Consider the following 55992-nt stretch of genomic DNA (forward strand, 5'->3'; position numbering starts at 1 on the left):
CCGGGCTCGGACCCGGTGCTGGATGAAGCCATGCGCCGCCAGTTACAGATGACCAGCTTCCTTACCCAGCCCATGCACGAGTCACAGGACTACACCACCAGCCAATTGCAGCTGGACAGCGTGCTGGCGTGAGCGGCTAAGCCATGTCACAAAGCAAATACACCTTCCTGATCAAGCTGGCCGAGGACAAGCAGGCGGCCGCAGCCGAACGCATGCGGCAGGCGCAGGCCAAGGCGCTGGAAGCGATGAACCGGCAGGAGCAACTGGAAAATTTCCGCGATGAATACCGTGGGCGACTGACCTCCGGCGGCATGAAGGGCATGAGCATCGCTCAGTGGCAGGACTTTCAAAAATTTCTAGGCCGGCTCGATGAAGCCGTGCGCATCCAGCAAGGTGATACCGAATTCGCCAAGCAGCGTTTCATCATGGAGCGCCAGGCCTGGCGTAACGAGCATAAAAAGCTCAAAGCCTATGAGAAGCTGCTGGAGCGTGAACGTGAGCGCGAACAACAGGCACAGGCGCGGCGCGAACAGAAAGCCACTGATGAATTTGCCACCCGCCGTTTCTGGGACCAGACCCACGGCGAGGATTAAACCTCGCCGCTGTTGTGTCTAGCCTGTGCCGCCCTGGTCGGCGTGCTGACTTGTGCTGGCTCAGGCCTGCAGCAAATGGGCGCGGCCTTGCACTGTCAGCCCCACCTTGCTGCCACATGCTGGCAGCGGCCAGCTGGCGCTGCGCAACTGCAGCGGGCTGCTCAGTTGGGGCAGTTGCAGGCTGAGCAGGCTGGAATGGCCGCCAAAATCACACTCCACCACTTGTGCCATCACCACCGACGCGGTGCCCGCCTCGGGCTGCAGCGACAGTTGCTCCGGGCGCAGCATGATGCGGCCTTCCCCACAGAACTGTCCGTCATTGATGGTAATCTCCCCCAGCGCGCAGTACGCCCTGCCTGCCTTGATCTGCGCCGGCAGGATAAGTGCCTCGCCCAGAAACAGCGCCGTGGTTTCGTCGGCCGGCTGGCTGTATAGCTGTTGTGGCGTGCCGGACTGAATCAGCTTTCCCCGGCGCATCACGGCTAGCTGGTCGGCAAAAGACAGCGCCTCGGCCTGGTCGTGGGTGACCAGAATGGCGCTGATACCAGCCTCACCCAGCAACTGCGCCACCATCTTGCGCATGGCAGCACGCAAGCCGGTATCCAGTGCCGAGAAGGGTTCATCCAGCAACATCAGCTGTGGCTGTTGTGCCAGTGCCCGTGCCAATGCCACGCGCTGCTGCTGGCCGCCGGACAGCTCATGCGGCCAGCGTTGCAGCATGTGCTGTTCCAGCGCCACCATCTCTACCAGCTCGGCAATGCGCTGCTGGCGCGCCGGGCCTTTGTCTTGCAGGCCAAAGCCGATATTGTCGGCCACCGTCAGGTGGGGAAACAGTGCGCCATCCTGTGCTACATAGCCGATGCGGCGCAGGTGGGCCGGCAGGGCGCGGCCATCTGCCGCCATGGTCTGGCCGTTCAGGCTGATGCTGCCGCTGTCGGGAAACTCGAAGCCGGCGATCATGCGTAGCAGGGTGGTCTTGCCCGAGCCGGATGGGCCGACAATGGCTAGCCGGCTGCCGGCCGTAGCCTGAAGGGAAACATGGTCGACAGCCTTGACGCTGCCATAGTGTTTGCACAGTTCGTGCAGATGTAGGGAGGTCATCGTCCAGCAGTCCGTTTCGAATGGTGATGGAGCAGCCAGGTCAGCGGCAGCGACAGCAGCACCATCAGCAGCGCATACGGCGCTGCCATGATGTAGTCGATTTCGCTGGTCATGGCCCAGAAGCCGGTGGCCAGAGTGCGGGTGCCGTTGGGGGCCAGCAGCAGGGTGGCGGTCAGCTCGTTGCTGATGGCCAGAAAGACCATGGCCATGCCGGCAGCCGCACCCGGCGCGGCCAGCCGTAGCGTGACTCGCCACAAGGCCTTGCCGGGGGTGCAGCCCAGGCTGCGTGCTGCGTGTTCCAGCTCGGCCGGTGCCTGGGCGATGCCGGCGCGCAGGCTGATCAGTGCACGCGGCAGGAACATCAGCAGATAGGCCAGCAAGATGGTGATCACCGTCTGATAGAGCGGCCGGGCAAAGTTGATGGTGATGGTGACCAGTGCCAGCGCGGTGACGATGCCGGGCAGGGCGCTGGTGATGTAATTGCAGCCTTCCTGCAGGCGTTGCAGGCGGCTGGGTGCACGTACTGACAGCCAGGCTAGCGGCACGGCTGCCAGCACGGTCAGCAAGGCGCCGACAGCCCCGTACAGCAAGGTCTGGCGCAGCGCTGGCCACAACGCATCGTTCTGCCATGCTGCAGGTCCGCCCTCCCACAGCCAGTGACCGAGGGTCAGCAGCGGTACACCCAGGGTCAGCGCTGCCGTTGTCAGGCACAGCAGCAGGGCGGGCACACCCCAGCGCCAGCCCAGTCTGGTCGGTACTGTCTGGCGTGCCGAACCCGAGCCTACGCGGGCATAGCGTGCATTGCCGCGGGTGGCGGCTTCCACACTCAGCAGTAGCAAACAGCACAGCGCCAGCACGCCGGCCAGCATATTAGCGGCCGGTCCGTTAAAGCTGGACTGGAACTGGTCAAAAATGGCGGTGGTGAAGGTGTCGAAGCGGATCATGGCATACAGGCCATATTCGGCCAGCAGATGCAGGCTGACCAGCAAGCCGCCGCCCCAGATCGCCAGCCGCAGTTGCGGCAGGGTGACGCGGCGGAATATCGCCCATGGGGCTAAGCCCAGCGCAGCCGCACTGTCCTCCAGCGCAGGGTCCATGCGCCGCAACGCAGCGGCAGCCGGCAGATAGATAAACGGGAAATAGGCGATGACAGACAACAGAACAGCTGCCGCCAGGCCGTTAAAGGCGGGCAGCAGGCTGATCCAGGCATAGCTGTGCACAAAAGCGGGTACGGCCAGTGGCGCAATGGCCAGTGCCGACCACATGCGCCGGGCCGGCAAGTTACTGCGTTCGGTCAACCAGGCCAGGGCAATGCCCAGCGCCACGCACAGTGGCAGCGTCAGCACCACCAGCAGGCTGGTGTTGAATAGCAATTCGCCCACGCGTGGGCGAAATACCAGCCTAGCCACCGTCTCCCAGCCGGTCTGAACGGAAATGACGATGATGAAGGCTACTGGCAGCAAAGCCAGTAGCGAGATCAGTAGCGAACTGCCGCTGAGCCACAGTGGCAGCCGCCGCCCCGGCAGCTGCAGGTCCGGGGTGACGGCTGGATTGAATGCATCGGCTGCAGCGGTGGCCGATGCGCTGGATGGCGAACTGGACATGGTGTTACAGCAGGCCGGCCTGGGTCATCAGCTCAACCGTTTTGCGGCTGTTCAGACGGGAAGCATCAATTTTGGGCGCATCCAGATTCTTCAGCGGCACCAGCTTGGGATTGGACTGTGCGCCCAGACCCACCGCGTACTCAAAAGAATTCTCGGTACGCAGGATGTCCTGACCACCCTTGCCGGTAATCCATTTCAGGAAGGCCTGGGCTTCTTCCTTGTGCTTGCTCGAAGCCAGCACGCCGCCACCGGACAGGCTGACAAAAGCACCCGGGTCTTGTTGCTTGAAGTAGTGCAGCGCGGTGTTCTTGCTGTTTTCGCCGGTCTTGCTCTGGTCGCCGAAGTAGTAATAGTGATAGATCACGCCGCCATCGATCTGGCTGGCATTCACCGCCTTCATCACCACGCTGTTGCCCTTGTAGGGCAGGGCACTGGTTTTCATGGCTTTCAGCCATGCCAGCGTGGCAGCTTCACCTTTCTGTTCCAGCAGGGCGCTGACAATGGCCTGGAAGTCTGCACCGGCCGGTGCTGCGCCCCAGCGGCCTTTCCATTCCGGCTTGGCCAGATCCAGCAGCGACTTGGGCAGCTCCTTCTGGTTCAGGCGGTTCTTGTTGTAAACAAATACGGTAGAGCGTGCGGCAATACCTACCCATTTGCCCTGGGTCGGGCGGTAGGCGTGGTCAACCTGGGCCAGTGTGGCTGGTGCCACCGGTGCCAGCAGCTTGGCGTTGTCGACCAGAACCATGGCCGGCGAATTCTCGGTCAGAAATACATCGGCTGGCGAGGATGCGCCTTCCTGCACGATCTGGTTGCCCATTTCGCTGTCGCTGCCATTACGCACTGTTACCTTGATGCCGGTTTCCTTGGTAAAGCCTTCCACCCATGATTTGGTCAGGCTTTCATGCTGGGCGTTATACACCACGATGCCTTCGGCGCTAGGAGCGGCGTGGGCGCTGCCAGCAAACAGGGAGGCGAGCAGCAGGGTGATTTTGGCAAAGCGGAGGGAAGGATTAGACATCTGGACAGTGCTCCTTGCTGAAAACTGACAGGAAAGGCCGGGCCGGCGTTAATGCGTGATTCATCGTCGGTGTTGGCGCTGGAAGGGAGTAATTGTAATGCAAAAGATAATGATTCGCATTAATAAAATTAATTGAGGCCAATCCGGAGGCGTGCACATTGCCTAGCGGCCTGGCATGCAAATTGCTGCTATGCCTGCATCTTTCCTAGGGGTTTCGGCCATGACGATTACCGTAATTCCGGCGACCAGCGCCAAAGTAGCCATGCCGCAAGGGCAGGTGGACGCCAGTCTGCAAGATGGTGGTGGCCTGTTTGCCAGTTTGCTGGGGGTGCAGCTCGGCAATCTGAATAATGCCTTGTCCGGCCAGTCCGCTGCCGGCAGTGGCGACGGCAAAAGCAAGCAGGACAAGGATTCTGCAGCGTCGGATGATGCAACGACCACCGATTCCTCTCCCAATATGCTGCTTGGTGCTCTGCCCATGCTGCAGGCAGCCTTGCCGGTGCAGCCGGTACAGGACAAGCCTGTGGTCAGCACCACTCCTGGCGAAGTGGCCACTGCTGCAATCAAAGACGTGGCCATTGACCCGCTGCTGCAGGGGGCTGCACTGAAGCGTCAGCACGGCTTGTCTGCGCAAGAATTGCCGGCCAATGATGGTAGTGCGCAGCAATTCTTGCCGCCCAATGCCGATCAGCTGGCATCGGCCAACCAAAGTGCCAACCAGGCGGCTCAGACCGCGCAGGCCAGTCAGACCAAGATGCTGACCATCTCGCAGCCAATGACTGATCCCAATTGGTCCAAGGCGCTGGGTGACCAGGTCATGTCCATGGTCAGCATGAAAATGGACAAGGCCACCATTCAGGTCAATCCACCGCAATTGGGGCCGGTGGAAGTCACGCTTAAAATGAATGGCAATGATCAGGCGCAGGTGATTTTTACCTCCGCCGTACCGGCAACCCGTGAAATAATCGAAAACAACATGCCGAAACTGGTTTCCATGATGGCTTCCAGTGGTATAGCGCTTGCCGATGCACAGGTTTCCAGCGGACAATCCGGGAATCGGCAACAGCAATTTAACCAGAACCAGAATGGCCGCCGCCAGAATGCCGCTGGCAACGATGAAGACGACACGCTGGCAGCCATCCAGTCCGCACGAGGGATACTCAGTATCTTTGCCTGATTTTGCTCAAAAGGGGGCTCTATTCAGTTCGTGCGGAAATCTGGAAAATAAAATAGGGAAATGGCTTAAGCTTTCCCTATAAACCTAACGTACGGACTGATGACCCATGGCAGAAGACAAAAAAGCGGACAAAGCGGACAAGGGCGAGAAAAAAGCGGGCGGGGGCAACAAGCTGATGCTGGTGGTGGTTATCCTGCTGGTATTGGTACTGGCCGGCATGGGCGGACTCGCCTATGTCATGTTCAGCAATATGAACAAACCGCATGACGGTGCAGCACAGACCGAACAGACCAAAGAAAAACCCAAGAAGAAAAAAGAAGGCCCGCCCATCTTCGAAAAACTGGAAACCTTTGTTGTCAATCTGTCGGGTGGCGATGGCAGCCTGTTGCAAGTGGATATGCAGGCCGAGCTGGGCGATGAAGAAGCCAAGAAAAAATTCACCGACTACATGCCCAAAATTCGCAGTGCGCTGATCTTGTTGTTGTCGTCCAAGTCGGCCGCCGAGCTGGCTACCCCGGATGGCAAGGTCAAGCTGAAGGCGCAGGTGAAGCAGATCATCAACGAGTCCATGGATTCCGGCGAAGAAGAGCTGGTGCAGAGCGTACTCTTTACTTCCTTCATCATTCAGAAGCAGTAAGCGATGGGCGACGATATCCTGTCCCAGGAAGAGGTGGACGCCCTACTCAGGGGCGTCACCGGCGAGGACGAAGATGATGACAGCGCGCAGGACTCGCAAGGAGTCCGTGGCTATGATATCGGGCGGCAGGAGCGCATTGTGCGCGGCCGCATGCCGACGCTGGAAATCATCAACGAACGTTTTGCCCGCAACCTGCGTATAGGTCTGTTCAACTTCATCCGGCGCAATGCGGAAATTTCCGTGGGCCCGGTGCGGGTGCAGAAGTACAGCGAATTCATTCGCAATCTGGTGGTCCCCACCAACCTCAATCTGGTGCATGTCAAACCGCTGCGCGGTACCGGCCTGCTGATTTTCGACCCGGATCTGGTTTTCCTGATCGTCGATAATCTGTTCGGTAGCGATGGGCGCTACCATGTGCGCGTTGAGGGGCGTGATTTCACGCCGACTGAGCAGCGCATCATTCGCCGTCTGCTGGAGGTGGTGTTTTCCGAATGCCAGAAAGCCTGGGAACCGGTGCACCCCATCGAATTCGTTTACCTGCGCTCGGAAATGAATACTCAGTTCGCCAATATCGCTACGCCCACCGAAGTGGTCGTGGCGATGACCTTTCACATCGAACTGGGTGCTGGTGGCGGCGATTTTCACATCTGTCTGCCATACTCCATGGTCGAGCCGATTCGCGACGTGCTGTCCAGCACCATGCAGGCGGACCGGACCGAAGTGGACAACCGCTGGGTCAGCCTGATGACGCATCAGGTGCAGGCAGCCGAAGTGGAACTGGTAGCCACCCTGGCGGAAACCAAGGTGACGCTGGGGCAGATTCTCAATTTGAAAAACGGTGACGTGGTGATGCTGGATGTGCCGGAGGCTGTCGTGGTCGATGTATCCGGCATTCCGGTACTGGAATGCCACTATGGCACCGTGCAGGGGCGCTATGCCCTCAAGGTAGACAAGGTATTGGCCGGGGCTGGTGAATTCGCCGAGCCCGCAGGAGACAACAAGCAATGACAGAGCAGCTAGAAGAAGGCCAGACCGGCGGAGCGGCCGACGAAGAAGTATCCATGGATGACTGGGCTGCCGCGATGGCGGAGCAGGAAACCACCGATGCCGAACAGAGTGCCGCCGCGGTGCAGCCGGCAACCAATCTGTTCCAGGAACTAGGTGCCGGCAGCGAGTCCTCGCTGAACGTGCCCAGCAATCTGGACATGATTCTCGACATCCCGGTGCAACTGACGGTGGAGCTGGGCCGTACCAAGATTGCCATCCGCAACCTGCTGCAGCTGGCACAAGGCTCGGTGGTGGAACTGGACGGGCTGGCTGGCGAACCGATGGATGTACTGGTCAACGGCTGCCTGATCGCTCAGGGCGAGGTGGTCGTGGTGAATGACAAGTTCGGTATCCGCCTGACCGACATCATTACCCCGGCGGAACGCATTCGCCGCCTGCAGAAATAATGCGCTGCTCCTGCCGCCTGTCAGGCTGGCTGGCAGCGTTTTGCCTGCTGCCGGCCTCTGGCCTGGCTGCCGCTGCAGCATCTGCTCCGGTGGTACTAGTGGCCGCTTCGAGCCCGACCCCGTTCTCCAGCCTGTTGCAGGTGATTTTGGGCCTGGCCGTGGTGCTGGGGGCGATTGTCGGCCTGGCTTGGTTGTTTCGCCGCATGTCGGGTGGCATGCTGGGTGGCTCCAACCGCCTGCGCGTGGTCAGCGGGGTGCTGGTTGGTCAGCGGGAAAAAGTGGTCATCGTCGAGCTGGAAGGAGAGTGGCTGGTACTGGGTGTCACCAGTCATAGCGTCAACCTGCTTACCAAGATGGACCGCCCACCCGATGCCTCTGCCGATGTCGTGCCGCCGGGCGAACCCTTTGCCCGCTGGCTGAAGGCAGCCATGGACAAGGGGCGTCAGCAATCCGAAGCCGTAAACAAATAATGAAACCTTTCTTCCGACTATTGCCACTCTTGTGGCTGGTCCTGCCATTGTTCAGCCAGGCCAGCGGCCTGCCCTTGATGACCAGTACACCGGGTGCCGGCGGCGGCCAGAATTATTCGCTGTCACTGCAGATGCTGCTGTTCATGACAGCGCTGGGCTTTATCCCGGCCATGCTGCTGATGACCACGGCCTTTACCCGCATCGTCATCGTGCTGTCACTGCTGCGCCAGGCCATGGGCGTGACCCAGTCTCCACCCAATCAGGTCATTCTGGGGCTGTCGCTATTTCTGACCCTGTTTGTGATGGGACCCACCTTCGATCAGGTATACAGCAAGGCCTGGGCCCCGTTTTCTGATGACAAGATCACCTTTAACCAGGCCGTGGAAGAAGCCAGCAAGCCGATGAAGGCTTTCATGCTGAGCCAGACCCGCGAAAAGGATCTGGCCTTCTTCATCGAGATTTCCCGCTCGGAAAAACCTGCCAGCAAGGCTGATGTGTCGATGAAGACGCTGATTCCGGCCTATGTCATCAGCGAACTGAAAACCGCCTTCCAGATCGGCTTCATGGTGTTCATCCCCTTCATGATCATCGACCTGGTGGTGGCCAGTATCCTGATGGCGATGGGGATGATGATGGTGTCGCCGGTTACGATTTCCCTGCCATTCAAACTGATGCTGTTTGTGCTGGTGGACGGCTGGACCCTGCTGATGGGTTCGCTGGTGCAAAGCTTTTACACCGGCTAGCCCCTATGGAAAACTTCACTCTGCAGCCCGAACATCTGCCCGACTGTCATGCCCTGCTGGCCGACTGCGTGGCAAATTTGCCAGATGACTATTATTCCTTGCCGGCGCGGCTGGCCTGGGCCGGCATCTGGGATGAAGACTGCCGGGTTAACTGGGAAGCCCGGTTGGCAGGCACCTGGAGCGTGGGCATTCGCGATGGCGGCCATTTGCTGGCTTTTGCCTGGCTGACGCAGGCGGGCGAGCTCGACATGCTCTATGTCGCCCCCTGGGCGCAGCGGCGCGGGCTGGCCTGGCAGATGATTCACCAGCTTGAGCAGGCCGCTGCCGCTGCCGGCGTGACAGCCCTGCATGCTTGGGCCAGCCATGCGGCGAAACCGGTGCTGGAAGGGGTTGGCTATGTGGCGGTCAGGCCCAATCGCGTCGAGCGCGACGGTATTCAGCTGGAAAACTGGCTGATGGCCAAGGGTGGCTGGCAAGAGAGCACTGCGGCAAGGAGCGAAGCATGAGTCCCGAACTCGTCATCAATATCGTACAGAATGCGCTGTATATCCTGATCATCGTCTCGGCCCCGGTACTGCTGGTGTCGCTGGTGGTGGGTCTGTTGGTGAGCGTGCTGCAGGCGGCCACCCAGATCAATGAAATGACGCTGACCTTCATTCCCAAGCTGCTGGCGATGTTCCTGGTGCTGGTACTGGCCGGGCCGTGGATGCTCAACACCCTGGTGGAGTACACCACCCGGCTGTTTCAGAGCATTCCCAGCGTCATCGGCTGATCCGCCGCGCCATGTTCAGCATCTCTGATGCGCAGATCAATGCGCTGGTCGCCATGTTTGCTTGGCCCTTTGCCCGCATCATCGGCTTGTTCCTGGTGGAACCTTTGTATGCCTACCGGGGTGTGCCACGTCGCTTCAAGGCCGGTTTTGCCCTGATGCTGACCATACTGGTGGTGCCCTTGCTGCCGCCTACCCCTGCCGTGCCGGTGATTTCTGCTGCCGGCATTGCCATCCTGTTCCAGCAATTGCTCATTGGCCTCGCCATGGGTTTTGTCATGCGCCTGACCATGACCGCAGTGGAAATGGCCGGCTTCATCATGGGCGCACAGACGGGCCTGGGTTTTGCCATGTTCTTCGACCCCATGCATGCGGCCCAGGTGCCGGTGGTGTCGCAGCTGCTGTCGATGTTCGTGTTTCTGCTATTTCTCACCTTCGATGGCCACCAGGTGGTGTTGTCGACGCTGGTGGAGAGTTTTCAGGTGCTACCCATCGGCATGAGCATGCCGGCCCAGGGGCTGAAGGCGCTGGTACTGTGGGGCGGTCATATCATTTCCTGGGGTGTGTGGTTGTCGATGCCGGTGATTGCTGCCCTGCTGGTGACCAACCTGGCCATCGGCGTGATGACGCGTGCGGCCCCGCAATTCAATATTTTCACCTTCGGCTTCCCGCTGACGCTGATGATAGGTTTCATCACTATCTATCTCACGCTGCCCTTGATGGTGCCGGCCATCGAACAGATTTATGGCCAGGCCTTCACCTTCATGCTGGCCATGCTGAAGGCGAAATAGCTTTCTGCTAGAATAGCGGCCAACTTTTCTGGCATTAAACCGGCCCGGTCGGGCCACACGAGATTGAGGCAATTATGGCAGGTCATAGCAAATGGGCTAACATCCAGCACCGCAAGGGTCGTCAGGATGCCAAGCGCGGCAAGATCTTCACCCGTCTGATCAAGGAAATCACCGTTGCTGCCAAGATGGGCGGCGGCGATGTCAACATGAACCCGCGCCTGCGGCTGGCAGTGGACAAGGCCAAGGCCGAATCCATGCCCAAGGACAATATCGATAACGCCATCAAGCGCGGTACTGGCCAGCTGGAAGGCGTGGACTATGTCGAATGCCGTTACGAAGGCTACGGCATTGGTGGTGCTGCCGTGATGGTGGACTGCCTGACCGACAACAAGACCCGTACCGTGGCCGATGTGCGCCATGCCTTCTCCAAGTATGGCGGCAATATGGGTACCGACGGCTGCGTGGCCTTCCAGTTCAGCCATTGCGGTTTCCTGGTGTTTGCCCCGGGCGTGGATGAAGATGCACTGATGGAAGCGGCACTGGAGTGCGGTGCTGAAGACGTGATCACCAACGATGACGGTTCCATCGAAGTCATTACCGGCCCTTACGAGTTCAGCGATGTGAAGCAGGCGCTGGAAGACAAGGGTTTCAAGGCGGAAATGGGCGAAGTCACCATGAAGCCGCAAAATGAAACCGAACTGGCCGGCGAAGACGCCATGCGCATGCAAAAGCTGCTGGATGCGCTGGAAGATCTGGACGACGTACAGGACGTCTTTACTTCAGCCACGCTGCTGGACTGATCTGCTGGTGGACTCACCGCAAGGCTTGCCTGCCGGCAAGCCTTTTTCATGTCCGCCATCCGCTGTGCATCAACATCGGCAGCCGGGCCGCCACAGTGTAAACTTCAGCCATGCCGGAGTTGTGCGCCGGCTCACCATCCTGCGAAAGAATCAGCCATGTACCAGAGCCATGCCGAGCGTCGCCGCCGCCTGATGCTGCAGATGGGGGAGGGCATTGCCATTCTGCCGACCGCACCCGAAGTGGTGCGTAATGCCGACAGCCATTATCCCTATCGCGCCGACAGTCATTTCCTCTACCTGACCGGCTTTGCCGAACCGGAAGCCGTGCTGGTACTGGATGCCGCACAGGGCAGGTCCATCTTGTTCTGCCGTGAAAAGAATATTGAGCGCGAGGTGTGGGAAGGTTTCCGTTTCGGGCCGGATGGTGCACGTGAAGCCTTTGGTTTTGACGAAGCCCACCCCTTGGCCGAGCTGGACCTGCGGCTGCCCGATTTGCTCAGCGGACAGAAGGCGCTGTGGTGGAATGTCGGCCGTGATGCGGCTTTTGACGTGCGCGTTAACGGTTGGCTGGAGAGTGTGCGCCAGCGCTACCGCAGCGGCGAGCAGCCACCGGCGCTCTATCACGACCTGCGCTGGCCGCTGGATGAGATGCGCATGGTCAAGGATGCTGGCGAACGCGCCACGCTGCGCCGTGCCGGGCAGGTGTCCGCGCAGGGCCATATCCAGGCGATGCGCTCTACCCGGCCAGGCATGATGGAATACCAGGTGGAAGCGGAAATCCTGCACACCTTTATCCGCCACGGTGCACGCTATCCCGCCTATGAAAGCATAGTCGCCGGTGGTGCCAATGCCTGCACCCTGCACTATGCGGCCAACAATGCGCGGCTGAACGATGGCGAGCTGTTGCTGATTGATGCCGGTTGCGAGCTGAACGGCTACGCCGGCGACATTACCCGTACCATTCCGGTCAATGGCAAATTCAGCGCCGCCCAACGTGATGTGTACGAAATCGTGCTGGCGGCGGAACTGGCCGGCATCGCGGCGGTCAAGCCTGATGCGCTGTGGAATGCCCCTGGTGACGCCGCGCTCAAGGTGCTGGTGCAAGGCATGCTGGATTTGCAGCTGCTGACAGGCACGGTGGATGGCGTGATCGAATCCGGCGCCTTCCGTCAGTTCTACATGCATGGCATCGGTCACATGATAGGCCTGGATGTGCATGATGTCGGCCAGCGCAAGCTCGGCGGCCAATGGCGCAGCTACCAGCCGGGCATGTGCACCACCATTGAGCCCGGTCTGTATATCCGCCCGGCGGATAATGTCCCTGTGGCCTTGCACAATATCGGCATCCGCATCGAGGACGATGTGCTGGTGACCGAAGACGGGCGCGAGGTGTATACCGCCGACGTACCCAAAGAAATCGACGAAATTGAAATACTGATGCAGGGCGTCTGAACATGAAAGCTACAGACAAGCAAACTGGTCGCACTGGACACTGTGCTGGCCATGATGGTGGCGAGCATGCCGACATCATCATTGTGGGTGGTGGACCGGTAGGTGCGCTGGCCGCGCTGCGTTTTGCCGCAGCAGGTCGCCGCGTACTCTTGGTAGAGGCCAGGGCCAAGGATGCACCGCTGACCGACGCCCGCGCACTGGCGCTGTCCTGGCATAGCCGGACGGCACTGGCCGCAGCCGGTGCCTGGCCGGATGATTTGCCGGCCAGTGTCATCGACACCGTTCATGTCTCGCAGCAAGGGGCATTTGGCCGCACCCGGCTGGATTGTGCCGACCTGAAACTGCCGCACCTGGGCGTGGTGGTGGATTACCCTGCGCTGACGCTGGCTATCAATGCCCAGCTGGAGCAGGCCGGGGTGCAGGTATGGTGGCAAACCCGAGTCGAAGCGGTAAACAGCCTGGGCTGCTATGCCTCGGTGAAAACCAGCGGTGTGCATGGCGATATCAGCCTGACCGCCCGGCTGGTGGTACTGGCCGAGGGTGGTGCACTGGCTGACAGCCTGCCGGGTATCAAGCGGCTGGTGCATGATTACCAGCAATGCGCGGTACTGGCCGAGGTCACTACCGAGCAGCCGCCGGCCGGCATTGCCTACGAACGCTTCTCGAAGCAAGGCCCATTTGCCCTGCTGCCGCATGGCGACCACTACATGCTGGTGTGGACCCGTAGCCACGACGATGCAAAAGCCCTGCAACAAGCGTCCGACGAACAGGTGATGGCCGAGCTGCAACAAGCATTTGGCGAGCGCCAGGGCAAGGTGCTGGCGATCGGCCCGCGTGCCAGTTTTCCGCTGGCACTGCGCCAGGTCAACCGTGTTAGCAGTGGCCGGGTAGTGCTGATCGGCAATGCTGCGCAGACCATGCATCCGGTGGCGGCGCAGGGTTTGAATCTGGGCCTGCGCGATGCCCTGGGCCTGGCCGATGCACTGGACGGCATCAGCGACCCGGGCGACGCCGCAGCCCTGGCGGTCTATGCCGCCAGCCGCAAGCTGGACAGCCATGCCGTGGTCGGCTTTACCCATGGGCTGATCAAACTGTTTGACGGCGATTCCACCCTGGTCAGCGCCCTGCGCGGAGCCGGCATGAGCGCGCTGGACAGCGTGCCGCCGCTGCGGCGTGCCTTTGCCCGCCATCTGGTCTTCGGGCTATAGAAAGCACTTCATGACACAGTACGACGTGATCATCGTGGGCGGCGGGCTGGTCGGTGCCAGCCTGGCGCTGGCGCTGGCCGGTAGCGGCAAGAAAATTGCCCTGCTGGAAGGATCTGCCGCCCGCTTCGCTGACCTGGAGCAGGGCTGGGATGCGCGCATCTACGCCGTCAGCCCGCTCAACCGCCGTTTTCTGGAGCAACTGCAGGCCTGGCCGGACATGACACGTATCGGCACCATCGCCAGCATGGATGTGCGTGGCGATGCCGGTGGCCGCATCCAGTTTGCCGCCAGCGATGCCGGAGCCAGTGCGCTGGCCTGGATTGTGGAAAACCGCTGGCTGCTGGCCAGCTTGTGGCAGCGGCTGGCCAGCAGTGGCGTCGACTGCTTTACCGGCGTGCGGCCGCAGGCTCTGGATACCACGGCTAGCTCCGCCAGTCTGAGCCTGGATGATGGCCGAGTGCTGCACAGCAGGCTGGTGGTGGGCGCCGACGGTGCTAATTCCTGGGTGCGCCAGCAGACTGGTCTTGCCGCCAGCATCAAGCCCTATGGCCAAAGCGGCGTGGTGGCCAATTTTGCCTGTGAAAAACCGCATGGCGATATCGCACGCCAATGGTTTACCGGCGACAGCATTCTGGCTTGGCTGCCGATGGCGGGGAATCGTATTTCCATGGTGTGGTCCAGCCCGCGCCCGGATGAGCTGATGGCCCTTTCCGGTGAGCAGTTATGCGCCCGTGTGGCGGCAGCTGGCGATCACCAGTTGGGCCATCTGAGCCTGCTGGGTCCGGCGGCCGCTTTTCCCTTGCGGCTGATCCAGCCCGCAGCCGTGGTGAGCCAGCGGCTGGCGCTGGTGGGGGATGCTGCCCACACTGTGCACCCGTTGGCAGGGCAGGGGGTCAACCTGGGCTTTCAAGACGCCGCTCAACTGGCCTCCATGCTGGCCAACGCCAACGATGCCGGCGACTGGATGCTACTGCGCCGCTACGAACGTTCACGCCGCGAAGCGGTGAGAACCATGCAATTTACCTGTGACAGCCTGTACCGGCTGTTTCACACCGAACACCTGCCGGGATTGTCGTGGTTGCGCAATACCGGCCTGACGCTTACCAACCGGCTGACACCGCTGAAGCGGCAGTTTGCCCGTCACGCCATTGGCTTCTGAACCCGAGGAATCTGAATGAACACTACCGTAAAAGCCCTGGCGCTGGCCGCCTCCATGCTGCTGAGCCTGAGCGCTTGCAATGCCAATGCCACCCCTAGCAGCAGCGAGCAAGTACAAAAAGCCTTCACCACCCGCTTCCCCACCCGTGAAGTACTGAGTGTGAAAGAAACCCCGGTCAAGGGCGTGTATGAGGTGGTGGTGAAGGGCAAGCAGATTGTGTATACCGACGCCGAGGCCAAGTACCTGTTTGTCGGTGACCTGATCGATACCGAAGCCAAGTCCAGCCTGACCGAAAAGAAAATGGCCGAACTGAACCGTGTCGACTTCAACAAGCTGCCGTTCAAATACGCCATCAAGGAAGTACGCGGCAACGGTTCCCGCAAGCTGGCGGTGTTCACCGACCCGGACTGCCCGTACTGCAAGCAGCTGGAGCGTGAGAGCCTGCCGGACATCACCAATGTCACCATTTACACCTTCCTTTATCCGCTGGCCCAGCTGCACCCGGATGCCCCGCACAAGGCACGCCAGATCTGGTGTTCCAAGGATCGTCTGGCTACCTGGACTGCCTTCATGCGTGATGGCAAGGAGCTCACTGGTACTGACAAGTGCGATACCAGCGCCCTGGACAAGATCGAAGCCATGGGTGACGAACTGGGCATTTCCGGCACGCCGGGCCTGATCTTTGGCAATGGCCGGCTGGTACCGGGTGCCATCGCCAAGGACGACATCGAAAAACTGCTGGATGCCAAGTAAACACAACAGGGGGCTGTGGCGCGTTTCATGAAGCTGCCTACCGGCCTGCGCTGGATGCCGGCCCAGTGGCGCTGGGCCGCACTTTCTGAGGGTGACCGCCTGCTGCTGGTGCTCAGCCTGTCCTTGCTGCTGCACCTGCCGCTGTTTCTGCGGTTGACGCATGAGGGCAGCCTGCACGGCCAGCCGCTGGCGATGTCGGTACGGCTAGGGCAGTCAGCCCGGCAGCCTACGCCCGCGCCAAAAGCCAGCCGGCCGGCCACACCTGTTACGCTGGCCAGCCAGCCCAAGTCTCCTCCACACCATCAGGCCAAACTCTTGCTGGCTCCGGCCAGCAAGACGCGGCTGGCGCAGGCGGCGAGTGCTGCCGTGGCCAGTGCGGCGGTGCCGTCGCCTGTGCAGCCGGAGCAGGTCGCAACCCCTGTTCAACCATCTCCGCCAAATACCAGCCAGCTGCTGGTAAGCAGCCCTGCCAGCGCGTCCGCGGATGATTCTGCCGGTGCACAGCGACTGGGGCTGGATTTTTACTATGCCGCGCGCCAGCTGGATGTGCTGGCGCTGGAGCAGCTGCCTATCCAGCTGGTCGAGCCCTATGGTATTGGCATGGATGATGTCGAGGTCAATCTGCGGGTATATATCAATGAGCAAGGCGGGGTGGACGCGGTACAGCTGGTGTCGGCACGGCCAGCCGGGGTAGAGGAGCCGCTGCTGGAAGTATTCCGCCAGGCGCACTTTTATCCGGCGATCCGCGATGGTCGCCCGGTCAAGAGTTTCAAGGTGATCCGCATCGGCCCGCAAAGTGATGGCGTCCTGCCGGGCAACTAAGCCGCCAGCGCGGGGCAAGCAGCAGCGCCTGTTTCGTGCTAAATTCAGCCATCCCGGCACAGCCGGGAGCCGGGTCGGCAGCGTCAGGCAGCCGCCCGTGCCAGTACAGCGGAACATACCGCTCCTATTACCCAATTACGAAGTAATCACGAAGGAAGAAGCATGTCTGATCTGAATGCACTGTTCACCCAAGCCCAGGCCGATGTCACCTCGCTGTCCGAGCGTCCGGACAACCAGACCCTGTTGCAGCTGTATGCGCTGTACAAGCAAGCCAGCGAAGGCGATGTCAGTGGCGAGCGCCCGGGCATGATGGACTTCATCAACCGCGCCAAGCACGATGCCTGGGACAAGCTCAAGGGCATGTCCAGCGATGAAGCCAAGCAAGGCTATATCGACGTGGTACAAAAGCTGCTGGCTGAGTAACAGCCGCTGCTGCCAGCGCTAGCTGGCGTGAATCAGAAAAACCGCTGAACCCTTACGGGCAGCGGTTTTTTCATGTGCTGGGCTTATAGCCGCTAACAAAAAACCGGCTGCTGCGTTGCGCCTCCTTGCCCCAGAGACGCTACGCTATTTTGTTAGCTGGGCTTAGCGCTTGCTCTGCGCAGCGAGGTGCGCAGCCATCACCGGCCACAGCCATTCCACTTGTTGCAGTTGCCAGCCGCCATCCTTGGCCGCTTCATCCAGCCGGCGCAGCAGCAGGATGTCGTGCAGATCGGGCTGGCGGGCAAATGCCTCCACTTCGGCGGCGCTCATCGGGCCGCCCTGATAAGCCAGGGTGGCGGTGCTGGCGCTGGACAGCTGTTGCAGATAGGCCGGGTCGATGGCGCACAGGTAGCGCTTGGCCGCAACATGCATGCCAACCAGCCGGGCGACCCGGGCGGAGAAGCCCAGCGCCAGCAGGTAATCGGCACCCAGCCTGTCGTGGGCCTGCACGCCGTACTCGCCCATTGCGGCGGCACCGTCGTGTTCCAGCAGGTGGCCGACATCGTGCAGCAAGGCGGCAAGTTGTATTTCTTCGTCACAGCCCCAGTCGCGGGCCAGCGTGGCCGCCTGTATGGCATGGTCGGCCTGGGTGATGGCTTCGCCATAGTGCTGCTGGCCGTGTTCTTGCAGCAGGCGGCGCAGGGTGGCGATGGTATCTGCCATCAGAATACCCTCCGTCCGCCATTCCATACCTGCTGCACCAGCGGTACTTCCGGGTGTGGTCGCACCTGCAGCAGGTCGGCACGCAGGCCGACGGCGATCCGGCCGCGGTCGCTCAGCCCTACTGCTTGGGCCGGGTTGTGGCTGACGGTGGCAATGGCCTGCGGCAGGCTCCAGCCGGCCTGTGCCACCAGCAAATACGCCGCGTGCAGCAGGCTGGCGGGTACGTAGTCGGAGGACAGGATGTCCAGCAGGCCGTGTTGCGCCAGTTCCAGCGCGGCGACATTGCCGGAGTGCGAGCCGCCACGCACTACATTGGGTGCGCCCATCACCGTGTGCAAACCATGCTGGCGTGCAGCCTGGGCCGCTTCGCGCGTGGTGGGGAATTCGGAAATCGCCACGCCGTCCTGCACGGCCTCGCTGATGTGGGACAGGTCGGTATCGTCGTGGCTGGCCAGTGGAATGCCATGCTGGCGCGCCAGTTGCACCACAGCCTGCTTGTGCTGGCCGGCATAGCGCTGCTGCATGCGCTGGCGCTCGCTGACGGCCTCCAGGAAGGTCTGCTCGTTCCAGCCGACTTTCTTCTTGCCGTAGTACTTCTTGTATTGCTCGATATCGCGATACTGGCGCTGGCCCGGGGTGTGGTCCATCACCGAGATCAGGCGCACGGCGGGATGGCTGATCAGCGGCTGCAATTCTTCCAGCAGGCCGGGATAGGCCAGCTCGCAGCGCAGGTGGAACAGGTGGTTGGCGCGGAACACACCTTGTTCCATGCCCAGGTTGATGGCGGCAAAGGCGGTGTGCAGGGTATCGAGCCGTACGCTTTCGCCTTCGAGGTCGCCCACGGCCAGCGCGTCGAATACCGTGGTGATGCCGGCAGCCGCGCACTGGGCATCGTGAGTGACCACGGCCGGCAGCATGGGCCACAGCACACCATTGCGCGGCATCAGGTGCTTTTCCAGATTATCGGTATGGATTTCCACCAGGCCGGGTAGCAGGTCATCACCGTGCAGGTCTTCACAAGCGGGCGTATCCGGCGGCAGCGGCTGTTCATGCACGGCGCTGATCAGGCCGTTGTCGATTTCCAGCGCGCCGCGCTCGATGATGCGGTCGGCCAGGATCAGGCGGGCATTGTTGAGGATGGTTTTCATCGGGCTTCTTTCGCAATCGGGGCTCAGGCACACAGGGCAGGAGCCAGCGGTACATCGAAAATGCGGCTGGCGACGGCGGTGCGGGTGTCTTCATCGTGGAAGATACCCACCAGCGCCGCACCGCGCTGGCGGGCTTCCCGCATCAGTTCGACCACGACGGCGCGATTGGCCGCATCCAGCGAGGCGGTCGGCTCATCCAGCAGCAGGATGGGGCGGGGGGCGATCATGCCGCGGGCGATATTCACCCGCTGCTGCTCGCCGCCAGAAAACGTGGCTGGTGGTAGCTGCCACAGCCGCTCGCCGATATTCAGCCGCGCCAGCCATGCGCCGGCCTGCTGTTGGGCTTCCTGCATCGAGTAGCCCCATTCCAGCAGCGGTTCGGCCACGATGTCCAGGGCCGATACCCGTGGAATCACCCGCAGGAACTGGCTGACATAGCCCAGGGTGTGGCGGCGCACGGAGGCGATTTCATGGGGTCGGGCGGTGGTCATGTCTACCCAGCTGCCCTGGTGGTGGATGCGGATGCTGCCACCCCCTACCAGATAGTTGGCGTACAGCGCCTTGAGCAGGGTGCTTTTGCCGGCACCGGAAGGACCAGTCAGTGCCACGCATTCGCCTGCGGCCACTTGCAGCGAGACATCGGCGAGCACGGGCAAGGCCAGCCCATCCTGCTGGTGCAGGACAAAGGTTTTGCTCAGCTGTTGAGCATCGATCAGTAGCTTCATGATTTCAGGCCTGCAAAATGGAGGACACCAGCAACTGGCTGTAGGGGTGTTGCGGATCATCCAGAATCTGGTCGGTCAGCCCGGCTTCCACTACCCGGCCCTGCTGCATTACCAGCGTGCGCTGCGCCAGCAACCGCGTCACGCCCAGATCGTGCGTCACCATGATGACGGCGATGCCGGTATCGTGGACGAGTCGGCGCAGCAGGTCGAGAAAGCGCGCTTGTACCGAGACATCCAGCCCGCCGGTGGGTTCATCCATGAACACCAGTCGCGGCTGGGTAACTAGGTTGCGGGCGATCTGCAAGCGCTGCTGCATGCCGCCGGAAAAGGCCGTGGGGCGGTCGTCCAGCCGCTCGCGGCTGATTTCCACTTTCTCCAGCCACTGGGCGGCGGTTTCGCGCAGCTGGCCGTAGTGGCGCTGGCCCAGTGCCATCAGCCGCTCGCTGACATTGGCTCCGGCCGATACATTCATGCGCAGGCCGTCGCGGGCGTGCTGGGTGACAAAGCCCCACTCGCTGCGTGCCAGCCGGCGGCGCTCGGCTTCGGCCAGGGTGGTCAGTTCATGGCTGCTGCCAGCGCGGTCGCGAAAGCGTACGCTGCCGGCATCGGCGCTCAGGCGGCCGGCCAGGGTGGAGAGCAGGGTGGATTTGCCCGAGCCGGACTCACCGACAATGCACAGCACCTCGCCCTCGTACAGTTCGAAATCAATGTCAAAGCAGCCTTGCCCGTTGCCATAGTCCTTGGCCAGGCCGCTCACGCTCAGTACTGGCTGGCTCATGCCTTGCTCTCCTGCTGTTGCTGGCAGTAATCGGTATCGGAGCAGACAAACATCCTGGCTCCGGCATCGTCGGTGATGATTTCATCCAGATAGCTGTCATGGCTGCCGCACAGGGCGCAGGCCTGCTCCCAGCGCTGTACGGTGAAGGGATGGTCTTCGAACGCCAGGCTTTCCACCCGGGTATGGGGCGGAATGGCATATAGCCGCTTTTCCCGGCCGGCGCCAAACAGCAGCAGGGCCGGGCTCATGTGCAGCTTGGGGTTGTCGAATTTGGGAATGGGCGAGGGCGAGCTCAGGTAGCGCTGGTTGACCATTACCGGGTAGTCGTAGCTGGTGGCGATATGGCCGAAGCGGGCGATATCTTCGTACAGCTTGACGTGCATCAGCCCGTATTCCTGATGGGCATGCAGCTTGCGGGTTTCCACCTCGCTGGCTTCCAGCGTGCGCAGCGCTTCCGGCTCCGGTACCTGGAACACCATGATCTGTCCAGGCCGCAGCGGGGTTTCCGGTATGCGGTGCCGGCTCTGGATCAGGCTGGCTGCCGCTGTGCTGCTGGTGGTGGCCACGCTGGTGACACGGGCGAAGAAACGGCGGATGTTGACGGCATTGGTGGTGTCATCCGCGCCCTGGTCGATCACCTTGAGCACGTCATCCTGGCCGATGATGCTGGCGGTCAGCTGGATGCCACCGGTGCCCCAGCCATAGGGCAGCGGCATTTCCCGGCTGCCGAACGGCACCTGATAGCCGGGAATGGCCACCGCCTTGAGCAAGGCACGGCGCAGCATGCGCTTGGTGTTTTCATCGAGGAAAGCGAAATTGTATTGCCATTGGCTATGACAGGTTTCAGTCATGGTTGGCCTCTTGCACAGCGGATGATGTGGCCTGGGCGCGCAGGGTGCGGATCAGCGACAGCTCGGCCTGGAAGTCGACGTAATGCGGCAGCTTGAGATGCTGGACAAAGCCGGAGGCTTCCACATTGTCGCTGTGATACAGCACGAACTCCTGCTGCTGCGCCGGGGCATGGGCCGCTTCGCCCAGTTCTTCGGCCCGCAGGCTGCGATCCACCAGTGCCATGGCCATGGCCTTGCGTTCGGCTTCGCCAAAGCTCAGGCCATAACCACGGGTGAATTGCGGCGGGGCGGTTTTGCTGCCGGCAAACTGGTTGATCATCTGGCATTCGGTCAGGGTGATTTCGCCGATGTCGATGTCGAAACCCAATTCTTCCGGGCAAACGCTGACACTGACTTCACCCATGCGGATTTCACCGGCAAAGGGGTGGCTTTCGGCATAGCCGCGCTGGGTGGAGTAAGCCAGGCCCAGCAGCCAGCCCTCATCGGCACGCGCCAGGTTTTGCAGGCGGGTGGCACGGTCGGCCGGGAACATCAGCGGCTGGCGGGTGAGGTCGGCCGGTTCCGGGTCGCCGGGCAAGGGTTGCTCGGCCTCGATCAATCCTTCGGCGGCCAGTACTTCCAGCACGCTGGGCAGTGGCTGCGGCACGCCGCTGTCGGCCAGGGCGCAGGGCGGCACATCGCTGTTGTCGCCAAGAGAGAAATCCAGCAGGCGCTGGGTGTAATCGGCGGTGGGGCCAAGTATCTGGCCGCCCGGCACATCCTTGAAAGTGCCGGACACACGACGGCGTACCCGCATGGCAGCAGTATCCAGCGGCTTGCTGCTGGCAAAGCGTGGCAGGGTGGTACGGAAGGCGCGCAGCAGGAATACCGCTTCCACCGTGTCGCCGGCGGCCTGCTTCAGTGCCAGTGCAGCCAGTTCTTCGTCGTAGAGCGAGCCTTCCTGCATCACCCTGGCTACGGCCAGGCGCAACTGCTGGCGGATCTGCCCCAGGCTCAGTTCTGCCAGTGCGCTGTCGCCACGGCGTGCGGCGGCCAGCAAGTCCCAGGAGCGGGCAATGGCGGTTTCACCACCTTTTACGGCTACATACATGTCAACCCTCCTGTACCACGGTGCTGCGGGGCAGGCCGGCCAGCTGGGTGGCGGAAATCAGCAGCACATCCACGCCCAGCGGAAAACGGGCATGGTTGGCCTGCCATTGCGTCCAGAATGCAGGCGGCAAGCCGGTTGCGCCAAAACGGCGCGGGCTGGCGAAACCGGGGCCGCTGGCTTCCACCTGTTGCGGGGTGAAATCTTCCACTTCCAGCAGGATGGTGGTGGAGCGGTCCGGGTATTCCGGGCTGCCGGCGCGCAGGCTGGACAAGGGCGGCAGTGAGCTGCCGGCTGGCAGCAAAATGAAATCGGCCTGCTCTGGTGTATCTGCCAGGCGCAGCGCGCAATGAAAGCGCAGGCTGGCCAGGGTGGCGGCAGGCAGCGCTGGCGCCCACAGCGTCACATCCTGATCGATCAGGGTGTAGAGCAGGGCGCTGGTGGCCGGTTTGAGGCCGGGCAGTGCCGCAGGCAGGCAGGGCAGGGTAAGCGGCAGCAGTGGTTCGGCCAGTGCGGACAGGGTAGTGCGGAATACTTGCTGGCAGTCCTGCTCCATATTGTCGAAAGCTTGTTGCAGCATCATTCCCCCCGCACCATGGTAAAGAACTCGACCTTGCTGGCCGCCGCGGCACGAGCGCTCTGTTCGCGCCGCGCTGCCAGTTCCTGTTGCAGCGGCTGCAGCAACTGTGCCTGCAGTGGCGGGTAGCATTGCGGGTTTTGCAGCAGTGCATCGGCCTGGGCAATCAGCTCGGCATGCTCGTCATCGCTGCCGCGTACCCAGCCATGCCCCAGCCAGCCGGCGATCTGGCAGCTGGCGCGGGTGACGCTGATTTCACCCAGATTGAAGCGGCTGCCGCTGCCACCGCTGCGGCCCTGCAACATCACCAGGCCGGTCTGGGCGCGCCGTAGCCAACTGATATCGCCAGCTGGTGGCAGATGCTGTTGCAGCAGTTCGGCCAGCCGCGATGCCGGGCTATGCGCCAGCAGGCTGAGCCAGTGTTGTCTTGTCGTGGTTTCCATGTGGGTGGTGAACCTGTGCTGGTTTCAAGAAAAATTCATATAAACGTATAGACGACTGCATGATAATAGCGGCAGTCGATAAGTGAACAGCACGTCAGCGTGAAGTTTTTGTGAAGCTTGGATTGCGCCGCTAGACCACTGGCGGTGCCGGAGAAAAAAGATGATTGAACGCGGTTCAGGGGTGGCGGTATGGCGTCAGATCGAAAACAGTCTGGCCGAGGAAATTGCCAGCGGCCAGTTGCAGGCCGGTGAGCAACTGCCTACCGAGCTGCAGCTGGCGGAGCGCTTTCGCGTCAACCGCCATACCATACGGCGCGCCGTGGCCACACTGGTGGAGCGCGGTCTGCTGCGGGTGGAGCAGGGGCGCGGCACTTTCGTGCAGGACAATGCCATCGACTACGCCATCAGCAAGCGCACGCGCTTTTCTCAGAATATGGCCAGACAGAATCGCAGCTCGGATATCGATGTCCTGGCCAGTGACAGCCTGGCGGCCAATGCCGAACTGGCCGAGCTGCTGGGGGTGAATGTGGGCGAGCTGCTGTTCCGCATCAAGACGCTGAGCCGGGTGGAAAACCGGGTGGTCGATTACTCCACCATGTTCTTCCCGGCTGCACGCTTTCCCGATCTGCCGGCCATCTACCAGCAGCAGCGCTCGGTCACCCTCACCCTGCAGCACTTCGGCATCCAGGACTACACCCGGCGCTTTACCCGGGTAACCGCCCGCCTGCCGGACAGCGAGGTGGTGGACTATCTGGGCATTCCCAAGAATCGCCCGGTGCTGCATGTCAAATCGCTGAACGTCGATCCCGACGGCCAGCCAGTGCAGTACGGCATCACCTGTTTCAATGGTGATCTGGTGCAGCTGGTAATGGAGGATCAGTGATGCGCTATGCCGTTTACCTGGCACCTTCCACCGACAGCCGCTGGTGGCAGGCGGGATGCAGCTGGCTGGGCCGCGATGCGGCGCTGGATGTGGCGGTGATGCAGCCAGCGCTCGCTGGCATCAGTGCCGAACGCCTGGAGCTGCTAACCCGCACGCCAGCGCGCTATGGCTGGCATGCCACGCTGAAAGCGCCGTTTGCCCCTGCTGCGGGTAGCAGCGAAGCCATGCTGTTGCAGCAGCTGTCGCGACTGGCCCGACGTTTCCAGCCATTCAGCCTGCCGCTGCAGCCAGCCCTGCTGGGGGATTTTCTCGCCCTGCGTCCGTCTGCCCCCAGCGCCATGCTGGATGAACTGGCCAGCAGCTGTGTGGTGGCGCTGGATGGACTGGTCGACCGGCAGCAAGCACTGCGGCCACGGCCCGGCCTGAGCGAGCGTCAGCAGCAGTTACAGCAGCGCTGGGGCTATCCCTATGTGTTCGAGCAATACCGCTGCCACTTCACCCTGAGCGATACGCTGGCTGATGCCACCGAAGCACAGCAGCTGTTGCAGGCGGCCGCGCACCATTTTGCCGGCCTGCCGCCACTGCTGGTGGACCGGCTGGCCTTGTTTGTCGAGCCGCAGCTGGCCAGCCCCCTGCGCTATCTGGCCAGCTGCAGCTTTGACGGAGAGCTGCAGCATGTCGCTTAAGCCGGGACGGCTGTGGTATGTGATGGGGCCGTCGGCAGCGGGCAAGGACAGCGTGCTGGCCTATGTGCGGCAGCAGTTGCCGGCTGCCACTGGCGTGGTGTTTGCCCATCGCTATATCACGCGTGCGGCAGACGCCGGCGGCGAAAACCATATTGCGCTGAGTACTGAGGAATTTCGTCAACGGCAGGCCAGCGGCTGCTTTGCCCTGTGCTGGCAACGCAATGGCCTGGATTATGCGCTGGGGGTGGAGGTGCAAAGCTGGCTGGCCAGTGGGCTGGATGTGGTGGTGAATGGTTCGCGTGCTACCTTGCCCCAGGCGCAGCTGGTGTTCCCCTCGCTACAACCGCTGTGGATTACCGCCAGTGCGGAAGTCAGGGCTGCCCGGCTGGCCGCTCGCGGTCGGGAGACCCCGCAGCAGATTGCCGCCCGCCTGCGCGAGGCCGATGCCTATCAGCCGCCGCCGGGCTGTATCGTGCTGCAGAATGATGGCGCGCTGGAGCAGGCCGCTGCCCGGCTACTGTCGCTGCTACTGGCCTGAACGCGGATGCAATAAGGCCGGCCTGCGCCATGATTCTGGCGTGGGCCGGCCTTGTCTGCAGCGGGCAGTCTGACGGGAATCAGGCGGTCTTGATGGCTTCCACCGGATCGACATAGTGGTAGCCCAGATCATCGGCCACCGCCTTGTAGGTGATCTTGCCGTGGCACACATTCAGGCCATTGCGCAGATGGGCATTGTCCAGCAGTGCCTGACGCCAGCCCTTGTTGGCCAGTTCCAGCGTGAAGGGCAGGGTGGCGTTGTTCAGCGCCTGGGTGGAGGTGCGGGCCACGCCACCCGGCATATTGGCCACGCAGTAGTGCACGATGCCATCCACCACATAGATCGGGTCCTGATGGGTGGTGGCGCGGCTGGTTTCGAAACAGCCGCCCTGATCGATGGCCACATCCACCAGCACTGCACCCGGTTTCATATTGCCCAGCATGGCGCGGGTAACCAGCTTGGGTGCGGCAGCCCCCGGAATCAGCACCGCACCGACCACCATGTCGGCTTCGCGGATGGACTCGTCGATATTGGCGGTATTGGACACCAGGGTCTTGATGCGGCCGCCAAACACCATGTCGATTTCCTTCAGGCGCGGTAGCGACTTGTCCAGAATGGTGACATCAGCACCCAGCCCGGCCGCCATGCGTGCCGCGTTCAGGCCCACCACGCCACCACCGATCACCACCACGCGGGCCGGAGCCACACCCGGCACACCGCCCAGCAGCACACCACGACCACCCTGGGCTTTTTCCAGTGCATGGGCGCCAGCCTGGATGGCCATGCGGCCGGCCACTTCCGACATCGGGGCCAGCAAGGGCAGGCCGCCACGCTCGTCGGTCACGGTTTCGTAGGCAATGGCCACTGCGCCGGATTCGGTCAGCAGCTTGGTCTGCTCCGGGTCCGGTGCCAGATGCAGATAGGTAAACAGGATCTGGCCGGGGCGCAGCATGCGGCACTCTACCGGCTGTGGTTCTTTCACTTTCACCACCATCTCGGCCTTTGAAAATACTTCTTCTGCCGAAGAAGCTATCGAGGCCCCGGACTGGATGTACTGCTCGTCGGTAAAACCGATGGCCAGCCCGGCCTGGGTCTGCACCAGCACCTTGTGGCCATGCGCAACCAGCTCGCGCACGCCGGAAGGGGTGAGACCCACACGATACTCGTGGTTTTTGATTTCCTTTGGAACACCGATCAACATTACCGTCTCCTTCTGTTATTGGATGGAAGCAACAGCAAACGTCTTGGGCAGGTAGCCGGGCGACCTGTTGGTGACAGGCGGCCTGCTCGGTCAAGCAGCAATGACAAGGCATGTCATCCGGACAGCGGTGCGCTGAAATTCTGCACATGCAATGGCGTGCTCAGTGGCAGGCCGGTGTCCGATCCCGTGGCGGGATGATTTGTAGTATATGGAGGCGACGACAGGGGTATTCACTGTAGTTTTTCACTACAACAGTGTTATTTGTCGGATATTTCTGATTGCTAGTGAGAAAGTATTGAAAATTCAGGACGGCTGAATTGGTTTGATCGTGGTCAAATAGTGGCGTGCTGATCACGCCGGCCCTAGTTGCGCATCAAGCAGTTGCCACCGGCATGTTTGGCCAGATACATCGCCTGATCGGCCTCTTGCAGCAGCGAGTCGGGCGTGCTGTCGGCGGTGGCCAGCGTCAGGCCGATGGAAATGCCCAGCTGGAATTCCTCCGCGCCAATCCGCAGCGGCGGCTGCATGGCGGCCAGGCATTTTTCCGCCACGATGCGGGCGACTTCCCTGGCTTGTTCGTCCAGATCACACAGCAGCAGCACGAATTCGTCGCCACCGATGCGCGCCAGGGTATCGGTTTCGCGTAGCACCGCCAGCAATCTGCTGGTGACCATGCGCAGGGCCTCGTCGCCGGCATCATGCCCCTGGCTGTCGTTGATATGTTTGAAACCATCCAGATCCATGAATAGCAGTGCCACATGCTTGCCGTGGCGGCGCGATTGCGCCAGTGCCAGTTTCAGCCGGTCGGCCAGCAGCAGGCGATTGGGTAGCCCGGTCAGGGTGTCGTGGTGGGCGATGCGTTCCAGCTGGGCCTGTTGTTCGTGCAGCTTGCGCAGCAGCCGGTTAAAGGCGGAGATGAAGTGGCCCACTTCGTCGTTGCGGCGGATGGCCAGCGGCACCAGCGGCAATTCGCCACGCGTCATGCGTTCGGCGTCGGCGGCGGCATGAAACAGCGGCCGCAACACGTAATACATGCAGGCCGATGCCAGCAGGGCAAACAAAATGGTGGCGACGATGGCTCCGCGAATGGCGAAGCTCTGCACATGGCCCACGGTGGCGAAGGCTTCGCTGCTGGACAGGCGCGCCACCACAAACCAGCCACTACTGGGCACCGAAACGATGGCGGCCACTTCTTCCTGTCCCATCGCATTGGTGGTGATGCCACTGCCGCGATAACCGGCCATGGCACGGTCATGCAGCGGATTGATGCCGGTGGCCGGCAGCTTTTGCATATTCATCTCTTTTTGCGAGGCAGCCACAAACAGGTTGTCGCGTGGAGAAACCAGCAAAAATCCGCCGCTATCATGGCCGATCGCGGTTTTTTGCAGCAGATCGAGAAAGCCGGGTGCTGCCAGCGGGGTAATGCCGGCCAGCACACCTACCACTTGCATGTCGCGATTGAAAACCGGCACCGCCATTGGCAATACCGGTATGCCCAGTGCATGGCCCACCACCGGGCGGCCAATATAGCTGTTGCCCTGCAAGGCAGCCCGTATGTAGTCGCGTTCGATATAACTGCGCTGCATGCGGCCGGGTGCTACCGGATAGTCGGCCACGGCCTTGCCATGCAGATCGGTCACGAACAGACCACCGGAAAACAGGTTCTGGTACTGGTAGCGCTGGCGCAGCCACTGGCGCAGCTGTTCCGGCTGTTGCAGCAATGGTTGCGGCAGGTCGCTGGCGAGGTGGGTCAGCAGGGTCTGGCGCTGGCTGATCTTGTCATCGATATCGCGCGCCACATAGGTAGCCAGTGCCAGCTGCTGGTCTTGTACCACCGTGCTGAGGTCCTGGCGCAGGAAATGGCTCAGCGCGTAGTAACGTACCAGTGAGCCGATACACACCAGACAGACGACCAGTATCAGCAAGCGGGTGATGATGCTGTCAAAGATGCGACGCAGGGTCATTGGAGCCGTTTTAGGGTTCGTTGATTTTATGCTTGCAGTGTATACCGCAGGCATTGGCTGCTGCCAAGAAATTCGGCATTGCCATGCCGGGTGGGCTTGCTGCGGGAAAGGTCTAGCAGCGCAAGACAAGTTTCATGTCGGTTTAACTGCCTTGTCACTCAGACTGATCATGATGGCAGCCATTGACTGGCCGACCAGCCTTCTAGTGCCGGTAAATTTGTCTATACGTCTAAATCAATGGAGTAATGTCGATGAAAAAGCAGATGGCTGCATGCATTGGCCTGGTGTGTACCGGCCTGATGGCACCGCTGGCACAGGCAGCAACTACCCTGACGGTTTATTCCGCACTGGAGGCTGATCAGGTCAAGGATTACAAGGCTGCCTTTGAAAAGGCCAACCCGGATATCGAGCTGCGTTTTGTGCGTGAATCCACCGGGGTGATTACCGCCAAGCTGCTGTCGGAAAAGAACAATCCGCAGGCTGATGTAGTGTGGGGCCTGGCCGCCACCAGTCTGATGATTCTGGATCAACAAGGCATGCTGCAAAGCTATGCGCCCAAGGGTGTGGAAAATCTCAATCGCGAATTCGTCGACAAGGCGCATCCGCCCAAGTGGACGGGCATGGACGTGTGGGCGGCCACCATCTGTTTCAATACCGTGGAAGCCGTCAAGAAAGGCCTGCCCAAGCCGGAAAGCTGGGCCGACCTGACCAAGCCGGTGTACAAGGGCCAGATTGTGATGCCGCATCCGGCCTCGTCCGGCACCGGCTATCTGGATGTGTCCGCCTGGTTGCAGATGATGGGTGAGAAAAATGGCTGGGACTACATGGACAAGCTGCACGTCAACATGGCCCAGTATGTGCACTCTGGCAGCAAGCCCTGCAAGATGGCTGCGGCGGGCGAATACCCCATCGGTATTTCCTTTGAATACCGCGGTGCCGAGCTGAAGGAAAAGGGCGCGCCGATTGATCTGGTCTATCCCAAGGAAGGTCTGGGCTGGGATCTGGAGGCCACGGCCATCCTCAAGGGCAGCAAGAACCTGGCTGCCGCCAAAATGCTGGCGGATTTCTCGGTCAGCCTGCCGGCCATGCAGCTGTATGAAAAGAACTACGCCGTGGTGGCCATGCCGGGCGTGGCCAAGCAGAACCCTTACATCCCCACCGACTATGCCAAGCGCCTGAGCAAGAACAACTTTGCCTGGGCCGCCAAAAATCGCGAAGCCATCCTGCAGGAATGGTCGCGTCGTTATGAAAGCAAGGCTGCACCGAAAAACTGAAGCAGCGTGCTAAACGGCTAATTGTCCATTACCCGCGACACCAGCAGTCCGCCGACTGTTGGTGTCGTTTGTTTGGGCGTGCCGCCAGTAGCGCGGTGCAGTCCGGCGCACAGTCCCACGAGGCTTGGCCGGGCCGGCTTAACGCAGCTTGGGCCAAGCTTCTCAATCATTTGGCCAGCAGTTTGTCATGTGTCGATTTATACCGCGCACGCCGGTCGCTGTTACCGGCTGCGGCAGGAGGAATGTGTCATGAAACCGGCCGAAAACGGCTTGAGCGATCACCTGACCATGCACGGGCTTTCCCGGCGCTTTGGCAGTTTTACCGCGCTGGATGCGGTATCGCTATCCATACGCAAGGGTGAATTTGTCTGCCTGCTGGGGCCTTCTGGCTGCGGCAAGACCACTTTGTTGCGGCTGATTGCCGGCCTTGATCTGCCGGATGCCGGCAGTATTGCGCTGCAAGCGCGCGATATTACCCGTGCCGCACCGGCGCAACGTGATTACGGCATTGTGTTCCAGAGCTATGCGCTGTTTCCCAACCTGAGCGTGGCGGACAATATCGCCTACGGGCTCAAGCCACGGCATGAGCGGCAACGCCACCGCCTGCGGGTGCGCGAGCTGCTGGACATGGTCGGCCTGCCTGGAGCCGAGGACAAATACCCGGCGCAACTGTCCGGTGGCCAGCAGCAGCGCGTGGCCCTGGCGCGTGCGCTGGCTACCTCGCCCGGCATGCTGTTGCTGGATGAACCGCTGTCGGCGCTGGATGCACGGGTGCGCGACAAGCTGCGTGAAGAGCTGAAGGGTTTGCAGCAGCGCTTGGGCGTGACCACGCTGATGGTGACGCATGATCAGGAAGAGGCGCTGGCCATTGCCGACCGGGTGGTGGTGATGAATGCCGGCCGGATCGAGCAGATCGGCACGCCGGCGGAAATCTACCGCCAGCCCTGCAGCCGCTTTGTGGCGGAATTCGTCGGCGAAGCCAACTGGCTGCCGGCCACGGCCTGTGGCGCGCAACAGGTCCGTGTGGGCAACCATGCACTGCGGCTGGAAGCTGTGCTGCCGCCAGACCCGGCCTTGCAGCTGTTCTTGCGGCCGGAGGACGTCATCATCAAGCCGCGCTGGGAGAATGCCCCGAATACTGTGCTGGCCCGCGTCGACAATATCAGCTTTGGCGGTGCGCTGACCCGCATCCGCCTGCTGCCGGAGGGCATGCCCGGGCAGGTGCTGTATGCCGAAGTGTGCCCCGGCATGCTGGATCGCCAGCCACTGGTGCCGGGTGAGATCGTGCCGGTGGAGCTGCCAGCGGCCCGCCTGCTGGCCTTTGCCGGAGACCTGCCATGCTGAGCGCGGTATTACGCTGGTTGCCGCGTGGCGGGCAGGCCGGCATCGCAGGTGAGGCGCGCATTGCCAGCCTGCTGCTGTGGGCGCTGGTGGCGGTGTTGCTGTTGGGTTTGGGCCTGCCCTTGTTGTTCATCTTCGCCAAGTCCGTACAGGATGGCGACGGCGGCTTTGTCTGCCTCGCCAATTTTGCCCAGGTATTGCAATCGCCCGGCCTGCTGCGCGCCAGCAGCAACAGTCTGCAACTGGGGCTGACCGTCACCGCACTGGTGCTGCCACTGGCCTTTGCCTTTGCCTGGGCCCTGCTGCGCAGCCGGCTATGGGGCAGGGGGCTGTGGCGGCAGGTCGGCCTGTCGCCCTTGCTGGCCCCTTCGCTGATGCCGGCCATTTCGCTGGTTTACCTGTTCGGCAACCAGGGCCTGCTCAAGGACTGGCTGCATGGTGGCAATATCTACGGCTTTTGGGGCGTGGTGCTGGGTGAGTTGTTTTACACCTTTCCGCATGCCTTGCTGATCATCATGACGGCACTGTCCGCTGCCGATGCCCGGCTATACGAAGCTGGCCGGGTGCTGGGGGCCGGACCTCTGCGCCAGTTCCTGACCATTACCCTGCCCGGTGTGCGTTACGGGCTGGTCTCGGCGGGGCTGGTGGTGTTCACCCTGGTGCTGACCGATTTTGGCGTGCCCAAGGTGGTGGGCGGCGATTTCAATGTGCTGGCGGTGGAAGCCTTCAAGCAGGTGATTGGCCAGCAGAACTTTCCGCGTGGGGCGGTGGTGGGCTTGCTGCTGTTGCTGCCAGCCATTCTGTCCTGTCTGGTGGAACGGCACATGGCCAGGCGGCAGCAGGCGGCGCTGACTGCACGGGCGCAGCCGTTTGCCCCAGCGCCAGCATGGCTGCGCGATGCTGGCGCCCTGCTGCTGTTGCTGGCCATCGGCCTCTTGCTGCTGGCGCTGCTGGGGGTGGGGGTGGCGGCATCCTTCATCAAGTACTGGCCGTACAATCTGGACTTTACCCTGGCCCATTATCAGTTCGACACGGTGGATGGCGGCGGCTGGTCGGCCTATGTCAACAGCCTGCAGCTGGCCACGGCCACGGCAGTGCTGGGCAGCCTGCTGGTGTTTGTCGGGGCTTATGTCTGCGAAAAACTGCCGGGCATGGCGCTGGGGCGCAGCCTGTTGCGCTTTCTGGCCATGTTGCCGATGGCGGTGCCGGGGCTGGTGCTGGGCTTGGGCTATGTGTTCTTTTTCAATCACCCGGCCAATCCACTGCATGGCTGGTATGGCAGCCTGGGCCTGATGGTGTTGTGCTGCATTGCCCATTTCTATACCACGGCGCATCTGACCGCCGCCACGGCACTCAAGCAGCTGGATGGTGAGTTCGAAGCGGTGGCCGCTTCACTCAAAGTACCGTTCTGGGTGACCTGGTGGCGGGTGAGCCTGCCGGTCTGCCTGCCGGCGCTGGTGGATGTGGCGCGCTTTCTGTTTGTGTCGGCCATGACCACGTTGTCTGCGCTGATCTTCATCATGACGCCGGAACACAGCCTGGCGGCGGTGTCCATCATCACCATGGACGATGCCGGCGATACTGCTGCGGCAGCGGCCATGGCCACGCTGGTGGTCTTGAGCTCGGCCGGGCTGTCCCTGCTGCTCAGCCTGCTGGAGCGGCTGCTGGGCCGACGCAATCAGCGCTGGCGCAAGCCCGGCTGAAACCGGGCCTGGCTGTAGCGTGAGGGCTGCTCAGGAGCCAGCCGGCTTGTCCCCGGCCGCCTCGTCTATCGGCGGGCGCGGCGCAGCGGGGGGAATGAAGAACTGCAGGGGGTGACGGATGAAGTGCTTGAGCAACAAGGGCAGTAGCGGCAATACCTGACGGCCGCTCAGCTTGCGCGAACGTAGTGCCACCCACAGTGCCATGCTGAAGCTGACCGCCAGATTGGTGAAGCCGATCAAGGCCACGCCGCCGCAGTACAGGGCAATCATCCCCAATGGCAGCTGGAAATCCAGTGCCACCAGGCCGAATGCCAGATTGGCAGCAGAGAAGGTGATGTGGCGGATGTCCAGCGGCAGGCCGAGAATGATGCCGATGGTGCCGGTCAGCCCAAGGAACAGGCCGAAATAGAAGTTGCCGGCCAGTGCCCCCAGATTGTGCTCGACGTAATGCCCCAGCTGCCAGGCGCGATGCTTGCCCAGCAGCTTGTTCAGCAGCGGGTGGGCAGCCAGTCGTTCCGGGATGCGGCGATAGATGGCCTTGTTATCGTAATAACCGGCAATCAGTCCGGACAGGAAGAGATACACCCCGGCAATGCCAGCATGCAGCAGCGCCAGGCTGCCCAGCGGGTCCAGATCATGCAGCAGGTGCTGGGCCTTGGCCGTGCCGACCACCGGCTGGCCGAACAGTGCCTGCCAGCCGAGGGCGATGATGGCGGCGGTGGGAATGGCCAGCAGTACATTGCCCAGGATGGCGATGAACTGCGTGCGCATCACCTTGACCACCAGTTCGGCCAGCTCATCCAGCGGCACTCGCGAACCGCTTTTTTCCTGCTGGTGAAGGGCGGCGGCAATGCGGGCGGCGGTCATCGCCGGCTGTTTGGTGGCAATGGTGAAGTGCAGCAATTGCACGATGATGAAGCCGATGGCGTAGTTGAGACCATACGACAGCCCCTCCCACAGCAGTGGCAGGTGGGCCTGGGCCAGTAGCAGCTTGATCAGCGCCATCACCCCCACGATCAGCCCGGCGCCCATGGCGGCCTTGGCCATGCCCGCCCATTCCCGGCGCGATTCGGCAATATAGTGTTCGCCGTGGCGGCCGGCATGTTCGGTCACCTGCAGTGCCAGCAGTTCGGTATTGGACTTGAGCACATCGCTGACGCTGTATTTGCGGTTTTCCGCGCGGGCGAAGTCTTGTATCAGGTGAAACAATGCCGGGTTGTGTCCCGGGTCGTGGCCCGGCTCCAGTAGCGCCAGCAGGGCGCGCAGGCGGTTCAGGCTTTGCAGCAGGCGCAGGGCCTGATAGGTGAGGTTGACCGAGATGCCGTTGCGCGAAGCATTCTTGCGGATTTTGCCCAGTATTTCCTCGCACTGATCCAATAGCACCAGTACGTGCTTATCGTCTTCTGCCTGTGCCGTGCCATCAGCCAGTGCCCGGCGATAGCTGTCGGCATAGCTGAGCACGGCGGCATTCAGGTGCAGGAAGGGCGACTCGAAGCGCTCGATTTCCGGATAGACCCGTACCAGTTCCGGCTCCAGGCCAATGGCCGTGACCCGTGCCGACAGGATCTGCACGGCCTCTACCATTTGCAGCCGGGTTTGTACCCAGCCGGCACGATCTTCTTCCTCCGGCCAGGCCATGGCCTGCCATAGCTGCTGCCAGGTTTCATCCGGTATGCCAGCCAGCCAGATGTGATCCTGCTTCCAGCGGAAGAGGCGGCCAAAGCGGTCCTGCAAGGAGTCTTCGCGGATGGGCATGGGCAGCAGCCGTTCACCTACCCGCTTGGATAGCGTGGAGAAGAAACCGGTATTGGCCAGAATGCCCGATTCGGTATACAGCGGTATCTGCCGGGTTTGCGTCAGCAGCTCCAGCAGGGCAGAGCGCAGTGCCTGGCGATAGGTGGGGTTATGTTCCAGCAGCCAGGCCAGCGCGCGCAGGTTCATCACCGCCTGTTCATGATTGGTGGCGCTGGATGGGCGCAGGCTGCGTATCAGCTCGGCCAGTGCGGCTCCGCTGCTACATTCGCCTGCGCTCAGGCTTTGAAAGATGGAATCGAGAGTCTGATTGGGCAAATTGGTCATTCGGTCAGATAGTGTCAGGCCAGTGTATGCCGGCTGCGGGCAGCCAGCTTGTCATGCAGTATGGGTAATTTGTAAGAAGAACAACAGTATCGCAAGCTGTTTTTGGTCGCCGCCTGCGTAATCAGTCAAATCAGACAATGCTGATTTACTGCTGGTTCAGCGGGTCCGGGAAAAATCGTACAGCGAAACTACACTTTTCCATGTGACGATTATTCCGAATCGGCATGCTGAATGATCGCCTGTACTGCCTTATGCTGCAATTTGCGGCGGTTGGCGATGGCGTAATACTGCTCTTCCACGCCCTCCACCAAGCCGAGCAGGCAGAGCTTGCCGTTGCCGGTAATATCGCTGGCGGCAAAGGCCGGCGCCGGAAACAGGCCGGCACCCTGTTCGCCAAAGGTATGCAGCAATGCGCCATCCTTGAACTCCCCCACGATGTCCGGACGGATGCCGCGCTCTTCCAGCCAATGTTCCAGCTGGCCGCGCAGCACATTGTCGCGGCTGGGTAGCAATAGCGGTGCGCGCTGCAGGCTGTGTGGAAATCCCGGCTGGTAGCGCTCGGCCAGTGCTGGCGTGGCGAAAATCATCACCGGACAGCGGGCCAGCAAATAGGATTGCAGCGTCTGCTGCGCCGCTGCTGGTGCCGGGCGGTCGGCCAGCACCAGATCCAGGCTGTGGCTGCTCAGCTCGTGCAGCAGTTGGTCGAATGTCCCCTCGTTGCAGTGCAGCCTGACACGCTGCGGCAAGGCCAGGGCGGGTTGCAGCAGACGGTAGGCAATGCTCTTGGGCAGCACATCGCTGATGCCGCTGCTCAGCCGCAAAGTGTGATCCAGCTGCTCGTCGGCCAGCATTTCCTGCAATTCTTCGCCCAGCTGGAAAATACGGTCGGCATAGCCCAGTGCCATGCGGCCAGCCTCGGTCAATACCAGACCACGCCCTTGCTGGGTAAACAAGGCGCGGCCGATGTGTTGCTCCAGCCGCGAGATCTGGCCGCTGACAGTCTGCGCCGTCATGCCCAGCTGGCGTGCCGCTGCCGTGACACTGCCGGCACGGGCTACCGCCCAGAAATAGTGCAGATGTTTGTAATTAAGATCGCTGAGCATGATTATTCGAAAAAATCTGATGAATATTGTTAGTTTATTTGATTTTTTCGTGGACTGGAAACATCTATCATGCAGCATCTGATTTATACGGGCCGGTGCTCAGCGCCGGTCTGCCATTAACCACCACTGAGAGGATTGATCATGAAACGCGTGATCTTGCTGATCGCCACCAATATCGCGGTGATGCTGGTGCTGAGCATCGCCGCCCAGTTGCTGGGCATCAACCGTTTTATCACCGCTGGCGGCCTGAACATGGGCAGCCTGCTGGCCTTTGCCGGCCTGATGGGTTTTGGTGGTGCCTTCATTTCGCTGTGGATGTCCAAGACCATGGCCAAGTGGAGTACCGGCGCCCGTGTCATCGAGCAGCCGAGCAATGAAACCGAGCGCTGGTTGCTGTTTACCGTGCGCAAGCTGGCCGACCGCGCTGGACTGCCAATGCCGGAAGTGGCGGTATACGAAGGCGAGCCGAATGCTTTTGCCACCGGTGCCAGCAAGTCGAATTCACTGGTAGCTGTGTCTACCGGTTTGCTGGCCTCCATGACCGAGCAGGAAGTCGAGGCCGTGCTGGCCCATGAAATCGCCCACATCCAGAATGGCGACATGGTGACGCTGACCCTGATCCAGGGCGTGGTGAATACCTTTGTGTTCTTCCTGGCGCGCGTGGTGGGCTATCTGGTGGACAACTTCTTGCGCCGCAACGACGAGGAGTCTTCCAGCGGCACCGGCATTGGCTACTTCATTACCGTCATCGTCTGCGAAATCGTGTTCGGCATTCTGGCGTCGTTTATCGTGATGTACTTCTCGCGTCAGCGTGAATACCGTGCCGATGCCGGTGCAGCCAAGCTGCTGGGCAGCCCGCAGCCGATGATTGCCGCACTGCATCGCCTGGGTGGCGTGCATGCCGGCGAGCTGCCGCAGAACATGGCGGCCTCGGGTATTTCCGGTGGTGCCGGCCTGATGGGGCTGATGTCCAGCCACCCTTCGCTGGAGTCGCGCATCGCCGCGCTGCAAGCTGTGCGCTGAGTCGCCGTATTGTCTGACCACATGACGATGAGCAGGCTGGTCCTGCTCATCGGCGTTTTGCCCCCTAGCCATGGTCCCAGCCAGGCTGCGTTACCGTGAAAGAACAAGATAATGGAATGGTTGAATGTGTTGTTTGCCGGCACACCGCTGTGGATGTGGCTGATGTTCATGGCCATTGTGGCGGCCTTGCTGCTGTTTGATCTTGGTGTGCTCAACAAGGACGACCACGAGATTGGCGTCAAGGAAAGCCTGAAGCTGTCGGCGTTTTACATCGCCATGGGTCTGGCCTTTGGTGGTTGGGTGTGGTGGTACCGTGGCGGCGATGCCGGCATGCAGTATCTCACCGGCTATCTGGTGGAAAAATCGCTGTCGATGGACAACATCTTTGTGATGTCGCTGATTTTCAGCGGCATGGCCGTGCCACGGCTGTACCAGCACCGGGTGCTGTTCTGGGGCATTCTGGGCGTGATCGTGTTGCGGGCCGTGATGATTGGCCTTGGCGCGGTGCTGGTCGCCGAGTTCAAGTGGGTGCTGGTGCTGTTTGGCCTGTTCCTGCTGCTGACCGGTATCAAGATGCTGTTGGGCAAGGATGAAGGCCATCCCTCGCTGGATGACAATAAACTGTACCAGTGGCTGCGCCGTCATCTGCGCCTCACGCCCACCCTGCATGGCCATCATTTCCTGGTGCGTGGTGAACAGCACGGCCTGTCCCGCGGCTGGTGGGCCACGCCCTTGCTGCTGACACTGATCCTGGTGGAAAGCGCCGACCTGGTGTTTGCGGTGGACAGTATTCCGGCGATTTTCGCCATCACCCAGGATCCTTTCCTGATCTACACCTCCAACATTTTCGCCATTCTGGGCCTGCGTGCGCTGTACTTTGCGCTGTCGGCCATGGTGCACCGTTTCGAATACCTCAAGTATTCGCTCGCCATCGTGCTGGTGTTCATCGGGGTGAAAGTAGGGCTGGTGTATCTCAACGACATTCAGCTGGTGCAGTTCCACATTCCAACCGGTGTATCGCTGGTGGTGACGCTGGGCCTGCTGATCAGCGGTGTGCTGTACTCGCTGTACAAGACCCGTGACGAGAAAGGTGACAGCCTGTCCTGAGGCTGATCTGCCGGTTTTGCCCTTGTCCTGTTGCTGGTCTGGCCGGGCTGTCCCTCTGGGGTAGCCCGGCTTTTTGCTTGTCGCGCTCAGGCTTTGCCGCTAGCATGGCTTTTCTTTGAGGGAGATGGCATTCCTCCCGCTTGTCCCGCTGCGCAGCATGTCGCGGCCGTGACAGCAAACCGCCCATCCGGGCTGATGATGCCTGCAGGATTCCCCTTGCCGGGAGCTGCAGGTGCGTCTGTATTTTCCGGCCGGGGGTGATTATGTGTTGTCATTCAGAAGAACGTCATGTCTGCCATTTCCCGTTCCGAAACCCTTGCCATGCTGCCGCGCATGAGCAAGCTGCTGTTACTGGCCTGCCTGGTTGCCTTGCTGGCCGGCTCTGCTTCTGCCTTCTTTCTGCATAGCCTGGCATGGGCCACGGCCATGCGGCAGGACTACCGCTGGCTGCTGCTATTGCTGCCACTGGCTGGTTTTGTCGTCGGCTGGGTTTACCTGCGTTATGGCAGCCGGGTGGAGGCTGGCAATAATCTGTTGATCGACGAGATTCACGATCCCACCCGGATTGTTCCCCTGCGCATGGTGCCGCTGGTGCTGTGGGGCACGGTGATGTCGCATCTGTTCGGAGCCTCGGTCGGGCGCGAAGGCACTGCCGTGCAGATGGGCGGAGCGCTGGCCGACCAGCTTACTCACCTGCTCAAGCTCGGTAATGCCGACCGGCGCATCTTGCTGATGTGCGGCATTGCCGCCGGGTTTGCCTCGGTATTCGGTACGCCACTGGCTGGCGCCGTGTTTGCGCTGGAAGTGCTGGCCATTGGTCGCATGCGCTACGACGCGCTGTTTCCCTGCCTGCTGGCGGCTATTGTGGCCGACCAGGTGGGCCTGGCCTGGAGTGTGCTGCACACCCACTACACCATTCAATTTATCCCGGCCATCAGCGGCTGGACCCTGCTGGCCACGCTGGTGGCCGGCGCGCTGTTCGGTCTTACCGGCAAGCTGTTTGCCGACAGCACCCATGCCTTGTCGGCGCGCATCAAGCATCTGGTGAAGTACCCGCCGCTGCGCCCCCTGCTGGGCGGCTTGTTGCTGGTGGCCATCGTCTGGCCGACGGGGGCCGATCGCTATATCGGTCTGGGCATTCCGGTGATTGTCGACGCCTTCCAGCAGCCGCTGGTGCCTTATGATTTCGCTGCCAAGCTGGGCCTGACCGTGCTGTCGCTGGCCAGCGGTTTCAAGGGCGGCGAAGTCACGCCACTGTTTTATATCGGTGCCACCCTGGGCAATGCCCTGTCTCCCTTGCTGCATCTGCCGTTTTCCCTGCTGGCCGGGCTGGGTTTTGTCGCCGTGTTTGCCGGGGCAGCCAATACGCCGCTGGCCTCCACCATCATGGCGATGGAGCTGTTTGGCAGCGAGGTGGGCATCTACGCCGCACTGGCTTGCGTGGCCAGCTATTATTTTTCTGGCCATAGCGGCATTTACCGCTCGCAACGCATTGCCCATGGCAAACACCGGCCCTTTCCACGCGGACTGAAACTGAGCGAGCTGGCCGCCTGGCGGCAGCGGCAGAACAAGTAGTCGGGGGGCGGGTGTGGACGGTTTCCGCTCCTGGCGCAGTCGTTTGCGGGCATGGCTGATGACAGCGCACCAGCCATAATGATATTTAGATGGTATGCGTCGGGGGAGTGGTCAGTTCATGCACAGCGTGACGGTGGTGGAGCGTAGTTGGCGCAGCATGCTGCGGGCGGTGGCCAGCCTGTTGCTGGCTTATGCCTTGCTGGTGGTGGGCAATGCGCTGGGCAGCACCGAAACCTCGCTCAGCTTGCTGGCCAATGGCGTGCCGGTGGCGGTGGCCGGCATGGTGCAGTCGGCCTATTACGCCGGTTTCTTTCTCGGCGGATTCTTCTGCAGCGGCATGATTCGCCAGTATGGCCATCACCGGGCCTTTGCTGCGCTTACCGCCATCATCTGCGTGCTGACCTTGTGTCAGGCGCTGTTCACCACGCCGTGGCTGTGGCTGCTGGCGCGGCTGGGCAATGGTCTGGCCATGGTGGGCATCTACATGGTGGTGGAAAGCTGGCTGAACGGCTGTGTCAGCAACAGCCAGCGCGGCCAGCTGTTTTCGCTTTACCTGATCATCAGCTACCTGGGGGCAAGTGCCGGCCAGTGGCTGCTCAAGCTGCCGTTCAGCCAGTCTGGCTGGCCCTTCATCATCGTGGCCATGTTGTTTGCCCTGGCCATCATCCCGGTCACCCTGACCCAGCAGCGTCCGCAAGTGCTGGCGGCCCCAGCGCCTGGCAATGTGCTGGCGCGGGCCATGCGTACCCTGCGCTTGCTGGGCCGGCGCGCTCCGCTCAGCCTGGTGGGGGCGGTGCTGGCCGGCTGTTTCAATAGCGCCTTCTACACCATGCTGCCGGCCATGCTGAGCCAGTCCGGCCGCTCTGCACCGGATATTGCCAGTTTCATGGGCCTGGCCTTGCTGGCTGCGCCGCTATTGCAGTGGCCGATGGGCAAATGGGCGGACAGTAGCGACCGCGCCACCTTGCTGGCGCGCTGCGCGCTGGTGGTGGCGGTGCTGTCGCTGATCCTGACCCAGTTGCTGAACACCGGCTGGATGCTGCCGCTGGTGATGGTGTATGTGTCGGTGGCCTTTACCTTTTACGGCACGCTCAGCGGTATCGCCAACGACGCCATGCCAGCGCGCCACCGGGTGGAGGTGAGTGCTTCGCTGCTGATGGTATATGCGCTGGGCGGCACGCTGGGGCCGCTATTGTGCTCCTCGGTGATGGCGGCCATCGGCCCGGCTGGTTATTTCGTGGTGTCCTTGGGCTTGTCGGCCACACTGGGCGGCTATGCCTGGTGGACGGTCAAGCGCTGGCCCTTGCCCAGCCTGCTGCCGCCGCGCTGAGCGACAGTTTGTCATCCGGCTGATTCATCATGCGGTTTTTCCTCTGGCGAAAGCATCATTCCATGACGGTGAAAATCATCCGTGGCGGCAGTGTGCTGGCCGCGCTGCTGCTATTGATATCCTGGGCGGTGCATGCGGCCAATGCCGATGCCTTGTGGAATATCGTGCATGAGCAGTGTGTACCGCACTGGCAGCAGGCCGAGGACCCGGCACCCTGTGCCAGGGTGGAAACCGGACAGGGCGAGGCGCAGGGTTTTGCCGTGCTCAAGGACATCCACGGTGTACTGCAATATCTGCTGATTCCCACCGCACGGGTCAGCGGCATCGAAAGCCCGCTGCTATTGCAGGATGATGCGCCCGATTACTGGGCCGCGGCCTGGGACGCTCGCCAGTGGATGGATCGCCTGCACGGCAGCCCCTTGCCGCGCGAGGCGCTGGCGCTGACGGTGAACTCGCCATGGGGCCGCAGCCAGAACCAGCTGCACATTCATGTTTCCTGTGTGCAGCCGGCATTGCGTCGGCAGTTGCAACAGGCAGCCATCGGGCCGCAATGGCAGGAGCTGCCTGGTGGCATCAACGGCCATGCCTACCAGGCAAGAGCCATCATGGGCGAGACACTGGCGGGCGTGCAGCCCTTCCGTCTGCTGGCGGAGGGGATTCCTGCCGCCCGCGAGGACATGGGCCGCTACACCCTGGCGGTGATTGCCACCCGCTTCGACAGCGGGCCAGGTTTCTGGCTGCTGGCCGGCAAGGCTGACCTGCTGGCCGGCAACTTTGCCTCGGCCGAAGGCGATGTGCAGGATCATGACTGCCAGCTGCTGCAGCCAGCAGCAGCACCATAAACAATCATCCATAAACAGTCCTCCATCGTTCAGCGCGTTGTCCGGGACAGCTCCCAGGCGCTGAGGCCAGTCAGGCTGCAGGCCGCGCCTACCACCACCACGCCGGTCCAGCCCCAGTGGCCATAAGCCCAGGCCGAGGCCAGCGAGCCAACGGCCCCGCCGATGAAGTAGCTGGTCATATAGGCCGAGGTCAGCCGGTTGCGCGCTTCCGGGCGGATGCGGTAGATCGCCCCCTGATTGCTGACGTGGCAGCCTGCCACGCCCAGATCCAGCAGCAAAATGCCCACGAGCAAGGCGGTAATCGAGTGTGGTGCCAGCGCCAGCGGCAACCACGCCAGCAACATCAGGCCCAGGCTCAGCCGCGTGGCCAGCGGACCATGGCCCCGGTCGCTCAGGCGGCCAACGATATTGGCGGACATGGCCCCGGCGGCACCGGCCAGCCCGAACAGGCCGATGGTGCTGTTGGAGAAGGAAAATGGCGGCGCTGACAGCAGGAAGGCCAGCGAGGTCCACATCACGCTGAAGGTGGCAAAGGCCATGGCCCCCAGCAGGCCGCGCAGGCGCAGACTGGCTTCTTCATTGAACAGGCGCAGGACCGAGCGCAGTAGCTGCGGATAGGACAGGCCGCTGCCCACGCGGCTGACTGGTAGCTGGCGCGCCAGCACCACGGTCATCAGCAGCATGCCGGCTGCGCCGCACCAGTACACGGTGTGCCAGCCGCCCAGGTCGGCTAGCGTGCCGGCCACGGTGCGGGCCAGCAATATGCCGGTGAGCAGGCCGCTCATGATGGTGCCCACCACGCGGCCGCGTTCGGCCTCGGCGGCCAGGCTGGCACCCAGCGGCAGCAGGATTTGCGCCACCACCGAGCACACGCCGGCCAGCGCCGTGCCAAGCAGCAGCTGGCTGATGCTGTCTGCCGTGGCGCTGATCAGCAGGCCGGCCGTGGCCAGCAGCATCATGCTGATGATCAGCCGTCGCCGTTCCAGCATATCGCCCAGTGGCACGATCAATAGCAAGCCCAGGGCGTAGCCAAGCTGGGCGGTGGTGACGATGCCACCGGCGCTGGCGGCGCTAATGCCCAGCGCGCGGCTGATTTCCGGCAGCAAGGGCTGGGCGTAATAATTACCGGCCACGGCCAGGCCGGTGGCTACCGTCATCAGCCACATCAATAGTGGGCTGAGCCCGCCATGTTCATGGCCGGGGTGGGGGAGGGTGTGGGTGGTGTGCATGTGTGTGCTTTCGGTGTGGCTGCGCAGGGGGTGGTAGAGCCGCTAACAAAAACCCTGCTGCTGCGTTGAGCCTTCTTGCCCCAGGGACGCTACGCTATTTTGTTAGCCGCTTTTAATGCATGCCCGCGCAGTATTCACTGGCCTGAATAATGACACCAATGTATTGTTTTCATGTTTTTGATCGTGAAACGAGATTGATGTTATGAATCTGCGCCAGATCGACTATGTGCTGGCGGTGGCTGAAGAAGAGAACTTCACCCGTGCCGCCGAGCGGTGCCACACCGTGCAGTCTGCGCTCAGCCACCAGATATCGCGGCTGGAGCAGGAGTTTGGCACCCGCTTGTTCGAGCGCACTTCACGCCAGGTGACGCTGACCCCGGCAGGCCATACCTTCGTCAACCATGCGCGCCAGGTGCGCGATGCCGCACGCCGGCTGGAGGATGAAATGGCGGCGGCCACCGGCGAAATTCGCGGTTGCCTGCGCATAGGCTGCATCTCCACGCTCAGCCGGCTGGATCTGCCCGGCCTGCTGGCGGAATACCACCGCCGTCATCCGCAAGTGGATGTACAGCTGGCCTTGCGCATGAGCGATGTGCTGATGGAAGAACTGCGGCAGCAGCAGACCGATATCGCCTTCATCGGCGTGTGGCCGGGCGAGCCGGTGCTGGGGCTGGATGCGCGTCTGCTGTGGGAAGAGCCGCTGCTGGCCTTGCTGCATCCACAGCATCCGCTGGCCGGCTGTCAGGAATTGACCTTGCCACAGCTGGCGCAGCAGACCCTGGTGGACTGGCCGGCAGGCACCGGCCCGCGTCTGCAGACCGATATGGCGTTTGCCGCCCAGGGCATCAAGCGGCGGGTGACCTTTGAGGTGAATCATGCCGAAACACTGGTTAGCCTGGTGCGTAGTGGCTGTGCCGTCGGCATGGTGCCGGCACTGGGTGCCGACCAGCATGCCGACCTGCTGGCGCTGCCGGTGGTGGATGGCCCGCGCCGGCGTGTCTATCTGGCCTGTCACGATAGCCCCACCCCGGCGGCGGCGGCCTTGCTGGCGCTGGTGGAGGGCTATCTGCAGGCTGCGTCATGAGACTGGCCGGACCTGCAGCTGAGTTACACCAGCCTGTCTGGCGGAGGAGGGGCCAGGCTGGCGGTGCTGGCAGGCTTCTTGCGTCTGTGGTGGGTGTCATCGCCAACAGGATTACCCCGTGTCCGCAGAGCCGCCATCTCCCCCACAGCAAGTCATCCAGCTGCGCCGCGATTACAACAGCTGGGTAGCGCGCGAATCGCTGGAAGACTATGCGCTGCGCTTTACCCCGCGCCGCTTTCGCCAGTGGTCGCTGTGGCGGGTGGCCAATACCGCGCTGGGCGGGGCGGCCTCGTTTCTGGTGCTGGAAGCGGTGGGTGCCACAATGCTGGTGCAGGCCGGGTTCTTTAACGCCTTGCTGGCCATCCTGCTGACCGGGCTGGTGATCCTGCTGGCCGGCCTGCCGATTTCGGTATATGCCGCCCGCTACGGCGTGGACATGGATTTGCTGACCCGTGGGGCTGGTTTCGGCTATATCGGCTCCACCGTCACCTCGCTGATCTACGCCTCCTTCACCTTCATCTTTTTTGCGCTGGAAGCGGCCATCATGGCCTATGCGCTGGAGCTGGGCTTTGGTATTCCGCCAGTGGCCGGCTACTTGTTGTGCGCCTTGCTGGTGCTGCCGCTGGTCACCCACGGTGTCACCGCCATCAGCCGTTTGCAAAGCTGGACCCAGCCCTTGTGGCTGCTGCTGTTGCTGCTGCCCTATGGCTTTGTGCTGTGGCAGGAGCCGACCGCCGTGCAGGGCTTGTGGCATTACCCTGGTGCGCACGGTGCGGGTACGCACTTCGATCTGCGCAGTTTTGGTGCAGCGTTTGCGGTGGGCATTGCACTGATTACCCAGATGGGCGAGCAGGCCGATTATCTGCGTTTCATGCCGCCGCGCACCGCCGACAATGCCCGCAGCTGGTGGCTGGCCTGCCTGCTGGGCGGGCCGGGCTGGGTGCTGCCGGGGGTGGCCAAGATGCTGGGCGGCGCACTGCTGGCCTGGCTGGCGCTACGCAATGCCGTGCCGCTGGCCAAGGCGGTGGACCCGAACCAGATGTATCTGATCGGCTATTCCCATGTATTCAGCGATGGCCGGCTGGCCATTGCCGCCACCACGCTGTTTGTCATCGTGTCGCAGCTGAAGATCAACGTCACCAATGCCTATGCCGGCAGCCTGGCCTGGTCCAATTTCTTTTCCCGGCTCACCCACAGCCATCCGGGCCGGGTGGTGTGGGTGGTGTTCAATACGCTGATTGCCCTGCTGCTGATGGAGCTGGAGGTGTTTCAGGCATTGGGACAGGTGCTGGCCTTGTACAGCAATATCGCCATTTCCTGGATCATGGCGGTGGTGGCGGATTTGCTGATCAACAAGCCGCTGGGGCTGAGTCCGCCGGGCATCGAGTTCCGCCGTGGCTATCTGTACGACATCAATCCGGTGGGCCTGGGCGCGATGGCGCTGGCGTCGCTGCTGGCGGTGGCCGCCCATCTGGGCGCGCTGGGCGAGACGGCACAGGCGCTGTCGCCACTGGTGGCCATGTGTACGGCCTTGCTGTTGTCGCCCTTGTTCGCCTGGCTCAGTGGCGGGCGCTATTATCTGGCGCGCCGCCCCTCCGGCATGCAGCAGGCGCGCTATCGCTGCGTGCTGTGCCAGCGCGAATACGAGGCGGAAGACATCGTCGGCTGCCCGGCCTATCAAGGCCATATCTGCTCGCTGTGCTGCACACTGGATGTGCGCTGTGGCGACCTGTGCAAGCCGCAAGCCACGCTGGCGGCGCAATGGCAGGGTCTGTTGCAGCGCCTGCTGCCGCGTGGCCTGCAACCGTATCTGAAACGCGGGCTGGGGCATTACCTGTTGCTGATGACCGGCATCACCGCTTTCTTGCTATTGCTGCTGGGCCTGTTGTATTTCATCGCCCGGCAGGAGGGTGCAGTGGCCGGCCTGTCCGGCCTGCTGTTCCGCCTATTTGCCGTGCTGCTGTTGGCCAGCAGCGTGCTGGCCTGGTGGATGGTGCTGACCCGCAATAGCCGGCAGGTGGCGCAGGAAGAATCGCGCCGCCAGACGCGCCTGCTGCAACAGGAAATCGATTCACACCGCCAGACCGACCTGCTGCTGCAACAGGCGCGTGAAGCGGCCGAACAGGCCAATCAGGCCAAGAGCCGCTATGTCACTACCATCAGTCACGAGCTGCGTACTCCGCTCAACAGCATGCTGGGTTATGCGCAGATTCTGCATGCCGATGCCAGCCTGCCACCGGCAGCACGCCAGGCGGTGGAGGTGGTGTACAAGAGTGGCGACCACTTGCTGTCGGTGATCGAAGGCACCATGGACATTGCCCGCATCGAAAGCGGCAAGCTGACACTGGACATGCGGCCGCTGGACTTTACCGCCTTCATCAAGCAACTGGTGGCCATGTTCAGCCTTCAGGCACAGCAAAAAGGGCTGGATTTCCGCTTCGAACCGCAAGGCGAGCTGCCGGCGGTGGTGCGCGCCGATGAAAAACGGCTGCGGCAGATCCTGATCAACCTGCTGGGCAATGCGGTCAAGTTCACCCTGCGCGGCGAGGTTAGCCTGGGGCTGCGCTATCAGCGCGAAATGGCCACCTTTACCATCCGCGACAGCGGGCCGGGGATGGCCGCCGAAGACCAGGCGCGGCTGTTCGAACCCTTCGAGCGCGGCCGCCAGTCGCAGCAGGGCGGCAGCGGGCTGGGGCTGACCATCAGCAAGATGCTGACCGACCTGATGGGCGGCGAAATCCGCCTGGACAGCACGCCGGGGCAGGGCGCGCTGTTTACCGTGCGCCTGTTCCTGCCCGCGCTCATCGGCCAGCAAGCCGAACAGGCCGTGCCACGGCTGCAGCGCACCGGCTATGCCGGGCCGCGCCGTCGCCTGTTGCTGGTGGACAACGAAGCGGTGGACCGCGCCATGCTGGGCCGCATGCTGCAGCCGCTGGGGTTTGAACTGGCCGAGGCCAGTAGCGGCGAAGCCTGCCTGGCGCAACTAGCCAGCTTTCGCCCGCATGCAATCTTCATGGACCTGGCCATGCCGGGCATGGACGGCTGGCAAACCTTGCGGGCCATCCGTCAGGCCCAGGCAGGCATGGCCGATGCGGCCGCGCTGGCCATCATCTCGGCCAATGCCTTTGAAAAGGGCCAGGACAACGACGTGGGTATTCTGCCGGCAGATTTCTTCGTCAAACCCATCCGTATCGACGACATCCTCGACTGGCTGGGAAAACGTTTGCAGCTGGCATGGCACACCGACAGCCAGCCGGCCGCCGTCGTGGCACTGCAGCCGCTACACGCCAGCGCAGCGGCATTGAGCCTGCCGCCAGCCGATTTGCTGCAACCCTTGCTGGAGGCGCTGCAACTGGGCTACCCCAAGGGGGTGAAGGCGGCCTTGCAAACCCTGGCTGGCCAGACCAGCCAGCATGGCGAATTCCTGCGCCGGGCCGAGGCGCTGGCGGCAAATTTTCAATTTGATGCGCTGCGCAGCCTGGCGCAGCCGGAAGAGGACCAAGCCTGATGGACAAGGCCGCACAACGCAGCGCACTGGTGCTGATCGTGGATGATGTGCCGGACAATCTGCAGCTGCTGCACGATGCACTGGATGCCGCCGGCCATACCGTGCTGGTGGCCACTCATGGCGAGGCCGCCCTGCAGCGCGCCCGGCTCAGCCTGCCGGACGTGATCCTGCTGGACGCGGTGATGCCGGGCATGGATGGTTTCGAGGTGGCGCGGCGGCTGAAGGCGGATTTTGTCACCCGGCCCATTCCCATCGTATTCATGACCGGCCTGACCGAGAGCGAACACGTGGTGGCGGCCTTTGCCGCCGGCGGGGCCGACTATGTCACCAAACCGCTGCGGCCGCCGGAAGTGCTGGCGCGCATTGCCGCGCATACCGCCAGTGCCCGCCAGATGCAGCAGGCCCGCAGCGCGCTGGATGCCTTTGGCCAGGCCACGCTGGCGCTGGACCCGCACAGCGGCCGCCTGCTATGGCAGACCGCGCTGGCCAGCCAGCTGCTGCAGCGCTATTTCGCGGTGGTGGGCGAACAGGCACCTGATGCCTTGCTGCGCTGGGCCTTCAACGCCCAGCAGGCCAGACAGGCCGGGCAGGAGCTACCGGGGCAGTGGCCGGGCGAAGCTGGCCAGCGGCTGCTGGCCAGCTTTCATCTGGTGCCTGGCGAAGCGGAGTGGCTCGTGGTGCTGCGCGAAGATGGCGTGCAGTCCAGCGTGGCGGCGCTGGTGGCGGCTTTCCGCCTGACCCAGCGTGAGGCCGAGGTGCTGCACTGGCTGAGCCTGGGCAAGACCAATCGCGATATTGCCGAGATCCTTGGCATGAGCCCGCGCACCGTCAACAAGCATCTGGAGCATGTATTCGCCAAGCTGGGCGTGGAAACCCGTACCTCGGCGGCCGCCCTGGCGCTGGGGCGCGGCCATGCCTAGACCCGATAACAACACCCCGCGCCAGCCTTGTGCCGCCTTGCCGTACGCCATGTACTGTCTGCGGCGGCGGGCCTTGGCCGGGGTGCTCTACGCGGTTTGCTCAGCGCTTGTTAGCCCGAAGCTGTTGCTTCAGGCCCGTCGTGTTCGGCAAATACCTCTTTTGCCGCAAACATGCCGTTGAGCGCGGCCGGAAAACCGGCATACACCGCCATCTGCAGGATGGTTTCGTGGATTTCCTGCTGGCTCAGGCCCACATTCAGCCCGGCGGCAATATGTACCTTGAGCTGCGGTGTGGCATTACCCAGTGTGGTGAGGGCGGCAATGGTGGCCAGTTCGCGCTGTTGCAGGCTGAGGCCGGGGCGGCAATACACATCGCCAAAACCGAATTCGATGATGTAGCGGCCCAGATCCGGGCTGATGTCCTGCAGGCTGGCGATGACGCGCTCGCCGGCCGCAGCGTCAACCTGACGCAGGCGGTTCCAGCCCTGTTGGTAGCGTGGGGTGTGCATGAGTGACTCCTGTCGCGGTGCGGTGGCTGGCGGCCTGCAGTTCTGCCGCCATGCCGGCATAGATGGCGACTTTGTCGCGCATCAGTGCCAGATTTTCCTGCAGGGTGGCCAGCCGGGTTTCCAATGTCAGCACATGCTGTTGCAGCATCTGCTGACGTGCAACCACACTGTCCAGCGCATTGCCGCTGCGCCGCAGTGCGGCGTAGTGCAGCATGTCGCGTATCGGCATGCCGGTAGCGCGCAGGCGTAGCAGGAAGTCTATCCAGCGTTGTTCCTGTTCGCCGTAGCAGCGGTGGCCGCTGGCGCTGCGCGCCACCGGATCAATCAGCCCGATATCCTCGTAATAGCGCAGGGTATGGGTGGAAAGTCCGCTGTGGCGGGCCATTTGCCGGATGCTGAGTGTGGTCATGGAAGCCAGTCTGCAAGTTAGAGTGCACTCGAAGTCAAGCGCCATCATACCCGGCCGCGCGCCGAGCCGGGTCGCGGTGGCGGGGCTGCCGTGGTAGATTGCGGCGGTCCGGCCGTGTCGCCTGTTGCGCAGGCCGGCCCCAGTCAGGAGCCTTGCCTTGTTCTCTCCCCGTAGCCTGTTTGCCCGCCTTGCCGCCCGGCTGAACGCCCTGTTTGGTCGTGGCCTGGTACTGTCGATGCTGATGATCGTGCTGGCTGGTGTAGCCATCATGTTGCTGGCGCTGCTGCTGACCAATGCGGCGGCACCCACCAGCCTCACCATCATTAGTGGCCCGCCGGGTAGCGTGTTCCAGAAAACCGCCCTGCGTTACCAGAAGATATTGGCGCGCGAGGGAGTGACGGTGAAAATACTGCCTTCCGGTGGCTCGCTGGATAATCTGCACAAGCTGAGCAACCCCCGGCTGGATGTGGATGTCGGCTTCGTGCTGGGCGGTGAGGCCGGCAGTGCCGATACCAGCCGGCTGATGTCGCTGGGCAGTATTTCCTATCAGCCGCTGATGGTGTTCTACCGTGGCACGCCCAAGACCTTGCTGTCCGATTTCAAAGGCATGCGGCTGGCTATCGGCGAAGAGGGCAGCGGTACCCACAACCTGGCGCTGGCGCTGCTCAAGCTCAATGGCATCACGCCGGGAGCCGATACCACGCTGCTGAATGCGCTGCCGGGCGATGCGGTCAAGTCGCTGCTGGAGCAGCAGGTGGATGCACTGTTCGTGATGGGTGATTCCAGCTCTACCGACCTGCTGCGCCAGTTGCTGCACACACCGGACATTCATCTGTTCAGCTTCATCCAGGCAGATGGCTATGCACGGCGGGTCAGCTATCTGAACAAGCTGGAGCTGCCACGTGGTGCGCTGGACTTGGGCAAGGATATTCCGCCGGAAACCACCAATCTGATCGGCCCCACGGTAGAGCTGGTAGCGCGCGAGGGCTTACACCCGGCCTTGTCCGATCTGCTGCTGGAGGCCGCGCGTGAAGTTCATGGCAAGCCCGGCCTGTTCAAGAAGGCTGGCGAGTTTCCGGTGCTGGCCGAGCATGAAATCCGTATCAGCGAGGATGCACAGCGCTATTACGCCTCCGGCAAAAGCTTTTTCTACCGCACCTTCCCCTTCTGGCTGGCCGGGCTGGTGGCACGGGCGCTGGCGGTGATGCTGCCACTGGTGCTGTTGCTGATACCGGCACTCAAGGTGGCCCCGGCCATTTATCGCTGGCGTATCCAGTCCGGCATCAACCGCTGGTATCGGGTGTTGTTCGATATCGAGCGCGAGGCGGTGGCCCAGCGCACGGTGCCGGGCAAGCAGGAGGAATTGCTGCACCGGCTGCAGCATGTCGATGCCACGGTGAGCAAGATCGTGGTGCCGGCAGCCTTTGGCGATTTGCTGTATGAATTGCGTGGCCATATCGACTTTGTGCGCAGCCGGCTGCAGGCCGACGCCGACGCACAGGGCCACAAGGACTGACTCAAAAAGTGTCCTTCACCGGCAGAACACGCCGCACCAGCTGGCTGATGCCCTGGCGCAAGGGGGGCCGGTGCAGGCTCAGGCCGCCGAGCAAGCCGACCAGCCCACCCGCCAGGGTGTCGTAGAAGCGCGCCTCGATCAGGCCGGTGGGCGAGCCTTGGCCCAGGTGCGCCGCTTCGGCCAGCAAAATGGCCATGGGCGTGATGAACACCGCCGCCATGCCGTAGTGGCGCACCACCAGGGTTTCCACCACGCCGCTGAGCAGCATTACCAGCAGCGTGACCGACCACCCATTCAAGGGCAGGCTCAGTAGCGCCCAGGTCAGCAGCAGCCCCAGCGCCGTACCCAGCAGCCGCTGCAACTGGCGGTTCCACACCGCCCGCAAGCTGGCCCCCTGCAGCACGGCCAGGCAGCTCACCGGCACCCAGTAGGGACGTTCCAGTTGCAACAGTTCGGCCAGCAGCAGCGACAGGCCGACGGTCAGTCCGATGATCAGCGCATCCACCACCACGAAGTCGAAATCGGCCGCCGGCAAGGGCTGTATCGGCCGGGGTGTGCGCTGGCTCAGTACATGCAGGCTATAGCCGAAGGCCAGTACACAGGCCAGCAGGCTGCCCATGGCCAGCAGGCCCACCCGCAGTGGTATTTGCAGTACGGGGACCGGGGTATAGGCGGCCAGCGCGGCCACCATCACGAAGAAATAGCTGCCGGGTGGTGGCAGGCGGTAAAAGCGGCAGATCATGGTCACCAGAATGGTGATGACGGTCAGTACCGGGGCGGCAGCCAGCGGCAGCAGCTGGCTTAACAGGCCCAGGGTGAAACTGGCGATCAGGCCAAAGCTGCAGGCCATGATGGTGACCATGCGGTGGTGCATGGGCGTGGCCGGCAGGTAGAGAAAGGCCATGCCACCCAGGGACGACAGCAGGCCAAAGCCAAGCTGGCCGGTCCAGGCGGCAATCAGCAGTGGCAGACCGGTGGCCAGCGCGGCAGTCAGCGGCATCTGCCATGGCCGGTCACTGGCCTGGAAACTGCGTAATTGCTGCCATTCCCGCGCAATCAGGGCGCGTATCCCTTGGGGCCATCTGGCTGGCTGCATGCTTGGCTTCCGTCAGTTTGTTGAAACGTGCAGCCTGCGAAAAAGCCGGTGTGCTGGCAAGGGCTCAGTGTAGGGCGACGGCCTGTGTCGCCGCGCGCTGCCGCCAGCCGCTGACAACAAACAGCAGGGCCATGCCCCACAGCACCGCCACCATCCAGCTACCGCCGGCATGCTGCATCACCAGCCCGGTAGCTGCCGGCCCCAGGCTGCTGGACAGATTCCAGCTCAGCGAAATCAGCCCGGAAATACGCAACAGTGCCGCCCCGCTGAACAGCTCGCCGCTGGCCACCATGGATAAGGTATAGATGGCACCGGCACAGCCGCCCAGCACAAACAGATACACCTCCCACAGCCCCGGCAGCTGCATCAGCCACGGCAGCAAGGGCAGCAACAGGCATACCAGCACCCCGCACAGCAGCTGCACCCGGCGGCGGCCAAAGTGATCGGCCAGCCAGCCGATGGCGAATTGCAGCGCGGCATCGCCAGCCAGCAGGATGGAGGCCGAAGCCAGGGCGCGGCTCTGGCTCATGCCGGCATCCATCGCCACCAGCGGCAGAAAGCTGAGCATGACGGTATCGAATGAGGCAAAGAAGGCGGTGCCCAGCAGGATGGCCGGCGCGCTGCGGATGATGCCCAGCCAGGAGGTGGCGCTCTGTTTGCCCGGCGTGCCGGGCGCAGGCGGCGCTGGGTGGGCTGCCTGCTGGCTGGCCGGCTGTTCGGGCCGCGCCAGCATGATGCCCGGCACCCCCAGCAAGAACAGCCCGCCGCACAGCAGGAAGGACTGCTCCGGCCAGCGTGCCAGCAGGTCGGTCAGCAGCGGCCCCAATACCTGACAGGCGGTGAAACAGGTGGAATAAATGGCCACGATGCGGCCACGCGCATGGTCGCCGGCCAGGGTGTTGATCCAGCTTTCCCCCAGCACGAACAGCGGGGCCATGGCCGCACCAAACAGAAAGCGCGCCAGCATCCAGCCGGGAATCGACTGCAGGTATTGCAGCGGCATCACCGACAGTGTCGCCAGCAGCAGGCAGCCCAGCATCACATTGCGCCGTCCCAGCCGCAGCGCCAGCGCCGGCGCGGCCACCGTGGCCAGCACCCCGCCCAGCGCACCGGCGGCCACGGTCCAGCCGATCACCTCCGGGCTGAAACCGCGAGCGGTCAGGGTAAGGGCGGTTAGCGGCATGGTGCTGCCCAGACCCAGGCCCAGCAGGGCCACGCTGAAAATGACGGCGGTGAAATCACGCCAGGCGCTGCGTGGCAGCATAAACAGACTCCATCGACGGGGAGCCACAGCCTAGCACAAGGACATCGCCGTGCGGCAAGCACGCACCAGCGCCGACCTGCGCATGCATCTACGTCATGTAACGTATTTTGCTGGCCCGGCGTGGATCGTACTCTGATGACGCAGCGCAACATCCATACCAATCATCAGGGGAATCTCATGGCATCTACTCGTCGCATGTTTCTGAAGTCCGCTCCGCTGGTCCTGGCCGCCGCCGGCCTCGTGTCCATGCCGGCCTTTGCCGCCGACACCATCAAGGTAGGGGTGTTGCACTCCCTGTCCGGCACCATGGCCATTTCGGAAACCTCGCTCAAGGATATGGCGCTGTTTGCCATCGACCAGATCAACGCTAAGGGCGGTGTGCTGGGCAAGAAGCTGGAACCGGTGGTGGTGGACCCGGCCTCCAACTGGCCGCTGTTTGCCGAAAAAGCCCGTCAGCTCTTGAGCAAGGACAAAGTTGCCGTGACCTTTGGCTGTTGGACTTCGGTCTCGCGCAAATCGGTGCTGCCGGTGTACGAGGAGCTGAACGGCCTGCTGTTCTACCCGGTGCAGTACGAGGGTGAGGAAATGTCGCCCAATGTGTTCTACACCGGGGCTGCGCCCAACCAGCAGGCCATTCCGGCGGTGGAATACCTGATGAGCAAGGAAGGCGGCAGTGCCAAGCGCTTCTTCCTGCTGGGGACCGACTATGTCTACCCGCGCACCACCAACAAGATCCTGCGAGCCTTCCTGCACAGCAAGGGGGTGAAGGACGAGGACATCCAGGAGATGTACACCCCCTTTGGTCATAGTGATTACCAGACCATCGTCGGCAACATCAAGAAGTTTGCCGCCGGTGGCAAGACGGCCGTCATCTCCACCATCAATGGCGACTCCAACGTGCCCTTCTACAAGGAACTGGGCAATCAGGGCCTGAAGGCGACCGACGTGCCGGTGGTGGCTTTCTCGGTGGGTGAGGAAGAACTCAAGGGCATCGATGCCAAGCCGCTGGTCGGCCATCTGGCGGCCTGGAACTACTTCATGAGCGTGAAGAACCCGGTCAACAGCAAGTGGATTGCCGACTACCGCGCCTGGGCCAAGAAAAAGGGCCTGGCCAATGCCGACAAGCTGGTGACCAACGACCCGATGGAAGCTACTTATGTGGGCATCAATATGTGGGCCGAGGCGGTGAAAAAAGCCGGCACCACCGATGTGGCCGCCGTCACCAAGGCCATGGCCGGCATCAAGTTTGCCGCCCCGTCCGGCTTCACCCTGGAAATGGACCCGAAAAACCATCACCTGCACAAGCCGGTGATGATTGGTGAAATCCAGTCCAACGGTCAGTTCTCGGTGGTATGGAAAACCAAGACCCCGATCCGCGCCCAGCCGTGGAGCCCCTTTATCCCGGGGAATGACAAGAAGCCCGATACCCCGGTCAAGAGCAAGTAAGCGCAGTACGGGACGACTCGCGCCATTGACCGCTGCCGCCCTGCCCGCAACAGGCAGGGCGGCCTGGCGGTCCATTCAGTAAGGAAAGCACCATGCAATTGTTCAAACCCTTGCTCCTGCTGCTGTTGCTGTACAGCGGCCTGGTGGCGGCCAGCCCGCTGGCCGAGCTGGCCCATGCCGACCCGGCCGACCGCGCCGGGCTGATCACCCAGTGGACGGTACAGGCCGACGGCCCGCGCCGTCAGGCTGTTGCCGCACTGGAAGAGGGCAGATTGTTCAGCAGCACTGATGGCAACCATGTGTTGTTGCAAGGGGTCGACGGCAAGCTCAGCGATGTGGACAACGGCCAGCCGGTGGCTGGCGATGCCGCCAGTCTGGATACACTGCCGGTCAACAACAGCGTGCGCAGCGCGCTGGAGGCGTTTCATGCCGCCAGCGATCTGGCCGACCCCGAGCGCAGCAAGCGCCTGAGTGCCATCCAGGCCTTGCAAGACAGTGCCAACCCCGGCCTGCTGCCCTTGCTGCTGAGCCGGCAGCAACAGGAACAGGACAGCCAGGTGAAGCAGGCCTTGCTGGTGGCCAGCTCCCGTCTGCAACTGGCCAGCCCGGATGCCGCGCAGCGCCTGCAAGCCATCCACACCCTGGCCGACAGTGCCGACCCGGCCACGCAGACGCTGCTGGCGCCGCTGGCCGACAGTGCCAGCGAGTCTGACGCCCGCGTGCGGGCGGCGGCCACTCAGGCCGTGGCGGACATCAAAGCCAGCCAATGGCGTTACAACATGCTGGGCTATGCCTTTAGCGGCATCAGCCTGGGCTCGGTGCTGCTGCTGGCTGCGCTGGGGCTGGCCATCACCTATGGCCTGTTGGGCGTCATCAATATGGCACACGGTGAAATGCTGATGATTGGCGCCTACGCCAGCTATGTGGTGCAGAACCTGTTCCGCAGCTGGTGGCCGGGCGCATTCGATGCCTATCTGCTGGCTGCGCTGCCGGTGGCCTTTGCCGTCACCTTTGTCATCGGCATGGCGCTGGAGCGGCTGATCATCCGCCATCTGT

The 55992-nt window shown here is 62.4% G+C and carries 55 protein-coding genes and 1 riboswitch (2 of these 56 cut by a window edge); of the genes, 35 read left to right on the forward strand and 20 right to left on the reverse strand.

Translation table 11 applies throughout. The features are described from left to right. Both fliI and fliJ read left to right on the forward strand, forming a co-directional pair. Positions 1-132 carry the 3' portion of a flagellar protein export ATPase FliI gene (gene fliI, locus H2Z84_RS08845; RefSeq protein ID WP_181835668.1) on the forward strand. Its footprint begins 1260 nt before the window's first position, so only the last 132 of its 1392 coding nucleotides appear in the window; its start codon lies beyond the left edge, outside the window; its stop codon occupies positions 130-132. Between the two features lie 11 nt (positions 133-143). After that, positions 144-593 (forward strand): flagellar export protein FliJ, encoded by a 450-nt coding sequence (fliJ, locus tag H2Z84_RS08850; protein WP_181835669.1) that lies wholly within the window; start codon positions 144-146, stop codon positions 591-593. A 60-nt stretch (positions 594-653) separates the two neighbouring features. Here the strand turns inward: fliJ and H2Z84_RS08855 are convergent, their stop codons facing one another. From H2Z84_RS08855 to H2Z84_RS08865, 3 genes are read right to left on the reverse strand one after another with little or no spacing between them, the layout of a single operon-like run. Further along, complete coding sequence (locus tag H2Z84_RS08855) at positions 654-1694, reverse strand: ABC transporter ATP-binding protein (RefSeq protein WP_181835670.1); 1041 nt, start codon at positions 1692-1694, stop codon at positions 654-656. Beyond that, positions 1691-3298 carry an ABC transporter permease gene (locus H2Z84_RS08860; protein WP_181835671.1) on the reverse strand — a complete coding sequence of 536 codons (1608 nt, stop codon included), beginning with the start codon at positions 3296-3298 and terminating at the stop codon, positions 1691-1693. The genes H2Z84_RS08855 and H2Z84_RS08860 overlap by 4 nt, the downstream gene beginning before the upstream one ends. Before the next feature lie 4 nt (positions 3299-3302). After that, positions 3303-4316 carry an iron ABC transporter substrate-binding protein gene (locus H2Z84_RS08865; protein WP_181835672.1) on the reverse strand — a complete coding sequence of 338 codons (1014 nt, stop codon included), beginning with the start codon at positions 4314-4316 and terminating at the stop codon, positions 3303-3305. 220 nt (positions 4317-4536) lie between these two features. Here H2Z84_RS08865 and H2Z84_RS08870 point away from each other — a divergent pair, with 220 nt between their 5' ends. The 16 genes from H2Z84_RS08870 to H2Z84_RS08945 all read left to right on the forward strand — a co-directional run bounded on the left by H2Z84_RS08870 (position 4537) and on the right by H2Z84_RS08945 (position 16974). Then, positions 4537-5493, forward strand: coding sequence for a flagellar hook-length control protein FliK (locus H2Z84_RS08870; RefSeq protein WP_181835673.1), 957 nt, complete (start codon positions 4537-4539; stop codon positions 5491-5493). A gap of 106 nt (positions 5494-5599) precedes the next feature. Beyond that, the gene (locus tag H2Z84_RS08875; protein WP_181835674.1) at positions 5600-6130 is read left to right on the forward strand and encodes a flagellar basal body-associated FliL family protein; all 531 of its coding nucleotides are present in this window, start codon (positions 5600-5602) and stop codon (positions 6128-6130) included. Between the two features lie 3 nt (positions 6131-6133). Beyond that, positions 6134-7138: a flagellar motor switch protein FliM gene (gene fliM / locus H2Z84_RS08880; protein ID WP_103523974.1), complete on the forward strand. Its 1005-nt coding sequence runs from the start codon at positions 6134-6136 to the stop codon at positions 7136-7138. Continuing rightward, on the forward strand, positions 7135-7584 hold the full coding sequence (gene fliN / locus H2Z84_RS08885) for a flagellar motor switch protein FliN (protein WP_181835675.1): 450 nt from the start codon (positions 7135-7137) through the stop codon (positions 7582-7584). The genes fliM and fliN overlap by 4 nt, the downstream gene beginning before the upstream one ends. Next, the gene (gene fliO / locus H2Z84_RS08890) at positions 7584-8054 is read left to right on the forward strand and encodes a flagellar biosynthetic protein FliO (RefSeq protein ID WP_181835676.1); all 471 of its coding nucleotides are present in this window, start codon (positions 7584-7586) and stop codon (positions 8052-8054) included. Before fliN ends, fliO begins: the two co-directional genes overlap by 1 nt. Continuing rightward, on the forward strand, positions 8054-8797 hold the full coding sequence (fliP, locus tag H2Z84_RS08895; protein ID WP_181835677.1) for a flagellar type III secretion system pore protein FliP: 744 nt from the start codon (positions 8054-8056) through the stop codon (positions 8795-8797). Before fliO ends, fliP begins: the two co-directional genes overlap by 1 nt. Before the next feature lie 5 nt (positions 8798-8802). Continuing rightward, the gene (locus tag H2Z84_RS08900) at positions 8803-9303 is read left to right on the forward strand and encodes a GNAT family N-acetyltransferase (protein ID WP_181835678.1); all 501 of its coding nucleotides are present in this window, start codon (positions 8803-8805) and stop codon (positions 9301-9303) included. Beyond that, entirely contained in the window at positions 9300-9569 is a 270-nt protein-coding gene (gene fliQ / locus H2Z84_RS08905) for a flagellar biosynthesis protein FliQ (protein ID WP_103523979.1), read from the forward strand. Before H2Z84_RS08900 ends, fliQ begins: the two co-directional genes overlap by 4 nt. Before the next feature lie 11 nt (positions 9570-9580). Next, on the forward strand, positions 9581-10357 hold the full coding sequence (gene fliR / locus H2Z84_RS08910; protein ID WP_181835679.1) for a flagellar biosynthetic protein FliR: 777 nt from the start codon (positions 9581-9583) through the stop codon (positions 10355-10357). A gap of 74 nt (positions 10358-10431) precedes the next feature. Further along, complete coding sequence (locus tag H2Z84_RS08915; protein WP_181835680.1) at positions 10432-11157, forward strand: YebC/PmpR family DNA-binding transcriptional regulator; 726 nt, start codon at positions 10432-10434, stop codon at positions 11155-11157. 156 nt (positions 11158-11313) lie between these two features. After that, a complete protein-coding gene (locus tag H2Z84_RS08920) occupies positions 11314-12609 on the forward strand; it encodes an aminopeptidase P N-terminal domain-containing protein (protein ID WP_181835681.1) in 1296 nt (431 codons plus the stop codon). A gap of 2 nt (positions 12610-12611) precedes the next feature. After that, complete coding sequence (locus H2Z84_RS08925; RefSeq protein WP_181835682.1) at positions 12612-13817, forward strand: FAD-dependent monooxygenase; 1206 nt, start codon at positions 12612-12614, stop codon at positions 13815-13817. Positions 13818-13827: 10 nt separating this feature from the next. Then, positions 13828-14976: a UbiH/UbiF family hydroxylase gene (locus H2Z84_RS08930; protein ID WP_181835683.1), complete on the forward strand. Its 1149-nt coding sequence runs from the start codon at positions 13828-13830 to the stop codon at positions 14974-14976. Between the two features lie 15 nt (positions 14977-14991). Further along, the gene (locus H2Z84_RS08935) at positions 14992-15729 is read left to right on the forward strand and encodes a DsbC family protein (protein ID WP_181835684.1); all 738 of its coding nucleotides are present in this window, start codon (positions 14992-14994) and stop codon (positions 15727-15729) included. A 27-nt stretch (positions 15730-15756) separates the two neighbouring features. Then, positions 15757-16551, forward strand: coding sequence for an energy transducer TonB (locus H2Z84_RS08940; protein ID WP_181835685.1), 795 nt, complete (start codon positions 15757-15759; stop codon positions 16549-16551). Between the two features lie 162 nt (positions 16552-16713). Next, complete coding sequence (locus H2Z84_RS08945) at positions 16714-16974, forward strand: acyl-CoA-binding protein (RefSeq protein WP_124644313.1); 261 nt, start codon at positions 16714-16716, stop codon at positions 16972-16974. A 162-nt stretch (positions 16975-17136) separates the two neighbouring features. Here H2Z84_RS08945 and H2Z84_RS08950 read toward each other — a convergent pair whose 3' ends face one another. Genes H2Z84_RS08950 through phnG form a run of 8 tightly spaced genes read right to left on the reverse strand, consistent with a single transcriptional unit; the run spans position 17137 to position 23306 of the window. Continuing rightward, positions 17137-17697, reverse strand: coding sequence for a phosphonate degradation HD-domain oxygenase (locus H2Z84_RS08950; protein ID WP_181835686.1), 561 nt, complete (start codon positions 17695-17697; stop codon positions 17137-17139). After that, the gene (locus H2Z84_RS08955; RefSeq protein ID WP_181835687.1) at positions 17697-18845 is read right to left on the reverse strand and encodes an alpha-D-ribose 1-methylphosphonate 5-triphosphate diphosphatase; all 1149 of its coding nucleotides are present in this window, start codon (positions 18843-18845) and stop codon (positions 17697-17699) included. The genes H2Z84_RS08950 and H2Z84_RS08955 overlap by 1 nt, the downstream gene beginning before the upstream one ends. 23 nt (positions 18846-18868) lie before the next feature. Continuing rightward, on the reverse strand, positions 18869-19570 hold the full coding sequence (phnL, locus tag H2Z84_RS08960) for a phosphonate C-P lyase system protein PhnL (protein WP_181835688.1): 702 nt from the start codon (positions 19568-19570) through the stop codon (positions 18869-18871). Between the two features lie 4 nt (positions 19571-19574). Next, positions 19575-20348, reverse strand: coding sequence for a phosphonate C-P lyase system protein PhnK (gene phnK, locus H2Z84_RS08965; RefSeq protein WP_181835689.1), 774 nt, complete (start codon positions 20346-20348; stop codon positions 19575-19577). Next, positions 20345-21199, reverse strand: a complete 855-nt coding sequence (locus H2Z84_RS08970) for an alpha-D-ribose 1-methylphosphonate 5-phosphate C-P-lyase PhnJ (protein ID WP_181835690.1) — start codon at positions 21197-21199, stop codon at positions 20345-20347. Before H2Z84_RS08970 ends, phnK begins: the two co-directional genes overlap by 4 nt. Further along, positions 21192-22289 carry a carbon-phosphorus lyase complex subunit gene (locus H2Z84_RS08975; protein ID WP_181835691.1) on the reverse strand — a complete coding sequence of 366 codons (1098 nt, stop codon included), beginning with the start codon at positions 22287-22289 and terminating at the stop codon, positions 21192-21194. The genes H2Z84_RS08970 and H2Z84_RS08975 overlap by 8 nt, the downstream gene beginning before the upstream one ends. A 1-nt stretch (position 22290) precedes the next feature. Beyond that, a complete protein-coding gene (gene phnH, locus H2Z84_RS08980; RefSeq protein ID WP_220272763.1) occupies positions 22291-22869 on the reverse strand; it encodes a phosphonate C-P lyase system protein PhnH in 579 nt (192 codons plus the stop codon). Further along, positions 22866-23306 (reverse strand): phosphonate C-P lyase system protein PhnG, encoded by a 441-nt coding sequence (gene phnG, locus H2Z84_RS08985; protein WP_181835692.1) that lies wholly within the window; start codon positions 23304-23306, stop codon positions 22866-22868. Before phnG ends, phnH begins: the two co-directional genes overlap by 4 nt. Positions 23307-23466: 160 nt before the next feature. Here phnG and phnF point away from each other — a divergent pair, with 160 nt between their 5' ends. Genes phnF through phnN form a run of 3 tightly spaced genes read left to right on the forward strand, consistent with a single transcriptional unit; the run spans position 23467 to position 25413 of the window. Further along, the gene (gene phnF, locus H2Z84_RS08990; RefSeq protein ID WP_181835693.1) at positions 23467-24189 is read left to right on the forward strand and encodes a phosphonate metabolism transcriptional regulator PhnF; all 723 of its coding nucleotides are present in this window, start codon (positions 23467-23469) and stop codon (positions 24187-24189) included. Next, a complete protein-coding gene (locus H2Z84_RS08995; RefSeq protein ID WP_181835694.1) occupies positions 24189-24875 on the forward strand; it encodes a DUF1045 domain-containing protein in 687 nt (228 codons plus the stop codon). The genes phnF and H2Z84_RS08995 overlap by 1 nt, the downstream gene beginning before the upstream one ends. Beyond that, a complete protein-coding gene (gene phnN, locus H2Z84_RS09000; RefSeq protein WP_181835695.1) occupies positions 24865-25413 on the forward strand; it encodes a phosphonate metabolism protein/1,5-bisphosphokinase (PRPP-forming) PhnN in 549 nt (182 codons plus the stop codon). The genes H2Z84_RS08995 and phnN overlap by 11 nt, the downstream gene beginning before the upstream one ends. Positions 25414-25492: 79 nt before the next feature. On the opposite strand, the gene ald is transcribed toward phnN, so the two are convergent. Then, positions 25493-26614: an alanine dehydrogenase gene (ald, locus tag H2Z84_RS09005; RefSeq protein ID WP_103523999.1), complete on the reverse strand. Its 1122-nt coding sequence runs from the start codon at positions 26612-26614 to the stop codon at positions 25493-25495. A gap of 362 nt (positions 26615-26976) precedes the next feature. Continuing rightward, complete coding sequence (locus H2Z84_RS09010; protein ID WP_181835696.1) at positions 26977-28578, reverse strand: diguanylate cyclase domain-containing protein; 1602 nt, start codon at positions 28576-28578, stop codon at positions 26977-26979. A 251-nt stretch (positions 28579-28829) separates the two neighbouring features. Between H2Z84_RS09010 and H2Z84_RS09015 the strand changes: the two genes are divergently transcribed. The 3 genes from H2Z84_RS09015 (at position 28830) to H2Z84_RS09025 (ending at position 32896) form a co-directional block, all read left to right on the forward strand. Further along, positions 28830-29852 carry a putative 2-aminoethylphosphonate ABC transporter substrate-binding protein gene (locus tag H2Z84_RS09015; protein WP_258869348.1) on the forward strand — a complete coding sequence of 341 codons (1023 nt, stop codon included), beginning with the start codon at positions 28830-28832 and terminating at the stop codon, positions 29850-29852. A gap of 249 nt (positions 29853-30101) precedes the next feature. Beyond that, the gene (locus H2Z84_RS09020; protein ID WP_181835698.1) at positions 30102-31196 is read left to right on the forward strand and encodes a putative 2-aminoethylphosphonate ABC transporter ATP-binding protein; all 1095 of its coding nucleotides are present in this window, start codon (positions 30102-30104) and stop codon (positions 31194-31196) included. Then, positions 31190-32896, forward strand: coding sequence for a putative 2-aminoethylphosphonate ABC transporter permease subunit (locus H2Z84_RS09025; protein WP_181835699.1), 1707 nt, complete (start codon positions 31190-31192; stop codon positions 32894-32896). Before H2Z84_RS09020 ends, H2Z84_RS09025 begins: the two co-directional genes overlap by 7 nt. Before the next feature lie 30 nt (positions 32897-32926). On the opposite strand, the gene H2Z84_RS09030 is transcribed toward H2Z84_RS09025, so the two are convergent. Together H2Z84_RS09030 and nhaR are read right to left on the reverse strand one after the other, a co-directional pair. Next, positions 32927-34975: a site-specific recombinase gene (locus H2Z84_RS09030; protein ID WP_181835700.1), complete on the reverse strand. Its 2049-nt coding sequence runs from the start codon at positions 34973-34975 to the stop codon at positions 32927-32929. Between the two features lie 209 nt (positions 34976-35184). Continuing rightward, the gene (gene nhaR / locus H2Z84_RS09035; protein ID WP_181835701.1) at positions 35185-36078 is read right to left on the reverse strand and encodes a transcriptional activator NhaR; all 894 of its coding nucleotides are present in this window, start codon (positions 36076-36078) and stop codon (positions 35185-35187) included. A gap of 141 nt (positions 36079-36219) precedes the next feature. Here nhaR and htpX point away from each other — a divergent pair, with 141 nt between their 5' ends. The 5 genes from htpX (at position 36220) to H2Z84_RS09060 (ending at position 41955) form a co-directional block, all read left to right on the forward strand. Beyond that, the gene (htpX, locus tag H2Z84_RS09040; protein ID WP_181835702.1) at positions 36220-37101 is read left to right on the forward strand and encodes a protease HtpX; all 882 of its coding nucleotides are present in this window, start codon (positions 36220-36222) and stop codon (positions 37099-37101) included. Positions 37102-37212: 111 nt separating this feature from the next. After that, positions 37213-38208 carry a TerC family protein gene (locus tag H2Z84_RS09045; protein ID WP_181835703.1) on the forward strand — a complete coding sequence of 332 codons (996 nt, stop codon included), beginning with the start codon at positions 37213-37215 and terminating at the stop codon, positions 38206-38208. A gap of 111 nt (positions 38209-38319) precedes the next feature. Beyond that, positions 38320-38420, forward strand: a riboswitch (Fluoride riboswitch). A 76-nt stretch (positions 38421-38496) separates the two neighbouring features. Further along, on the forward strand, positions 38497-39783 hold the full coding sequence (locus H2Z84_RS09050) for a voltage-gated chloride channel family protein (protein ID WP_181835704.1): 1287 nt from the start codon (positions 38497-38499) through the stop codon (positions 39781-39783). A 118-nt stretch (positions 39784-39901) separates the two neighbouring features. Further along, positions 39902-41113, forward strand: a complete 1212-nt coding sequence (locus tag H2Z84_RS09055) for an MFS transporter (protein ID WP_181835705.1) — start codon at positions 39902-39904, stop codon at positions 41111-41113. A 62-nt stretch (positions 41114-41175) separates the two neighbouring features. Further along, the gene (locus tag H2Z84_RS09060; RefSeq protein ID WP_181835706.1) at positions 41176-41955 is read left to right on the forward strand and encodes a CDP-diacylglycerol diphosphatase; all 780 of its coding nucleotides are present in this window, start codon (positions 41176-41178) and stop codon (positions 41953-41955) included. Between the two features lie 29 nt (positions 41956-41984). Here H2Z84_RS09060 and H2Z84_RS09065 read toward each other — a convergent pair whose 3' ends face one another. After that, positions 41985-43184: an MFS transporter gene (locus tag H2Z84_RS09065; protein WP_181835707.1), complete on the reverse strand. Its 1200-nt coding sequence runs from the start codon at positions 43182-43184 to the stop codon at positions 41985-41987. Between the two features lie 202 nt (positions 43185-43386). Here H2Z84_RS09065 and H2Z84_RS09070 point away from each other — a divergent pair, with 202 nt between their 5' ends. The 3 genes from H2Z84_RS09070 to H2Z84_RS09080 all read left to right on the forward strand — a co-directional run bounded on the left by H2Z84_RS09070 (position 43387) and on the right by H2Z84_RS09080 (position 48696). Next, positions 43387-44268, forward strand: a complete 882-nt coding sequence (locus H2Z84_RS09070; RefSeq protein WP_181835708.1) for a LysR family transcriptional regulator — start codon at positions 43387-43389, stop codon at positions 44266-44268. A gap of 118 nt (positions 44269-44386) precedes the next feature. Then, positions 44387-47776 carry a hybrid sensor histidine kinase/response regulator gene (locus H2Z84_RS21470; protein WP_181835709.1) on the forward strand — a complete coding sequence of 1130 codons (3390 nt, stop codon included), beginning with the start codon at positions 44387-44389 and terminating at the stop codon, positions 47774-47776. Further along, positions 47776-48696, forward strand: coding sequence for a response regulator transcription factor (locus tag H2Z84_RS09080; RefSeq protein WP_181835710.1), 921 nt, complete (start codon positions 47776-47778; stop codon positions 48694-48696). Before H2Z84_RS21470 ends, H2Z84_RS09080 begins: the two co-directional genes overlap by 1 nt. A 110-nt stretch (positions 48697-48806) precedes the next feature. On the opposite strand, the gene H2Z84_RS09085 is transcribed toward H2Z84_RS09080, so the two are convergent. Together H2Z84_RS09085 and H2Z84_RS09090 are read right to left on the reverse strand one after the other, a co-directional pair. After that, positions 48807-49205: a carboxymuconolactone decarboxylase family protein gene (locus tag H2Z84_RS09085; RefSeq protein WP_181835711.1), complete on the reverse strand. Its 399-nt coding sequence runs from the start codon at positions 49203-49205 to the stop codon at positions 48807-48809. Then, entirely contained in the window at positions 49156-49614 is a 459-nt protein-coding gene (locus tag H2Z84_RS09090) for a MerR family transcriptional regulator (RefSeq protein WP_181835712.1), read from the reverse strand. Before H2Z84_RS09090 ends, H2Z84_RS09085 begins: the two co-directional genes overlap by 50 nt. Positions 49615-49771: 157 nt before the next feature. On the opposite strand from H2Z84_RS09090, the gene H2Z84_RS09095 reads away from it, so the two are divergent. Next, positions 49772-51130, forward strand: coding sequence for a TAXI family TRAP transporter solute-binding subunit (locus H2Z84_RS09095; RefSeq protein WP_220272765.1), 1359 nt, complete (start codon positions 49772-49774; stop codon positions 51128-51130). A 1-nt stretch (position 51131) separates the two neighbouring features. Here H2Z84_RS09095 and H2Z84_RS09100 read toward each other — a convergent pair whose 3' ends face one another. Together H2Z84_RS09100 and H2Z84_RS09105 are read right to left on the reverse strand one after the other, a co-directional pair. Continuing rightward, positions 51132-52226 carry an FUSC family protein gene (locus H2Z84_RS09100; RefSeq protein ID WP_181835713.1) on the reverse strand — a complete coding sequence of 365 codons (1095 nt, stop codon included), beginning with the start codon at positions 52224-52226 and terminating at the stop codon, positions 51132-51134. 64 nt (positions 52227-52290) lie between these two features. Next, positions 52291-53490, reverse strand: a complete 1200-nt coding sequence (locus H2Z84_RS09105) for an MFS transporter (protein ID WP_181835714.1) — start codon at positions 53488-53490, stop codon at positions 52291-52293. A gap of 177 nt (positions 53491-53667) precedes the next feature. Between H2Z84_RS09105 and urtA the strand changes: the two genes are divergently transcribed. Further along, positions 53668-54936, forward strand: coding sequence for an urea ABC transporter substrate-binding protein (gene urtA, locus H2Z84_RS09110; protein WP_220272766.1), 1269 nt, complete (start codon positions 53668-53670; stop codon positions 54934-54936). A 92-nt stretch (positions 54937-55028) separates the two neighbouring features. Then, positions 55029-55992 carry the 5' portion of an urea ABC transporter permease subunit UrtB gene (gene urtB / locus H2Z84_RS09115; RefSeq protein WP_181835715.1) on the forward strand. Its footprint extends 617 nt past the window's final position, so only the first 964 of its 1581 coding nucleotides appear in the window; the start codon lies at positions 55029-55031; its stop codon lies off the right edge, out of view.

Source organism: Aquitalea aquatica (genome assembly GCF_013911085.1).
In the GTDB taxonomy this organism is placed as follows: Bacteria; Pseudomonadota; Gammaproteobacteria; order Burkholderiales; family Chromobacteriaceae; genus Aquitalea; species Aquitalea aquatica.

Coding starts and splice junctions, on each gene's coding strand:
- fliJ (WP_181835669.1), top strand. CDS start 144: ATGTCACAAAGCAAATACACCTTCCTGATCAAGCTGGCCGAGGACAAG.
- H2Z84_RS08855 (WP_181835670.1), bottom strand. CDS start 1,694: ATGACCTCCCTACATCTGCACGAACTGTGCAAACACTATGGCAGCGTC.
- H2Z84_RS08860 (WP_181835671.1), bottom strand. CDS start 3,298: ATGTCCAGTTCGCCATCCAGCGCATCGGCCACCGCTGCAGCCGATGCA.
- H2Z84_RS08865 (WP_181835672.1), bottom strand. CDS start 4,316: ATGTCTAATCCTTCCCTCCGCTTTGCCAAAATCACCCTGCTGCTCGCC.
- H2Z84_RS08870 (WP_181835673.1), top strand. CDS start 4,537: ATGACGATTACCGTAATTCCGGCGACCAGCGCCAAAGTAGCCATGCCG.
- H2Z84_RS08875 (WP_181835674.1), top strand. CDS start 5,600: ATGGCAGAAGACAAAAAAGCGGACAAAGCGGACAAGGGCGAGAAAAAA.
- fliM (WP_103523974.1), top strand. CDS start 6,134: ATGGGCGACGATATCCTGTCCCAGGAAGAGGTGGACGCCCTACTCAGG.
- fliN (WP_181835675.1), top strand. CDS start 7,135: ATGACAGAGCAGCTAGAAGAAGGCCAGACCGGCGGAGCGGCCGACGAA.
- fliO (WP_181835676.1), top strand. CDS start 7,584: ATGCGCTGCTCCTGCCGCCTGTCAGGCTGGCTGGCAGCGTTTTGCCTG.
- fliP (WP_181835677.1), top strand. CDS start 8,054: ATGAAACCTTTCTTCCGACTATTGCCACTCTTGTGGCTGGTCCTGCCA.
- H2Z84_RS08900 (WP_181835678.1), top strand. CDS start 8,803: ATGGAAAACTTCACTCTGCAGCCCGAACATCTGCCCGACTGTCATGCC.
- fliQ (WP_103523979.1), top strand. CDS start 9,300: ATGAGTCCCGAACTCGTCATCAATATCGTACAGAATGCGCTGTATATC.
- fliR (WP_181835679.1), top strand. CDS start 9,581: ATGTTCAGCATCTCTGATGCGCAGATCAATGCGCTGGTCGCCATGTTT.
- H2Z84_RS08915 (WP_181835680.1), top strand. CDS start 10,432: ATGGCAGGTCATAGCAAATGGGCTAACATCCAGCACCGCAAGGGTCGT.
- H2Z84_RS08920 (WP_181835681.1), top strand. CDS start 11,314: ATGTACCAGAGCCATGCCGAGCGTCGCCGCCGCCTGATGCTGCAGATG.
- H2Z84_RS08925 (WP_181835682.1), top strand. CDS start 12,612: ATGAAAGCTACAGACAAGCAAACTGGTCGCACTGGACACTGTGCTGGC.
- H2Z84_RS08930 (WP_181835683.1), top strand. CDS start 13,828: ATGACACAGTACGACGTGATCATCGTGGGCGGCGGGCTGGTCGGTGCC.
- H2Z84_RS08935 (WP_181835684.1), top strand. CDS start 14,992: ATGAACACTACCGTAAAAGCCCTGGCGCTGGCCGCCTCCATGCTGCTG.
- H2Z84_RS08940 (WP_181835685.1), top strand. CDS start 15,757: ATGAAGCTGCCTACCGGCCTGCGCTGGATGCCGGCCCAGTGGCGCTGG.
- H2Z84_RS08945 (WP_124644313.1), top strand. CDS start 16,714: ATGTCTGATCTGAATGCACTGTTCACCCAAGCCCAGGCCGATGTCACC.
- H2Z84_RS08950 (WP_181835686.1), bottom strand. CDS start 17,697: ATGGCAGATACCATCGCCACCCTGCGCCGCCTGCTGCAAGAACACGGC.
- H2Z84_RS08955 (WP_181835687.1), bottom strand. CDS start 18,845: ATGAAAACCATCCTCAACAATGCCCGCCTGATCCTGGCCGACCGCATC.
- phnL (WP_181835688.1), bottom strand. CDS start 19,570: ATGAAGCTACTGATCGATGCTCAACAGCTGAGCAAAACCTTTGTCCTG.
- phnK (WP_181835689.1), bottom strand. CDS start 20,348: ATGAGCCAGCCAGTACTGAGCGTGAGCGGCCTGGCCAAGGACTATGGC.
- H2Z84_RS08970 (WP_181835690.1), bottom strand. CDS start 21,199: ATGACTGAAACCTGTCATAGCCAATGGCAATACAATTTCGCTTTCCTC.
- H2Z84_RS08975 (WP_181835691.1), bottom strand. CDS start 22,289: ATGTATGTAGCCGTAAAAGGTGGTGAAACCGCCATTGCCCGCTCCTGG.
- phnH (WP_220272763.1), bottom strand. CDS start 22,869: ATGATGCTGCAACAAGCTTTCGACAATATGGAGCAGGACTGCCAGCAA.
- phnG (WP_181835692.1), bottom strand. CDS start 23,306: ATGGAAACCACGACAAGACAACACTGGCTCAGCCTGCTGGCGCATAGC.
- phnF (WP_181835693.1), top strand. CDS start 23,467: ATGATTGAACGCGGTTCAGGGGTGGCGGTATGGCGTCAGATCGAAAAC.
- H2Z84_RS08995 (WP_181835694.1), top strand. CDS start 24,189: ATGCGCTATGCCGTTTACCTGGCACCTTCCACCGACAGCCGCTGGTGG.
- phnN (WP_181835695.1), top strand. CDS start 24,865: ATGTCGCTTAAGCCGGGACGGCTGTGGTATGTGATGGGGCCGTCGGCA.
- ald (WP_103523999.1), bottom strand. CDS start 26,614: ATGTTGATCGGTGTTCCAAAGGAAATCAAAAACCACGAGTATCGTGTG.
- H2Z84_RS09010 (WP_181835696.1), bottom strand. CDS start 28,578: ATGACCCTGCGTCGCATCTTTGACAGCATCATCACCCGCTTGCTGATA.
- H2Z84_RS09015 (WP_258869348.1), top strand. CDS start 28,830: ATGAAAAAGCAGATGGCTGCATGCATTGGCCTGGTGTGTACCGGCCTG.
- H2Z84_RS09020 (WP_181835698.1), top strand. CDS start 30,102: ATGAAACCGGCCGAAAACGGCTTGAGCGATCACCTGACCATGCACGGG.
- H2Z84_RS09025 (WP_181835699.1), top strand. CDS start 31,190: ATGCTGAGCGCGGTATTACGCTGGTTGCCGCGTGGCGGGCAGGCCGGC.
- H2Z84_RS09030 (WP_181835700.1), bottom strand. CDS start 34,975: ATGACCAATTTGCCCAATCAGACTCTCGATTCCATCTTTCAAAGCCTG.
- nhaR (WP_181835701.1), bottom strand. CDS start 36,078: ATGCTCAGCGATCTTAATTACAAACATCTGCACTATTTCTGGGCGGTA.
- htpX (WP_181835702.1), top strand. CDS start 36,220: ATGAAACGCGTGATCTTGCTGATCGCCACCAATATCGCGGTGATGCTG.
- H2Z84_RS09045 (WP_181835703.1), top strand. CDS start 37,213: ATGGAATGGTTGAATGTGTTGTTTGCCGGCACACCGCTGTGGATGTGG.
- H2Z84_RS09050 (WP_181835704.1), top strand. CDS start 38,497: ATGTCTGCCATTTCCCGTTCCGAAACCCTTGCCATGCTGCCGCGCATG.
- H2Z84_RS09055 (WP_181835705.1), top strand. CDS start 39,902: ATGCACAGCGTGACGGTGGTGGAGCGTAGTTGGCGCAGCATGCTGCGG.
- H2Z84_RS09060 (WP_181835706.1), top strand. CDS start 41,176: ATGACGGTGAAAATCATCCGTGGCGGCAGTGTGCTGGCCGCGCTGCTG.
- H2Z84_RS09065 (WP_181835707.1), bottom strand. CDS start 43,184: ATGCACACCACCCACACCCTCCCCCACCCCGGCCATGAACATGGCGGG.
- H2Z84_RS09070 (WP_181835708.1), top strand. CDS start 43,387: ATGAATCTGCGCCAGATCGACTATGTGCTGGCGGTGGCTGAAGAAGAG.
- H2Z84_RS09080 (WP_181835710.1), top strand. CDS start 47,776: ATGGACAAGGCCGCACAACGCAGCGCACTGGTGCTGATCGTGGATGAT.
- H2Z84_RS09085 (WP_181835711.1), bottom strand. CDS start 49,205: ATGCACACCCCACGCTACCAACAGGGCTGGAACCGCCTGCGTCAGGTT.
- H2Z84_RS09090 (WP_181835712.1), bottom strand. CDS start 49,614: ATGACCACACTCAGCATCCGGCAAATGGCCCGCCACAGCGGACTTTCC.
- H2Z84_RS09100 (WP_181835713.1), bottom strand. CDS start 52,226: ATGCAGCCAGCCAGATGGCCCCAAGGGATACGCGCCCTGATTGCGCGG.
- H2Z84_RS09105 (WP_181835714.1), bottom strand. CDS start 53,490: ATGCTGCCACGCAGCGCCTGGCGTGATTTCACCGCCGTCATTTTCAGC.
- urtA (WP_220272766.1), top strand. CDS start 53,668: ATGGCATCTACTCGTCGCATGTTTCTGAAGTCCGCTCCGCTGGTCCTG.